Origin of the sequence: Nocardia sp. NPDC058658, assembly GCF_042716665.1 — a bacterium.
Lineage (GTDB): Bacteria > Actinomycetota > Actinomycetes > Mycobacteriales > Mycobacteriaceae > Nocardia.
In genome coordinates this window covers 96,424-137,640 of record NZ_JBHXRR010000017.1, presented here as the reverse complement: position 1 = coordinate 137,640, position 41,217 = coordinate 96,424, and the positions used below count along the sequence as shown (strand labels likewise).

At 67.2% G+C, this 41,217-nt stretch carries 36 protein-coding genes and 3 tRNA genes (1 of these 39 only partly in view); 18 read left to right on the top strand and 21 right to left on the bottom strand.

Annotation, left to right across the window (positions count from 1 at the left end; all coding sequences use genetic code 11):
* Window positions 1-384: 384 nt before the first annotated feature.
* Both ACFWUP_RS22260 and ACFWUP_RS22255 read right to left on the bottom strand, forming a co-directional pair.
* Window positions 385-1,086, bottom strand: coding sequence for a hypothetical protein (locus ACFWUP_RS22260; RefSeq protein ID WP_379237190.1), 702 nt, complete (start codon window positions 1,084-1,086; stop codon window positions 385-387).
* A gap of 296 nt (window positions 1,087-1,382) precedes the next feature.
* A tRNA-Leu gene (locus ACFWUP_RS22255) sits at window positions 1,383-1,464 on the bottom strand.
* Between the two features lie 373 nt (window positions 1,465-1,837).
* Between ACFWUP_RS22255 and ACFWUP_RS22250 the strand changes: the two genes are divergently transcribed.
* On the top strand, window positions 1,838-11,158 hold the full coding sequence (locus tag ACFWUP_RS22250; RefSeq protein WP_379237188.1) for a fatty acid synthase subunit beta domain-containing protein: 9,321 nt from the start codon (window positions 1,838-1,840) through the stop codon (window positions 11,156-11,158).
* Between the two features lie 11 nt (window positions 11,159-11,169).
* Window positions 11,170-11,619 (top strand): holo-ACP synthase, encoded by a 450-nt coding sequence (locus ACFWUP_RS22245; protein WP_379237186.1) that lies wholly within the window; start codon window positions 11,170-11,172, stop codon window positions 11,617-11,619.
* An 86-nt stretch (window positions 11,620-11,705) separates the two neighbouring features.
* Here ACFWUP_RS22245 and ACFWUP_RS22240 read toward each other — a convergent pair whose 3' ends face one another.
* Window positions 11,706-12,347: a TetR family transcriptional regulator gene (locus ACFWUP_RS22240; protein ID WP_379237201.1), complete on the bottom strand. Its 642-nt coding sequence runs from the start codon at window positions 12,345-12,347 to the stop codon at window positions 11,706-11,708.
* A gap of 384 nt (window positions 12,348-12,731) precedes the next feature.
* Between ACFWUP_RS22240 and ACFWUP_RS22235 the strand changes: the two genes are divergently transcribed.
* Window positions 12,732-13,952, top strand: coding sequence for a hypothetical protein (locus tag ACFWUP_RS22235; RefSeq protein ID WP_379237184.1), 1,221 nt, complete (start codon window positions 12,732-12,734; stop codon window positions 13,950-13,952).
* A gap of 46 nt (window positions 13,953-13,998) precedes the next feature.
* Here the strand turns inward: ACFWUP_RS22235 and ACFWUP_RS22230 are convergent, their stop codons facing one another.
* A complete protein-coding gene (locus tag ACFWUP_RS22230; protein ID WP_379237182.1) occupies window positions 13,999-14,766 on the bottom strand; it encodes an ABC transporter permease in 768 nt (255 codons plus the stop codon).
* Window positions 14,763-15,716 carry an ATP-binding cassette domain-containing protein gene (locus ACFWUP_RS22225; RefSeq protein WP_379237180.1) on the bottom strand — a complete coding sequence of 318 codons (954 nt, stop codon included), beginning with the start codon at window positions 15,714-15,716 and terminating at the stop codon, window positions 14,763-14,765. Before ACFWUP_RS22225 ends, ACFWUP_RS22230 begins: the two co-directional genes overlap by 4 nt.
* A 110-nt stretch (window positions 15,717-15,826) precedes the next feature.
* Between ACFWUP_RS22225 and ACFWUP_RS22220 the strand changes: the two genes are divergently transcribed.
* Entirely contained in the window at window positions 15,827-16,558 is a 732-nt protein-coding gene (locus ACFWUP_RS22220) for a TetR/AcrR family transcriptional regulator (RefSeq protein ID WP_379237178.1), read from the top strand.
* On the opposite strand, the gene bcp is transcribed toward ACFWUP_RS22220, so the two are convergent.
* Window positions 16,555-17,028: a thioredoxin-dependent thiol peroxidase gene (bcp, locus tag ACFWUP_RS22215; RefSeq protein WP_379237176.1), complete on the bottom strand. Its 474-nt coding sequence runs from the start codon at window positions 17,026-17,028 to the stop codon at window positions 16,555-16,557. The genes ACFWUP_RS22220 and bcp overlap by 4 nt on opposite strands.
* A gap of 75 nt (window positions 17,029-17,103) precedes the next feature.
* Here bcp and ACFWUP_RS22210 point away from each other — a divergent pair, with 75 nt between their 5' ends.
* Entirely contained in the window at window positions 17,104-17,337 is a 234-nt protein-coding gene (locus tag ACFWUP_RS22210; protein ID WP_378918345.1) for a DUF3618 domain-containing protein, read from the top strand.
* Between the two features lie 191 nt (window positions 17,338-17,528).
* Here the strand turns inward: ACFWUP_RS22210 and ACFWUP_RS22205 are convergent, their stop codons facing one another.
* Together ACFWUP_RS22205 and ACFWUP_RS22200 are read right to left on the bottom strand one after the other, a co-directional pair.
* A complete protein-coding gene (locus tag ACFWUP_RS22205) occupies window positions 17,529-17,825 on the bottom strand; it encodes an excalibur calcium-binding domain-containing protein (RefSeq protein ID WP_266298247.1) in 297 nt (98 codons plus the stop codon).
* Between the two features lie 124 nt (window positions 17,826-17,949).
* Window positions 17,950-18,927, bottom strand: coding sequence for a pirin family protein (locus tag ACFWUP_RS22200; RefSeq protein WP_379237174.1), 978 nt, complete (start codon window positions 18,925-18,927; stop codon window positions 17,950-17,952).
* A 57-nt stretch (window positions 18,928-18,984) separates the two neighbouring features.
* Between ACFWUP_RS22200 and ACFWUP_RS22195 the strand changes: the two genes are divergently transcribed.
* From ACFWUP_RS22195 to ACFWUP_RS22185, 3 genes are all read left to right on the top strand, one after another.
* A complete protein-coding gene (locus ACFWUP_RS22195; RefSeq protein ID WP_379237172.1) occupies window positions 18,985-19,449 on the top strand; it encodes a MarR family winged helix-turn-helix transcriptional regulator in 465 nt (154 codons plus the stop codon).
* Window positions 19,450-19,548: 99 nt separating this feature from the next.
* A complete protein-coding gene (locus ACFWUP_RS22190; protein ID WP_379237170.1) occupies window positions 19,549-20,352 on the top strand; it encodes an alpha/beta fold hydrolase in 804 nt (267 codons plus the stop codon).
* Between the two features lie 19 nt (window positions 20,353-20,371).
* Window positions 20,372-20,716, top strand: coding sequence for a zinc ribbon domain-containing protein YjdM (locus ACFWUP_RS22185; RefSeq protein WP_379237168.1), 345 nt, complete (start codon window positions 20,372-20,374; stop codon window positions 20,714-20,716).
* A 4-nt stretch (window positions 20,717-20,720) separates the two neighbouring features.
* Here ACFWUP_RS22185 and ACFWUP_RS22180 read toward each other — a convergent pair whose 3' ends face one another.
* A complete protein-coding gene (locus ACFWUP_RS22180; protein WP_379237166.1) occupies window positions 20,721-21,602 on the bottom strand; it encodes a LysR family transcriptional regulator ArgP in 882 nt (293 codons plus the stop codon).
* A gap of 72 nt (window positions 21,603-21,674) precedes the next feature.
* Here ACFWUP_RS22180 and ACFWUP_RS22175 point away from each other — a divergent pair, with 72 nt between their 5' ends.
* Window positions 21,675-22,295 carry a LysE/ArgO family amino acid transporter gene (locus ACFWUP_RS22175; protein ID WP_379237164.1) on the top strand — a complete coding sequence of 207 codons (621 nt, stop codon included), beginning with the start codon at window positions 21,675-21,677 and terminating at the stop codon, window positions 22,293-22,295.
* 82 nt (window positions 22,296-22,377) lie between these two features.
* Here ACFWUP_RS22175 and ACFWUP_RS22170 read toward each other — a convergent pair whose 3' ends face one another.
* The 4 genes from ACFWUP_RS22170 to ACFWUP_RS22155 all read right to left on the bottom strand — a co-directional run bounded on the left by ACFWUP_RS22170 (window position 22,378) and on the right by ACFWUP_RS22155 (window position 24,512).
* Window positions 22,378-22,722, bottom strand: a complete 345-nt coding sequence (locus tag ACFWUP_RS22170; RefSeq protein ID WP_379237162.1) for a hypothetical protein — start codon at window positions 22,720-22,722, stop codon at window positions 22,378-22,380.
* A gap of 139 nt (window positions 22,723-22,861) precedes the next feature.
* Window positions 22,862-23,485 carry a transglycosylase SLT domain-containing protein gene (locus ACFWUP_RS22165; protein ID WP_379237160.1) on the bottom strand — a complete coding sequence of 208 codons (624 nt, stop codon included), beginning with the start codon at window positions 23,483-23,485 and terminating at the stop codon, window positions 22,862-22,864.
* A 622-nt stretch (window positions 23,486-24,107) separates the two neighbouring features.
* Window positions 24,108-24,272, bottom strand: a complete 165-nt coding sequence (locus tag ACFWUP_RS22160; RefSeq protein ID WP_379237158.1) for a hypothetical protein — start codon at window positions 24,270-24,272, stop codon at window positions 24,108-24,110.
* 167 nt (window positions 24,273-24,439) lie between these two features.
* A tRNA-Lys gene (locus ACFWUP_RS22155) sits at window positions 24,440-24,512 on the bottom strand.
* 314 nt (window positions 24,513-24,826) lie between these two features.
* Between ACFWUP_RS22155 and ACFWUP_RS22150 the strand changes: the two genes are divergently transcribed.
* Window positions 24,827-26,035 carry an Ig-like domain-containing protein gene (locus tag ACFWUP_RS22150; RefSeq protein ID WP_379237156.1) on the top strand — a complete coding sequence of 403 codons (1,209 nt, stop codon included), beginning with the start codon at window positions 24,827-24,829 and terminating at the stop codon, window positions 26,033-26,035.
* Between the two features lie 70 nt (window positions 26,036-26,105).
* On the opposite strand, the gene ACFWUP_RS22145 is transcribed toward ACFWUP_RS22150, so the two are convergent.
* Both ACFWUP_RS22145 and ACFWUP_RS22140 read right to left on the bottom strand, forming a co-directional pair.
* Window positions 26,106-26,438 carry a hypothetical protein gene (locus ACFWUP_RS22145; RefSeq protein WP_379237154.1) on the bottom strand — a complete coding sequence of 111 codons (333 nt, stop codon included), beginning with the start codon at window positions 26,436-26,438 and terminating at the stop codon, window positions 26,106-26,108.
* A 110-nt stretch (window positions 26,439-26,548) separates the two neighbouring features.
* Window positions 26,549-26,719, bottom strand: coding sequence for a hypothetical protein (locus ACFWUP_RS22140; protein WP_379237153.1), 171 nt, complete (start codon window positions 26,717-26,719; stop codon window positions 26,549-26,551).
* Between the two features lie 25 nt (window positions 26,720-26,744).
* Between ACFWUP_RS22140 and ACFWUP_RS22135 the strand changes: the two genes are divergently transcribed.
* Complete coding sequence (locus tag ACFWUP_RS22135; RefSeq protein ID WP_379237151.1) at window positions 26,745-27,278, top strand: CGNR zinc finger domain-containing protein; 534 nt, start codon at window positions 26,745-26,747, stop codon at window positions 27,276-27,278.
* 96 nt (window positions 27,279-27,374) lie between these two features.
* Here the strand turns inward: ACFWUP_RS22135 and ACFWUP_RS22130 are convergent.
* Both ACFWUP_RS22130 and orn read right to left on the bottom strand, forming a co-directional pair.
* Window positions 27,375-27,447 (bottom strand) — tRNA-His (locus ACFWUP_RS22130).
* Between the two features lie 55 nt (window positions 27,448-27,502).
* The gene (gene orn, locus ACFWUP_RS22125; RefSeq protein ID WP_379237149.1) at window positions 27,503-28,144 is read right to left on the bottom strand and encodes an oligoribonuclease; all 642 of its coding nucleotides are present in this window, start codon (window positions 28,142-28,144) and stop codon (window positions 27,503-27,505) included.
* A 199-nt stretch (window positions 28,145-28,343) separates the two neighbouring features.
* On the opposite strand from orn, the gene ACFWUP_RS22120 reads away from it, so the two are divergent.
* The gene (locus tag ACFWUP_RS22120) at window positions 28,344-30,131 is read left to right on the top strand and encodes a helicase HerA-like domain-containing protein (RefSeq protein WP_379237147.1); all 1,788 of its coding nucleotides are present in this window, start codon (window positions 28,344-28,346) and stop codon (window positions 30,129-30,131) included.
* 78 nt (window positions 30,132-30,209) lie between these two features.
* On the opposite strand, the gene cmrA is transcribed toward ACFWUP_RS22120, so the two are convergent.
* Entirely contained in the window at window positions 30,210-31,013 is an 804-nt protein-coding gene (gene cmrA, locus ACFWUP_RS22115) for a mycolate reductase (RefSeq protein WP_379237145.1), read from the bottom strand.
* Between the two features lie 234 nt (window positions 31,014-31,247).
* On the opposite strand from cmrA, the gene ACFWUP_RS22110 reads away from it, so the two are divergent.
* Both ACFWUP_RS22110 and ACFWUP_RS22105 read left to right on the top strand, forming a co-directional pair.
* Window positions 31,248-32,582: a purine-cytosine permease family protein gene (locus ACFWUP_RS22110; RefSeq protein WP_379237143.1), complete on the top strand. Its 1,335-nt coding sequence runs from the start codon at window positions 31,248-31,250 to the stop codon at window positions 32,580-32,582.
* Window positions 32,583-32,597: 15 nt separating this feature from the next.
* On the top strand, window positions 32,598-33,671 hold the full coding sequence (locus ACFWUP_RS22105; RefSeq protein WP_379237141.1) for a phosphotransferase enzyme family protein: 1,074 nt from the start codon (window positions 32,598-32,600) through the stop codon (window positions 33,669-33,671).
* A 258-nt stretch (window positions 33,672-33,929) separates the two neighbouring features.
* On the opposite strand, the gene ACFWUP_RS22100 is transcribed toward ACFWUP_RS22105, so the two are convergent.
* Both ACFWUP_RS22100 and ACFWUP_RS22095 read right to left on the bottom strand, forming a co-directional pair.
* Window positions 33,930-35,957: an FAD-dependent oxidoreductase gene (locus ACFWUP_RS22100; RefSeq protein WP_379237139.1), complete on the bottom strand. Its 2,028-nt coding sequence runs from the start codon at window positions 35,955-35,957 to the stop codon at window positions 33,930-33,932.
* Window positions 35,954-36,508, bottom strand: coding sequence for a PadR family transcriptional regulator (locus ACFWUP_RS22095; RefSeq protein WP_379237137.1), 555 nt, complete (start codon window positions 36,506-36,508; stop codon window positions 35,954-35,956). The genes ACFWUP_RS22100 and ACFWUP_RS22095 overlap by 4 nt, the downstream gene beginning before the upstream one ends.
* A 142-nt stretch (window positions 36,509-36,650) precedes the next feature.
* Between ACFWUP_RS22095 and ACFWUP_RS22090 the strand changes: the two genes are divergently transcribed.
* Window positions 36,651-37,988 (top strand): MFS transporter, encoded by a 1,338-nt coding sequence (locus tag ACFWUP_RS22090; protein WP_379237135.1) that lies wholly within the window; start codon window positions 36,651-36,653, stop codon window positions 37,986-37,988.
* Window positions 37,989-38,039: 51 nt separating this feature from the next.
* On the opposite strand, the gene ACFWUP_RS22085 is transcribed toward ACFWUP_RS22090, so the two are convergent.
* Complete coding sequence (locus ACFWUP_RS22085; protein ID WP_379237133.1) at window positions 38,040-38,660, bottom strand: TetR family transcriptional regulator; 621 nt, start codon at window positions 38,658-38,660, stop codon at window positions 38,040-38,042.
* A gap of 171 nt (window positions 38,661-38,831) precedes the next feature.
* Here ACFWUP_RS22085 and ACFWUP_RS22080 point away from each other — a divergent pair, with 171 nt between their 5' ends.
* The 3 genes in view from ACFWUP_RS22080 to ACFWUP_RS22070 are tightly spaced (at most 35 nt apart) and all read left to right on the top strand, a layout consistent with a single transcriptional unit that may run on beyond the window.
* A complete protein-coding gene (locus ACFWUP_RS22080; protein ID WP_379237131.1) occupies window positions 38,832-39,923 on the top strand; it encodes a ferredoxin reductase in 1,092 nt (363 codons plus the stop codon).
* Window positions 39,924-39,958: 35 nt separating this feature from the next.
* Window positions 39,959-41,110 carry a fatty acid desaturase family protein gene (locus ACFWUP_RS22075; RefSeq protein ID WP_379237129.1) on the top strand — a complete coding sequence of 384 codons (1,152 nt, stop codon included), beginning with the start codon at window positions 39,959-39,961 and terminating at the stop codon, window positions 41,108-41,110.
* Window positions 41,111-41,217, top strand: partial view of a hypothetical protein gene (locus tag ACFWUP_RS22070; RefSeq protein WP_379237127.1) — the 5' end (the start) only. It continues 229 nt past the right edge of the window; the window shows 107 of its 336 coding nt (coding positions 1-107); it begins with the start codon at window positions 41,111-41,113; its stop codon lies beyond the right edge, outside the window.

Sequence of the window (41,217 nt, the reverse complement as noted above, 5' to 3'; positions counted from 1 at the left end):
CGGAAACGAGGTGAACGAACCCGCCCTCGAACTCAGCGCCTGACCCATTGAACCGAAGGATTTGCGTTACACCACTACTGGGGACTTGACCGCGTATAGTGCCCCGACGCGATGGTCGCTTGTGCCCTGGCATTCAGCGCGGTAGAGCGTCAGCCGGGCAGAACTCAGATGAGGCATGATCCGGTGTGGCATGGCAGTGCGGCTCCGATTCGGCTGATTGGTGCTACGCTGGTTCTTGTACAGCGGCAGACAGGATCTGTCGTTACTAGACCCCGAAAACCCCTACCCCGCTGGGTAGGGGTTTTCGCTGTTATCGGTGGTCTGGTCGCAGTCGACGTCACGGTCGGCAGTACCGCGTAACCGCCACATCGGCGCGCACATCGGTTAGCGTGCGGCGCGCGTCGGTCCCTCGGAAATTGCAACTGCCCCTTCGTTTTTCGCATGGGTGGTGGCGCTTGGGGCGAAGGTGAGGTCGACGCCGCCATCTGTTCGTACTGTCAGAGTGAGTTGCCCATCGTTGCGGAGCACTGTCGTCTGTATTGGGTCGGACGACGTGTTCCCGCCGACAACAGCGTCGAACCAGTCCAGAAACTCGGGGATCGTGCCGATCGTCGCGACGCGCTGATGAAGTGCGATTTGGTCGTGTCCGGAGACGAAAACGGCGCCGTGCACCTCCGTGCCGCACCCGCAACGGCAGGGTCTGCCGAAACCTGGAGTTGTGTCGTCGTCGTAGGTGATCGGATTACGGGCGCTGCGCGATTTCGCGGGCGCGAGTTCGTCGACGTAGGTCTGCCAGACAGGGTGGTCCTTGTCGAGCAGTTTGCCTACGATGGTCCGACGCCCCGGTCGGCCTACTGCATCGATGATCTCGTCGATCTGAGCGGCCATCACGATTCGCCCAGTCTTGTTGTACGAGAAGAGCACATACTGTTCGCGATCGGCCCGTGCTCCCAGTGCGTAGTAGCCGCGGTTGGACCGCCAGTTCTCTTCGAGCGACCGGTGCTCGTCCCAGCCGTAGAAGTTGCGTTCGAGTGGATCTGTCGGGTCGTCCGCAGGCAAGGCTGGGGTCAACTTGATGTGCAACATCCAAATACCTTCTGCGCCTAGGCCGCCCGGTGTGGCAACGTGCGATCACAGTGTGCATCCAGCTCGACGTTGAGTCAACGCCTAGCTGGCTCGGTTATTGAAGCACGAGGCGCCCGTTGCTCAGTGTCAAGCGGCAGAGCTGCGACCCGTGGAAGCGGTTTCGCGCAGTTCAGGCCCACCGTCGAATAGTTGCACAGCTAAGCAGTTCATCGGCGTACGCGGGATGCTCCTCGGTTGTGGGAGTGCGCTCGCGCGCGCAAGGCCCCTGGATATGTGGCACGTATGCCACAAATATGTGCGCGAGGGGGGACTTGAACCCCCACGTCCGTGGACACCAGAACCTAAATCTGGCGCGTCTGCCAATTTCGCCACTCGCGCTTGGATGTGTACGACCGTCCAAACTCTACCGGGCGAATCGGGCTGTGCGAAGCGTTGGGTCGGCGTGGCGTACTCGTGGGTAACACTACCTGGGATTATAACGATTCGGTAAACCTCAATGTGAGGGGTGCTCATGTTTGAGAACTCGGGTAACGGTCCGGACCTGCGCGTTCAAACATGAGGTGGAGTCATGTTTCAGAAGGTTTTGGTACGGGCGTGCAGAAATACTGGGGAGTAGGGGGCGATGTGGTCGGAAACGTGAGGCTTTCCTCATGATTTTGTGCGATTGTGGCTCTCAACAGGCCCGAGGGGCTGCCGGATACGTGCGCGTGCCGTCGGTGGGCGACACGCCAGGAGAAGGAAGTCGAGCGTCTTGACGATCAACGAGAGCACCGAAATCGGCAGGGGAGCGACCGCGAAGGCGAATGGTCGCAGCCAGGCGAAGGGTGCCCGCGTGGCGCTGCTGGAGCAGCTGCGCAATGGCGTGGGATACGCGTTGGCGTTCGGCGGACAGGGCGCGCAGTGGCTGCGCGAGCTCGAGGAGATCGGGCGTGACAGCGCGCTGGAGCCCGAGCTGACCTCGCTGGTGAACGAGGCCTCCGTGCTGATCGAGCCGGTGGCGACCCAGTTGCTGGTGGTGCGGCCCGGCGGTTTCGATCCAATGGGCTGGGTGCTCGAGAGCGAGCTCGACGAGCCGGAGGAGCCGTCGTCGGCGCCCGCGGACTCGGTGCTGCGCTCGGTGGCGGTGTCGATGCCCGGCGTGCTGCTGGCTCAGCTCGCGGCGATCAGGGCGCTCGGGCTGCAGGGTCTCGACCCGGCCGAGCACGCGCCGGTCGCGATCATCGGACATTCGCAGGGACTGTTCGCGGCGGCGGCGGTCGAGGCGGGCGGCACGCGCGACGCGGAGCTGCTGGCCATCGCCCAGCTCGTCGGTGCGGCGGCCGGGCTCGTCGCGCGCAGGCGTGGGTTGATGCCGGTGGGCGAGCGCTCGCCGATGGTCGCGGTGTCGAATGTCGATCCCGTGCAGCTGCGGGCGATTGTCACCGAGGTCGCCGAAGGCGTGGATCCGGCGATTGCGGCGGTGGTGTCGATTCGCAACGGCCGCAGGCGCGTCGTGCTCTCGGGTGCGCCCGCGCAGATCGATCGGGTGCGCACGCGTTGCGCGCAACTGCACGACGAGCAGACCCGGGAGCGGGAGAGCAAGGCTCGTGGCGGTGCCGTGTTCGCGCCCGTGTTCGAGGACATCTCCGTCGACGTGGCCTTCCATCACCCGGCGCTGGCCGAGACCGTCGAACTGGTCGCGGGCTGGGCTCGCCAATGTGAGCTCGACGCCGACCTCGCCGCCGCGCTGACCCAGCAGGTGCTGGTCGACCCGATCGACTGGGTCGCCACCGTGGACGCCGTGGTCGACGCGGGCGCGCAGTGGATCCTCGATCTCGGCCCCGGCGACCTGCTGTCGCGGGTGACCGGCGGCTCGCTCAAGGGCACCGGTGTCGGCGTGATCGCCGCCGCCACCCGCGCGGGCCAGCGCAGCCTGCTCACCCCGGGCGCCGCGCCCGAGCTGTCGACGCCGTGGTCGGCGTTCGCGCCCAAGCCGGTGCGTCTGCCCGACGGCCGTATCGTCGTCGAGACCGCGTTCACCAAGCTCACCGGCCGCTCGCCGATCCTCCTGGCAGGCATGACCCCGACCACCGTCGACGCGAAAATCGTTGCGGCCGCGGCCAATGCGGGGCACTGGGCCGAGCTGGCCGGTGGCGGTCAGGTGACCGAGCAAATCTTCGCCGACCGGGTCACCGAGCTGCGCGCACTGCTGCAGCCGGGTCGCGCGGTGCAGTTCAACTCGCTGTTCCTCGACCCCTACCTGTGGAAGCTGCAGCTCGGCGGCAAGCGGCTGGTGCAGAAGGCGCGGGCGGCGGGTGCGCCGATCGACGGCGTGATCGTCACCGCGGGTATCCCCGAACTCGACGAGGCCGTCGCGCTGATCGGTGAGCTGACCGAGGCGGGCATCAGCCACGTCGCGTTCAAGCCGGGCACCGTCGCCCAGATCAAGGCCGTGCTGCGCATCGCCGATGCCGTGCCGGACTACCCGGTGATCATGCACATCGAAGGCGGCAAGGCCGGCGGTCACCATTCGTGGGAAGACCTCGACGACCTGCTGCTGGCCACCTACGCCCAGCTGCGCGCCCACGCCAACGTGGTGATCTGCGTCGGTGGCGGCATCGGCACCCCCGAGCGCGCCACCGACTACCTCACCGGCACCTGGTCCACCGGCTACGGCTACCCGATCATGCCCCTCGACGGCGTACTGATCGGCACCGCGGCGATGGCCACCCTCGAGGCGACCACCGCCCCCGAGGTCAAGCAGCTGCTCGTCGACACCCCCGGCACCCCTGACTGGGTCGGTGCAGGCACCGCCAGCGGCGGAATGGCTTCTGGGCGCAGCCAATTGGGCGCCGACATCCACGAGATCGACAACGCCGCCTCGCGCACCGGCCGCCTGCTCGACGAGGTCGCAGGCGACGCCGAGGCCGTGGCGAGCCGTCGCGCGGAGATCATCGCCGCGCTCGACGCCACCGCCAAGCCCTATTTCGGTGACGTCGCCACGATGACCTACCAGCAGTGGCTGGAACGCTATGTGTCCCTGGCTGTTTCGAGCGACGTCCCGATCTCGTTCGATTGCGGCAGCGATATCGGTGACGCGATCCGCGACGCCACCCGCTCGGACTGGCTCGACATCAGCTGGCGTGACCGTTTCGCGGAGATGATGCGGCGCACCGAATCCCGGCTCAACCCGGCCGACAGCGGCGAGATCGACACCCTGTTCGCCGACGACGAGGCCTTCGAACACCCGGTGCAGGCGCTGTGCGCGCTGAAGAAGCAGTACCCGTCGGTCGCCGACACCGTGCTGCATCCGGCCGACGTGCCGTTCTTCTTCTCCCTGTGCAAGACCCCGGGCAAGCCGGTGAACTTCGTCCCCGTCGTCGACGCCGACGTGCGCCGCTGGTGGCGGTCGGATTCGCTGTGGCAGGCCCATGATCCGCGCTACTCGGCCGATCAGGTGTGCGTCATTCCCGGCACCGTCGCCGTCGCGGGGATTACTCGCGTGGACGAGCCGGTAGGCGAACTGCTCGACCGCTTCGAGCAGGACACCGCGTACAGCCTGGTCAGGGCCGGTGTGGTCCCCGAACCGGTCGACGCGCGCCGCACCGCAGGCGTCGTCGCAGGCCCGATCGACACAGTGCTCGCCGCCCCCGACGTGCAGTGGGCGGGCCGCACCACCGTCAACCCGGTGCACCGCCTCGGTGATGTCTCGGAGTGGACCGTCGAGCAGGGGAGCGCGGTGCATCACGGCACCGGCGCCATCCTGACCGAAACCACCGGTCCCGAAAGCGAATTCAGCTACGTGGAGCTGACGGTGCCGCTGGCCCGTGACTCCGTGCGGATTCGGATCACCGTGCCCGCGAGCGTGTATTCCGGTGGCGCGCCGGTGATCACCGACGCCGATGCCGAGATCGCGATGTCGGCTCTGCTCGGCGTGGCCGCGGGCAAGGCGCTGCCCGAGGTGAAAGCCGGTGTGGCGCACCTCAACCTGGCCTGGATGCCGGATCTCATCGCCGACCACGCCGGTGTCACCGGTTCGGGTCTGCCCGACACCCTCAGCACCCTCGGCCGCACCGCTCCCGACGTGCTCGTCGGTGCGTGCTGGCCCGCGGTGTTCGCGGTGCTCGGCGCGGCCCGCACGCCGGTCGGTGGCTCCGTGATCGAGGGCATGCTGGACCTGGTCCACCTCGATCATCAGATCGAGCTGCTGAGCGAACTGCCTGCCGAGACAAGCATTCTCGTCGTCCGCGCCGAGGGTGGCGCGGTGGTCGACACCGATATGGGTCGCGTGGTCGAGGTCGTGGTGAACATCGGCCTGATCCTCGATCAGGGACTCGACGCCACCCCGCTCGCCCGCCTCGTCGAACGTTTCGCCATCCGCGGCCGCAACGGTGCGGGCGAGCTCACCGACCCGCCGCGCGCAGCAGGTGCGGTGTCGGACAACGCCACCGACACCCCGCGCCGCCGTCGCCGCGATGTGCAGATGGCCGCCCCCCGCGCCATGCACGCCTTCGCCGCAGTCTCCGGCGATCACAACCCGATCCACACCTCCGACGCCGCCGCCAAACTGGCCGGCCTCGGCAGCCCGATCGTGCACGGCATGTGGCTCTCGGCCGCAGCCCAGCACGCGGTGGTAGCACTGGATCCCGAAAGCTCCGTTCCCGCACGCACTCTCACGGCATGGACCACCAGGTTCCTCGGCATGGTGCGCCCCGGCGCGACCGTGGACGTGCGGGTGGAACGGATCGCGGTGGACGCGGGCGCGGAGATCGTCGAGGTCTCCTGCCGCGTCGACGGTGACCTGGTCATGACCGCGACCGGGCGCACCGCCGCCCCGAAGACCGTGTACGCCTTCCCGGGTCAGGGCATCCAGCGCAAGGGGATGGGCCTGGACGCGCTGACCCGCTCGAAGGCGGCCAAGCGAGTGTGGGAGCGTGCCGACGCGCACACCCGCGACGCCCTCGGTTTCTCGATCCTGGCGGTGGTGCGCGACAACCCCACCTACCTCAAGGCGCGCGGTGTCGAACACCGTCACCCGGACGGCGTGCTGCACCTGACCCAGTTCACCCAGGTCGCGATGGCGACCCTCGGTGTCGCCCAGGTCGCCGAGCTGCGGGAAGCGGGTGCGTTCGTCGAAGGTGCGATGCTGGCCGGGCACTCGGTCGGTGAGTACAACGCCCTCGCCGCCGTTGCCGGTGTGCTGCCACTGGAAGCCGTGCTCGAGGTGGTGTTCCAGCGTGGTTCGGCCATGCACGAGCTCGTGCCGCGTGATGCGCAGGGACGCAGTGACTACCGGATGGCTGCTATTCGCCCGTCGCAGATCGGGCTGCCCGACGCCGAGGTGATCGACTTCGTCAACGGCATCGGCGCCGAAACCGGCGAATTCCTCGAGGTCGTGAACCTGAACCTGCGCGGCTCCCAGTACGCCATCGCGGGCACGGTCGCCGGGCTCGAAGCCCTGGAAACCGAAATCGATCGCCGCCGTGCCGAATTCGGCGGCAAGCGGGCCTTCATCCTGGTGCCCGGCATCGACGTGCCGTTCCACTCCTCGGTGCTGCGCGACGGTGTGCCGGAGTTCCGGCACAAGCTCGGTCAGTTGCTGCCCGCCGAGGTGCACCCGGAAGTCCTTGTCGGACGCTACATTCCGAACCTCGTGCCGCGTCCGTTCTCGCTGGATCGCGAATTCCTCACCGAGATCGCCGAACTCGTGCCGTCCGAGCCCCTGGCCGCCGTGCTGGCCGACTTCGACAGCTGGGCCAAGCGTGATGCCGAACTGTGCCGTGTGGTGCTGATCGAGCTTCTCGCCTGGCAGTTCGCCAGCCCGGTGCGCTGGATCGAAACCCAGGACCTGCTGTTCACCGACGCCGCGCACGGTGGTCTCGGCGTCGAACGATTCGTCGAGGTCGGTCTCGGTGCCACCCCGACCGTAGCGAACCTGGCCACGCAGACGTTGAAGCTGCCCGCGTTCGGTGGGGCGACCGTCGAGGTCGTCAACGTCGAACGGGACGCCGCGGTCGTCTACTCGACAGACATCGATCCGGCCCCGGTCGAGGACATCGACGAGACGCCGGTCGAGGCAACAACCCAGGCTGCGGCCCCCGTCGCCGCTGCCGCCCCGGTCGCCACCGGTGGCCCGCGCCCCGACGACATCTCCTTCAGCGCCGCCGACGCCACCCGCGTGCTCATCGCGCTGTGGACCAAGCTGCGCCTGGACCAGATCGGCCCCGTCGACACCATCGAAGGCCTCTGCGACGGTGTCTCCTCACGGCGCAACCAGCTCCTCGTCGACCTCGGCGCGGAACTGTCCCTCGGTGCCATCGACGGCGCCGCCGACGCCGACATGGGCGCACTCGCGGCCACCGTCGAACGCCTGGCCCGCACCTACAAGCCCTTCGGCACCGTGCTCACCGACGCCATCGGCGACCACCTGCGCAAGGTCTTCGGCCCCTCCGGCAAGCGGCCCGCCGCCATCGCCGACCGGGTCAAGAAGGTCTGGGAACTCGGCGACGGCTGGGCCAGCCACGTCACCGCCGAGGTCTCGCTCGGCACCCGTGAAGGTGCCAGCGTGCGGGGCGGCGACCTCGGCGGTCTCGCCGGTGGCGCACTCAGCGACGCGGCGTCGGTCGACGCCGCCATCGACGCCGCGGTGCAGGCCGTGGCGGCCCGTCGCGGTGTCGCCGTTTCGCTGCCCTCCGCGGGCGGCGCGGCAGGCGGCACCGTCGACGCGGCCGCACTGGGTGAGTTCACCGAGCAGATCACCGGACGCGACGGCGTGCTCGCCACCGCGGCCCGGGTCGTGCTCGAACAGCTCGGCCTCAGCGAGAAGATCAGCGCACCCGAGGCGACTCCCGACACCCTCGCCGACCTCGTCTCGGCCGAATTGGGTTCGGACTGGCCGCGTTTGGTCGCTCCCGCGTTCGACGCCCGCAAGGCCGTCCTCATCGACGACCGCTGGGCCACCGCCCGCGAGGACCTCGCGAAGATGTGGCTCGGTGACGACGCCACCACCGCCGCGCAGCCGATCGACGGCTTCACCGGCGCCGGGGAAGCTGTTGCCGCCCAGGCGAACTGGTGGCGGCAGCGGGCCATGCACGAGGCCCGTTCGGTGCTGGCCGGGGTGTACGCGCAGATCGCGAAGGTCGCGCTCGACACCACCGAGCCGGGCCTGTGGTCCGACGATCTCGCCGTGATCACCGGCGCCAGTAAGGGTTCCATCGCGGCAGCGGTCACCGGCAAGCTCCTCTCCGGCGGCGCGACCGTGGTGGTCACCACCTCGGGTCTCAACGACGAGCGCCTGAGGTTCTACCGATCGCTGTACCGCGACAACGCCCGCCACGGCGCGGCGCTGTGGGTGGTCCCGGCCAATATGGCCTCCTACCAGGACCTCGACGCGCTGATCGACTGGGTCGGCACCGAGCAGGTCGACAATGCGGGCGGCGCCAAGATCAAGGTCAAGGACGCCATGACCCCGACGATGCTGCTGCCGTTCGCGGCACCGCGCGTCGCCGGTGACCTCGCCGACGCGGGCGCCCGCGCGGAAATGGAAATGCGCGTGCTGCTGTGGTCGGTGGAACGGCTGATCGGCGGCCTGTCGGCCCTCGGTGCAGACCACGATGTGGACGCGAAACTGCATGTGGTGCTGCCGGGTTCGCCCAACCGCGGCCTCTTCGGCGGCGACGGCGCCTACGGCGAATCCAAGGCCGCACTCGACGCGGTGGTCTTGAAGTGGAAGGCCGAGAAGTCCTGGGCCGCACGGGTGACCCTCGTGCACGCGCTGATCGGTTGGGTGCGCGGCACCGGGCTGATGGGCCACAACGACCCCATGGTCGAGGCCGTCGAGAAGGCGGGCGTGCAGACCTGGTCGACCGCCGAGATGGCCGACGAACTGCTCAAGTGGTGCACCTCGCGGGCCCGTCAGGTGACACTCACCGGCCCGCAGCAGATCGACCTCACCGGCGGTCTGGCGCGCGCCAAGCTCGACCTCCCCGCACTCGCCAAGCAGGCGCAGGAGGCCGTCGCGGAGAAGACGGAAGAAGTCGCGGACAGGGCGACCATTTCCGCGCTTCCCGCACCGCCGACCCTGAGTTCGGCACTGCCCGTGCCGGATTGGGCCCCGGTCACCGCGGACCTGAGCGAGATGGTCGTCATCGTCGGCGCCGGTGAGCTGGGCCCGTACGGTTCCTCGCGCACCCGCTTCGAGATGGAGGTCGAAGACAAGCTCTCGGCTGCGGGCGTGCTCGAACTGGCCTGGACCACCGGTCTGATCCGCTGGGAGAACGAACCCAAGCCGGGCTGGTACGACACCGAATCCGGTGACTTCGTGCCGGAAGCCGAAGTGGCCGAGCGCTACCACGACACCGTCGTCGAACGCTGCGGTGTACGCCGCTACGAAGACGACGGCGCCATGCTCGACAACGCCGCCCCGCTGCTGACCTCGGTGTTCCTCGATCAGGACCTGTCGTTCACCGTCGCCAGCGAGGCCGAGGCGCGGGCCTTCGCCACCGCCGATCCCGAGCACACGGTGATCAGCCCCGTCGAGGGTTCGGGCGACTGGACCGTTACCCGTCAGGCGGGCACCGAGATTCGCGTGCCGCGCAAGGCGAAACTGTCCCGCGTGGTCGGCGGTCAGATCCCGACCGGCTGGGACCCCACCATCTGGGGCGTCTCGGCCGATATGGCCGCCTCGATCGACCGCGTCGCGCTGTGGAACATCGTCTGCACCGTGGACGCGTTCGTCGGCGCCGGTTTCAGCCCCGACGAGCTGATGAGCTGGGTGCACCCGAGCCTGGTGGCCAATACCCAGGGCACCGGCATGGGTGGCATGTCCTCGATGCGCTCGCTCTACGTCGACAACCTGCTCGGCGAACCGCGTCCGAACGACATCCTCCAGGAGGCACTGCCCAACGTCGCTCTCGCGCACGTGGTGCAGTCCTACGTCGGCAGTTACGGCGCGATGGTGCACCCGGTCGCGGCGTGCGCCACGGCTGCGGTCTCGGTCGAGGAAGGCGTCGACAAGATCCGGCTCGGCAAGGCTGAAGTCGTGGTCGCCGGCGGCTTCGACGACCTGGGTATCGAGGGCATCGTCGGCTTCGGTGACATGTCGGCCACCGCCGACTCGGCGAGCATGCGCGCCAAGGGCATCAGCGACCGCTACTTCTCCCGCGCCAACGATCGCCGTCGCGGCGGGTTCGTCGAATCCCAAGGTGGCGGCACCGTACTGCTGGCCCGCGGTGACGTGGCCGTGGAGATGGGGCTGCCGGTGCTCGGCGTCGTCGCCTTCGCCCAGTCCTTCGCCGACGGCGTCCACACCTCCATCCCCGCACCGGGTCTCGGCGCGCTGGGTGCGGGGCGTGGCGGCAGCGGCTCGCGACTGGCGGCCGAACTGCGCAAGCTCGGCGTGACCCCCGACGACATCGCGGTGATCTCCAAGCACGACACCTCCACTGCCGCCAACGATCCCAACGAGTCGGAGCTGCACGAGCGGCTCGCGGGCGCGCTGGGTCGCACCGAGGGCGCACCGCTGTTCGTGGTCTCACAGAAGAGCCTCACCGGCCATGCGAAGGGCGGCGCGGCAGCGTTCCAGCTCATCGGGCTGTGCCAGGTGCTGGAAAACGGTGTCGTGCCGCCGAACCGGAGCCTGGACTGCGTCGACGAGAAGATGGCCGCCTACCCGCACCTGGTGTGGGCGCGCGAGCCGCTGCGCTTCGGCGAGAAGTTCGCGCTGAAGGCGGGTCTGGTGACCTCGCTCGGCTTCGGTCACGTGTCCGGTCTGCTCGCGGTGGTGCATCCGCAGGCGTTCCTGGCCGCGATCGAACCGGGTGCGCGGGCCGAGTACCAGGAGCGGGCGCAGCAGCGTGCGCTCGCGGGCAGGCAGCGGTTCGCCGAGGCCATGTGCGGTGGGTCGGCGCTCTACGAGAAGCCCGCCGATCGTCGACTGGGCGCGGAAGGCACGCCGGCCAAGCAGATTCGTCAGCTGGAAGCCGACATGCTGCTCTCGCCGCAGGCACGCCTGGACAGCGACGGGCGCTACCGCGCGGATGGCTTCGGTTGTGGCACGGGGCAAATCGCCGCGCAGCCGACCGAAGCGTCGTAGGCTGCCGCTTCGTGACGATTCTCGGTATCGGCTTGGACCTGGTGACCATCTCCGAGTTCGCCGAACAGCTGCAACGGCCCGGGTCGACCATGCTCAGGGAGACATTCACCGCTGGTGAACGTCGCTACTGCCAGAGCAAACAGACCGACCCGGCCCGCAGCTTCGCCGCACGCTGGGCCGCGAAGGAGGCGGTGCTCAAAGCCTGGGCAACGTCTCGCTTCGCGCGCAGTCCCCAGATCGGCGACAACCCGTATCCACTGATCGAAGTCGTCAACGACGCGTGGGGCAGGCCGAGCATCAAACTGCACGGCCTCGCCGCGGAATTCCTGCCCCGCGTGCGGGTGCACCTGTCGTTGACCCACGACGGTGACACCGCCGCGGCGATGGTGGTGCTGGAAGACCCGGGTGAACTGGCCGACCTCATCGAGGGACGTATCAGCACCAGTCAGCGCGACAACTGATTTCGCGAGAACATGGGTAACTCGCCGGGGACATCCAGAACTCGGCGAGTTACCCACCGCAGGCCCGATTGAGACCTCGAGCGCACTCAGCTGTCGGCTGAATCCTCGGGGAGGCGGGACTGCTGCCGTGATTCCTTTTCTGCCACAAGCAGATATGCGACCATCAAACGCTTGAGTTCGGCGACGGCGTCTTTGTTGGACTGATCTTCCTGCACCGAGAAATTCAGCATCGAATACACCACGTGCACCAGCACTTCGGCCATCATCGTGCGCCGGGCGGGTGGCGTGCGCGGGGTCAGCGGCCGCAGCATCTGCGAGACGACCGCCGCGAATTCCTTCTCGTGCAGCGCGCCCGTGGCCCGCGTCGACGGGGTCGACTGCATCGCCAACCACACCTCGCGCCGGGACGGGTCGGTGGTCCACAGGTTCGCCATGTGGTCGACGAACTGGTTCATGTGCCGCAACCAGTCCAGTGAAGGCACTTCACCGTGGAAGTCGGCCAGCTCGCGCGACACCGCGACCAGGTCCTGGCGATTGAGTTCGCAGACGATCACGTACTTGTTGGCGAAGAACTGGTACAGCGTGCCGATCGGCACCTCGGCGCGCTGGGCGACCTCTTCACAGGTGAACGATTCGAAACCCACCTCGGTGAGCAGTTCGCGCGAGGACGCCAGCAGCGCGTCGAACTTGCGCTTGCTGCGTTCCTGGGTCGGCCGCTTGCGCGGCATCAACTCCTGCGGGTCGTCCTGCAATTCCAGCGCAGGGTCCGGACGGCTCTGCGGTGACCGGGCCTGCGCGTGTACTTCCACCCATCCAGGCTAGCGGTATCCGCACGTCCGCGACACGCCTCTACCGACAGCGTGTCAACAACTGCTCTCATTCCCGACCCATCCACACCCTGACCGGTGACGAATCATCAGATAAGTGTGCGTCTATTGAACACCGACGCGTCAGCGTTCCTCAGCCAGCGCATGGCCGGAGCGAATGCGGAGGTACGCGTATCCGCATGCTTGTTCGCGGCTGAACGCTCACGCCGCACCAGACCTACCGCGAAGAGACGGACCCGTGCGGTCCCGTCCCGCACCGTTTCGCTCAGGGGAAGGGCAAGGCTTGTGGCAGCAGGATCTGTGGTAACGCTCGGCGTCAGCACCGAGCGGGGAGCCGTACACGCGGTCGCGTTCGCCGACACCGGCGTCACTCTGACGGACCGGATGTTGCTGCGGCGCACCGTTCGTGCGGGTGGGGACGGGAAAGCCGACGTGGCGGCGGCGGTGCACACCGCGCTCGACGCGATCGCGACCGAACTCGACGACGAGCACGAGATTGCCGGGGTGGCAGTCAGTTACCGCGACGCGAACGAGCGGCGCGCGATCGTGACCCGGTTGGCGGAGACCGAATGGGGTACGGCCTCACTGGTTTCGGCGAAGTCGGCGCATCTGTTCGTCGCGGGCGCGATGACCTGGCTCGACGAGTTCGACAACCTGCTGGTCTACGAGGCGGTGCCCGGCTACCAGGCGATGACGTTGATCGACCCGGGTCGCCACCGCGTCCTCGCCGCCTACTCGCAGACCGGCGCGCCGACGCCCGACGCCTTGCGTGCCGGTGTGTCGTCGGCGTGGGACCAGTTCGAGGCGGCATCGGTGAAGCCCAGCGCGGTGGTGCTGATCGGTTCGTCGTCGGACGCGCCCGCGGTGCGCGACGCGGCCGCCGGATTCGGGGTGCCGGTACTGCCGTGTCGATTGGCGCCGTTCGCGCCCGCCGCCGGTGCCGCGCTGGTCGCGCTCGGTGACACGGTCGTGGTGCCGATCTCGGCCGGTTCGCGGTCCAAGCGCGGGACCGCGATGGTGGCCGCGGCGGCGAGCGTGCTGGCAGGCGGGCTCGTCGCGGGCGGTTCGTACGCGGTGATGAACGGCGGGCCGACGGTGGTCGACAACACCGCGGTGTCGTCGGAGCCCGGTGCCGCGACGGCGCCGGTCATTCCGCAAGCCCCCCGGACGCACGAAGCCGCCTCGGTCGAGACCGGGTCGAACGGCGGCGTCGGTTCCAACAGCGGGTTGCAGGTGAGCCCGGCCGAGGAGTCGACCACCTCGCAGTACGAGACGATGTCGCCGAATCCGCAGTTGGTGAACCCGGGCGAGTTCCCCCTCGACTACCCGACGCAGCTGTACGGGGATGCGCCGCAAGAAGATCCGCTGCCGCTCGAACCCGCGGTGCCTGTCGTTCCGCAGATCCCCGCGGCGGCACCGACCCTGCCGGGCACCGGCATTCCACTCGGGATGCAGCCTGCCCAGGCTGTCACGCCGGAAGGCCCGACCACCGCGTCGGCCGACTGACAACTCGAAGGGGCAGCGCCGCACGTGCGCTGCCCCTTCGTCGCGTTCAGACGCTGGTGCGCCGCCGGAACAGCACCCCGGCCGCGAGGTAACCGACCAGCGCGATCCCCGCGCACCACAGCACCGCCAGCAACCCGCTGTTACCGATCGGCGTGCCCATCAACAACCCGCGCACCGTCTCGATCACCGGCGTCACCGGCTGGTTCTCGGCGAACCAGTGCAGCCACGTCGGCATCGACGAGGTCGGGACGAACGCCGAACTCACGTACGGCAGGAACATGAACACGAACGTGAAACCGTTGGCCGCCTCCGGGTTTCGCGCCAGCAGACCCAGCGCCGCCGACAACCACGACAGCGCGAACACGAACATCGCCAGCACCCCGAATACGCCGAGCCAGTGCAGCGGATCGGCGGTCGGCCGGAAACCGAGCAGCACCGCCACTCCGAGCACGATCGTGGAGGTGATCAGATTGCGGAGCACGCTCTCGGCGACATGCCCGGTGAGCACCGCCGAGCGGGCGATGGCCATGGTGCGGAATCGGTCGATGATGCCCTCGGCCAGATCCGTCGACAGCGCCACCGCGGTGGTCGCCGCACCGAAACCCGCGCACAGCAGGACGATTCCGGGCACCACGTAGTCGATGTAGTCGCCGGGGCCGACGTCCATCGCGCCGCCGAACACGTAGACGAACATCAGCAGGATGATCACCGGCAGGGCGACGGTCATGATCATCGTGTCGGGACTGCGCAGGGTGTGGCGGATATTGCGATCCAGCATGGTGGCCGAATCCTGGACTGTGCGAGTGGCATTCATGCCGCGACCTCGGTTCGTTCGGTGAGTGCGAAGAAGACATCGTCGAGATCAGGGGTGTGCACGCTCAGCTGTTCGATCGCGATGCCGAGGTCGGCGAACCGGTCGAGGAGCTGTTTGATCTCCGCGGCGCTGCCGTCGCACGGCACCTGCAGGGTCAGCTGGTCGGCATCGGCCTGTCCGCCCGCGCGGGGGTCGAGTGCGTCCGTGGCGGCGGTGAGCAGGGCGCGGTCGGCGAAGCGGAATCGGATGTGGCCGCCCGGGACCAGGCGTTTGAGTTCGTCCGGGGTGCCGTCGGCGACGATACGGCCGTGGTCGAGCACGGCGATGCGGTCGGCTAGCTGATCGGCCTCCTCCAGGTACTGGGTGGTGAGCACGATGGTCGTCCCCTCGGCGGCCAATTCCCTGATGGCAGACCACAGGTCGCGTCGGCTGCGCGGATCGAGGCCGGTGGTCGGCTCGTCGAGGAAGACCATGCGTGGTTTGCCCATCAGGCTCATCGCGAGGTCGAGTCGGCGACGCATGCCGCCCGAATAGGAGGCGACGGGTTTGTCGGCGGCCTCGACCAGGTCGAAACGTTCGAGCAGTTCGGCGCCGCGCCTTCGGGTTTCGTCTTTGCCGAGGTGCAGCAATCGGCCGGTGAGGCGCAGGTTCTCGGTGCCGGTGAGCACCCCGTCGACGGCGGCGTACTGGCCGGTGACGCCGATCAGCCTTCGGATGGTTTCGGGGTCGGCGGCCAGGTTGTGTTCGAAGACGTCGACCTCGCCGCGGTCGGGGCTGATCAGGGTGGCGAGGATGCGGATCAGGGTGGTCTTGCCCGCTCCGTTGGGTCCGAGCAGGGCGAAGACCGTGCCTGCGGCGATGTCGATGTCGAGGTCGTCCAGCACGACATGGGAGCCGAAAGTCTTGCGCAGCCGGCGGATCGAGAGCGCGGGTGGTCGTTCGGATGGCATGAGTTCTCTCCGATCGAGAAACTGTTTATGTTGTATATATCGTTTATAGGCTAAACAGTTCTTGGGCGCAAGAGTGGCCGGGCTAGAGTCGAGGCGAGCAGAGGAGGCAGATGACGACGTCCGGCGACACAGCGCTCCCGAGAGCGGTCGAGCTGATGTGGGGGCTCGAGCAGCCCGGCGGGCGCGGGCCCAAACGGGCGCTCACCCTCGACCAGATCCTCGACGCCGCTATCGCGGTAGCCGATGCCGAGGGGTACGCGGCGCTGTCGATGAACCGGGTCGCCAAGCAGCTCGGATTCACCGCGATGTCGCTGTACCGGTACGTCGACAGCAAGAACACGCTGATCGACCTGCTGATGGACCGCGTCGTCGGCCCGCCACCCGCTGTCGCGGATCCGGCGTCATGGCGGTCCGGGCTCGAGCAGTGGGCGCGCGCGGAGTTCGCGCGGCTGGGGCGTCATCCCTGGTGGCTCGACATTCCGATGAGCAGGCCGCCGATGGGCCCGAACAATATGGCGTGGCTGGAGACCGCCCTCGGCATGCTCGCCGGGGCGGACGTACCGGAGCCGGTCAAGCTCCAGCTGGTGATGAATCTGTCGATGTTCGTGGTCGGTAAACGGCGCTTCCTGCGGGACCTGCAGGAAGAGGAGGGCGGCGACTTCGCCTCGGTGATGACCAGGGTGCTCGACCCACAGCGCTTCCCCTCGGTGTCGGCCGCCCTCGCCTCCGCCGCATTCGATGACGACGACGCCGACATCGATTGGGAGCAGGCCGATTTCGAATTCGGCCTGGCCCGGTTGCTCGACGGTTACGAGGTCTTCATCGCCGGCTTCGGCGACTAGACCGACAGGTCGCGGCGCAACTTCGCGACATGACCGGTGGCACGCACGTTGTACTGGGCCACCTCGATCTTGCCCTTCTCGTCGACCACGAACGTGGAGCGGATCACGCCGGTCACGGTCTTGCCGTACATCATCTTCTCGCCGAACGCGCCCCATTCTTTGAGCACCTCGCGCTCGGGGTCGGACAGCAGTGGGAAGGTCAGGCCCTCGTTGTCACGGAATTTCGCCAGCTTGGCGGGCTTGTCGGGGGAGATGCCGAGCACCTCGAGGCCCGCGCCACCCAGCTCGGCCAGATTGTCGCGGAAATCGCAGGCCTGCTTGGTGCAGCCGGGGGTGCTGGCGGCAGGGTAGAAATAGACGATCACCTTGCGGCCGCGGTAATCCGACAGCGACACGTCGTTGCCGTCGGCGTCGGGCAGCGTGAACTCGGGGGCGGTGTCTCCGGGAGACAGGCGTTGGTTGTCGGTCACCACCGCACGGTAACCGACCGGTCCGACAAGACGCATGGATAGACTCGGTGACGAGCAGCAGACATTTACCTGGAGGTGACGGTGGCCAAGGACGACACCGACCGGATCGAACGCGAGATCGAGATCGCGCGTACCCGGTTGGCGACCACGCTCGACGAACTGGCGGTGCGCGCGGATCCACAACGGATCGCCGACGACACCAAGAACATGGTGGTCGCCAAGTTGAACGAGCCGAAGGTCAAATACACGCTGATCGGAGCGGGCGCCCTCGTGGCGGGCCTGGTCCTGATCAAGATCTTCCGCCGCTGAACCAGTAGGACGGACAACAAGAACACCCGATGCGGCACATGCCACATCGGGTGTTCTTGTCTACTGGCGCAACCACCACGGTTTTCGGCCGCCTCGGATCCGAGGGGCGAGACGTAACGCCGAAGGCGCAGTATCGCCCCTCGGATTCGAGGCACAAGGGGCCGAAAACCTCGAGGCGCCAGCCTCCAAAATTACTGCGTGGGGCAGGCGAGGCCGTCGCCGTCGGGGTCGAGGTGCGGTGAGTAGCCGGCCTCGCCACGGAACAGCGGCGCGCGACCCGCGGCCATCGCGTCGTCACAGCTGCGGAACGCGCCACCGGCCGAACCGGACTGGACCAGGTTGGCCGAGCCGGTTGCGCCGAGAATGGAGTCGAAGCTGGACGACCCGGTGCCGGCCGAACCCGCGAACGGGTTGGCGCTGGCAACGGGAGCGGCGATCAGGGCGAGCCCTACGGCGGCGAGGCTGACGGTGAGCCGACGAACGTTCATGAATTCCTCTATGTCTGCTGCGGTTCGAGTGTGGTCACGGCCACGACGTGGCCGGTAGGCCCCGTCCACCTTTATGACGGGGCGACCGATTGTCAACCGCACGCGACCCGAGAATTCCGGTCGGTTATTCGCCCAGTCGATGCCCGGTGCGATGTTCGGCCGGGACAACGCCCATGCGACCCGCGTTGAAGTCCTCCATCGCCTCGATGATTTCCTGGCGGGTGTTCATCACGAACGGCCCATACTGAATCACCGGTTCGCGCAACGGCGTTCCGCCCAGCAGCAGTACCTCGAGATCGCCGGTGCTGCTGTGCTGGGTGCGGTCGGCGGCCAGGGTGATCGCGTCGCCCTTGCCGAAAACCGCCAGTTGGCCGGCGCCGATCGGCCTGCGATCGACACCGACCGTGCCACTGCCCGACAGCACATAGGCCATCGCGGTGAAGTCCGTCGGCCACGGTGTTGCCAGCTGGGCGCCGGGCACGAGTGAGGCGTGGGCGTAGGCGATCGGGGTGTAGGTGGAGCCGGGGCCGGCGAATCCGGCGATCTCACCGGCGATGACGCGCACGAGCGCGCCGCCGTCGTGGGAGCTGACCAGGGTCAGTTCGCTCGCGCGCAGGTCCTGGTAGCGCGGGGTGGCGAACTTGTTCGCCCGCGGCAGGTTCACCCACAGCTGGATGCCGTGGAAGGTGCCGCCGGAGATCACCAGTTTCTCCTCGGGGAGTTCGTCGTGCAGCATGCCCGAGCCCGCGGTCATCCACTGTGTGTCGCCCTCGCCGATCGTGCCACCGCCACCTTGGGAATCGTGGTGGACCATGGTGCCGTCGAGCATGTAGGTCACGGTCTCGAAGCCACGGTGCGGATGCCACGGTGCGCCCTTGGCCTCGTGTGGTTCGTAGGCCGCCGGGCCCATCTGGTCGAGCAGGATGAACGGGTCGGCCGAGCGCAGGTCGACGCTGGGGAAGGGCCGGGTCACCTCGAATCCGGCGCCCTCCTGCTGACGCGCGGCGGTGACGATCTGGCGGACCGGTCGCTGGGTCTGGGTGACATCGGAACGGGGCAGCCGGGGCAGCACCATGATGTCGTCGACGGTGATAGCTGGCATGGGTGCCTCCTGAGGTCTTGGTGTCCATGTCAACCAACTTCGGCCTAGAATCATTCCGTGCCCCGATGGTTGTCCGAAGAAGAGCAGCAGACCTGGCAGTCCTACATCCAGATGCGGCAGCGGCTCGATGCCGTCCTGGCCGCCGGTCTTGGCGAACACGGACTGTCGATGCCCGACTACGAGCTGCTGGTACCGCTCTCGGCGGCAACCGATGGACGGCTGCGAGCCAAGGAGTTGGCGGCCCAGGTGTGCTGGGACAAATCCAGGCTGTCCAAGCAATTGGCTCGGATGGCGGCGCGCGGGCTCGTCGATCGGACGCCCGCCGAGGACGACGCGCGCGGCATCGTGGTGTCACTGACCGAGGCCGGGCGCAAGGTGTTGCGCGAGGCCGCGCCCGAGCATGTCGAACTGGTGCGGGAGTTGTTCGTCGACCGGATGACCGATGAGGAAAGCGCGGCGGTCCGTTCGCTGGCGGCGAAGGTGATAGATGCCAGCGAGCGTCGAAATGGTGCGTCGAGTTGACGACGGTTGTGATCGGACGGGCTTGCCTTGGCGGTAGGTTGAGCTATGTAAGACGATGGTCGTGATCGGACGGGCTTGGCCTTGGCGGTAGGTTGAGCTATGTCTATCGCCTCGCTCAACGGCATCCAGCTCAGCTATGACGTCACGGGTTCTGGACCGCTTGTCCTGCTCGTGATGGGTAGTGGGAGTCCGGGTCGTGTTTGGCGCACCTATCAGGTTCCCGCCCTCGTCAAGGCGGGGTTCACCGTCGCTACCGTCGACAATCGGGGGATCGCGCCGTCGTCGGAGTCGGCTGCCGGGATCACCATGGCGCAGCTGGTGGGGGATACCGCCGCGCTGATCGAGCATCTCGGGGCGCCCGCGCATGTGGTCGGTACCTCGATGGGGTCGCGGGTTGTTGCCGAGCTCGCGCTCGCGTGCCCGGATCTGGTGCGTAAGGCGGTCATGTTCGCGGCCACGGCTCGACCGCATCCGGTGACCAGCGCGCTCAGCAAGGGCGAGCAAGCGTTGTACGACAAGGGGATTCAGCTGCCGCCGGAGTATTCGGGCGCGATCAAGGCGATGCTCAATCTCTCACCGCACACCTTGGCCGACCCGGCCAAAGCGCAGGAATGGCTCGACATCTTCGAATTCGCCGGGGGCAAGGCCACACCGGGAACTCGCGCGCAGCTGGGGATGGATCGTTCGCAGGACCGCAGGCAGGCCTATCGCGCGATCATGGTGCCCAGCTTGGTTGTCGGTTTCGCCGATGATCAGATGGTGCCGCCGCAGTTCTGCCGGGAGGTCGCCGAGGCGATTCCGACCGCTACCTATACCGAGATCGAGCGGTGTGGGCACTACGGGTATCTCGAGCGGCCCGACGAGGTCAATCGTGTGCTGATCGAATTCCTTTCCGCTGCTTAATCATTCACAAGGACCTGCCATGAGCGATGCGCCGAACTGCCCAGCGTGCGACTACGAGTACACCTATGAGATGAACGGGTCGTGGGTCTGCCCCGACTGCGCCAACATGTGGGGCCTGAGTGCCGTTCCGGACCTCGAGCAGACGCCGGAGATCCGGGACGCGGTCGGCAATGTGCTCGCCGACGGTGACGCGGTGACGGTGGTGAAGTCGCTCGAGGTGAAGGGCAGTCCCACCGGGATCAAGGCGGGCACCAAGGTTCGCAATATCCGCCTCGTCCAAGGCGTGGGTGACCACGACATCGACTGCAAGGTCGACGGGATCGGCCCGATGCAACTGAAGTCGAGTGTGGTGAAGAAGGTGTGAGTCGCTAGCTCGAGGTCGTGAGGGCTGATGCCGCGGCGGCGGCGATCGCGGTTGCGACGGCGGTGAGGGCGGGGGAGTGGAGTTTCCACTGCTGCCAGTAGAGCGGGACATCGATGTGGGAGTCGCCATCGATGTTGATCAAAGTCGCTGCGGTGCGGTCCTTTTCGATTTGCAGGTCGGGCAGCATGCCCCAGCCGAGGCCCAGCCGGACCGCTTCGACGAAGGCGCTCGACGACGGTACGTAATGGCCGGGCGGGTTGGCTCGTTGGGTGTGGCGGCGCAGGTGGCGCAGTTGTAGATCGTCCTTGCGATCGAAGTGCACGACGGGGGCGTGGGTGTACGCGGCGGCGGTCGGGCCGTCCGGGAACCAGGTGCGGACGAATTCCGGGGTGGCCGTAGGGCGGTAGCGCATGGCGCCGAGGGGGGTCACGGTGCAGCCCTGGACGGGGGTCGCGGTCGCGGTGATCGCGGCCGTCACCGTGCCGTCGCGAAGTAGGCGGGTGGTGTGTTCCTCGTCTTCGCGGTGCAGGTCGAAGGTGATGCCGGCGGGGACCTGGGCGAGCGCGGGCATCACCCAGGATTCGAGGGAGTCGGCGTTGACGGCGATCGGGATGCGTATCGGGTGGTCGGCGTCGCCGAGTTCGCGGGCGGTGTCGTCGGCGAGCAGTTCCACCTGTCTGGCCAGTCGCAGCACGGCGAGCCCGGATCCGGTGGGGCGCACGGGTTTCGAGCGCTGGACCAGGACGCGCCCCGCTGATTCCTCCAGTGCTTTGATCCGCTGGCTGATTGCCGACGGGGTGAGGTTGAAGCGGCGGGCGGCGGCGTCGAAGGTGCCTTCGGTGAGGACGGCGTTGAGCGCGCGCAACTGGTCCAGCTGTAGATCCACGTAAGTAACTCTAATGGTTGTGAAGAAACATTAGCTGGACTGAATAACGGCGCGCTCTTAGCGTCGACAGACGTGACTGCATCATCGGCGGCATTGGCCGCGCTCTCGGGATTGGGCTTCGGGCTCTCGCTCATTGTGGCGATCGGCGCGCAGAACGCGTTCGTGCTGCGTCAAGGGGTGCGTGGGCAGCATGTATTGCCCGTGGTCGCGGTGTGTGCGGTGTCCGACATTGTGCTGATCGGTGCGGGGGTCGCGGGGTTCGGGGCCGTGGTCGAGACGTTTCCGGGGATCGTGACCGTCGCCCGGTGGGCGGGCGCGGCGTTCTTGCTGGTCTACGCGGCCATCGCGGCACGCAGGGCCCTGCGCTCGTCGACGCTGGTCGCCGACGGGGCGGGCGCGACGGTCACCGTCGGTGCGACCGTGCTGACGTGCCTGGCGATGACCTGGCTCAACCCGCACACCTTCTTGGACACGGTGGTCCTGCTCGGCTCGTTCGCGGGCACCTACGCCTCGCCCGACCGCTGGTTCCTCGCCGCGGGCGCGATGCTCGGCAGCATCATCTGGTTCATCGCCCTCGGCTACGGCGCACGGCGTCTCGGCCCGCTGTTCGCGCGTCCGGGTGCCTGGCGCGTGCTCGACTCGCTGATCGCGGTCGTGATGGTCACGTTGGCCCTCGGCCTGCTCATCGCGTGACGTCGCGCGCGACGTCCGCCTCCGGCTCGAGGTGACCGAGCCCGACCACGGCGGCGGTAGCTGGTCGGCTCACGCCACGGTTTCAGGAGCCGTCCGCCCATGGCGCCACCGGGGGCTTCACCCACAGCAGCTTCTCGTCCGCGTGCGTACGCACCGCGGCGGCGTGGTCGGGGTTGCGGGCCGCCCAGGCGTCCTTCTGGTCGAGGAGGTCGGCGACGACCTGCCAGGTCTCGCCGGTGCTGGGTGGGTTGGTGTCGGCGGCGCGGGCCAGCTTGCGCAGGGTGGCCGCGGGCAGGGCGAGCAGTTCGGTGCTGCGGATGTCGCGGGACCAGGCGTAGGCGGCCATGCGGCGGGCCTTGGCGACGCGGCTGGCGGTGGCCGCGTCGGAATGCGCATGATCGGGTGCCTGATCGGCGCTGTCTGGCACGTCGGCGATTCTACGACGAACGCCCGCGCTCCGGTCGACACGATAACCGGGGCGCGGGCGTTCGCCCGTCAGATGGTTCGGTTGGCTCAGTACGCGCTGTTGACGCTGTGGAGTGAGGGTCAGACCCCGACCGAGTGGCCTAGTAGGCGGAGTTCACGTTATCCATGGAGCCGTAGCGGTTGGCCGCGTAGTTGCAGGCCGCGACGATGTTGGAGACCGGGTTCCACACATCGAAGGGGGTGCCCTCGACGTGGAAGGCCGCGAACGTGGGGTCGATCACCTGGAGCAGGCCCTTGGACGGGATGCCGTTGACGGCATTGATGTCCCAGAGGTTGATCGCCTGGGGGTTACCGGTCGACTCACGCATGATGTTGCGGTGGATGCCCTCGTAGCTGCCGGGGATGCCCTTGGCGGCCATGATGTCGAGCGCTTCGGTGATCCAGCCGTGCAGGTCGTTGCTGTAGACCTTGGGCGCGGGTGCGGGCATCGGGGCGGGCGCGACCTCGGGGGCCGGTGCGGGGAGAGCTTCCGGCGCGGGGGCCGGTGCGGGGATGGCCTGGATGGCCGGTGCGGCGCCGACGGCGGGGATGTTCTCCGCCTGCTCGACGACCATGGCTGCACGCTCGGGAACGCTGTCGTCGGCGAACGAGACGGCGGAGGACGCGGCTACGGCGACCAGACCGACCGCGGCGACCGCCACGGTGAACGCCTCACGGCGCGAGCGACGGCCGATAACGGTGCTGAGCTTGTCTTTAGTGAGCATTGCTTTTCTGTTCCTTCATCTCTGTCTGGCGACGCAGGCCCTGGTAGAGGGCGCGATGGATCGCGCAGCGCGCACGGGAGTGCCACGCCGGTCAGGCGATGCGTTGTTTCTGTCTGTGTATGGGAAGGTGCGACACTGTCGGGGGACGAACGCTCGATGGCTGCTCGTCGCTGGCGTCGCACGGTGCTCCACAGCTGGCTGCGGGGAGACCACGCGCTGTTCGGTGCTATCGGAGGTTGGATACTTCCGGGCTAACCAAACCGCAGGTCCGTTTGTGACCTGATGACAGAATGGTCACGACGGGTTAACGCAAGGTGAACGAAACTTGAACGGCAAACGCTGTCGATCTTGTTCACTTGCCGGACAGTTGCAGAATCGTTATGTATGCAGGAGGTTTAGAACTCCGAACTGCGTGCTCGCCGTCACAAAAAAAGTTTGACCGAATGGGGTTTCGCGGGGGTTTTCGCAGCTCGGGGGAGTTCGAATCGTGGTCTGAGCGCTCGAGCGCCCGCTCGGCCATGGCAGTTCGATAACGAGATCGTGATCGTCGCCCGGCACGCTCCACCGAGCAGGAGGGCCGCATCCCGGCGGCTGTGGTAACTGCGGGGATGCGGCTGCGCGCTCAGCCGGTGGCGTCTGCTGATCCGGCGATCAGCATCGAGACGATGACGGCGACGACGTCGGTGGGGATCGAGGGGTCGGTCGCGCGTTGCATGCCGAGGCCGAGAACGAGGCTGAACAGGGCCAGTCCCAGGGCTCGCCCGGCAACCGGGAACAGGACTCGCACCAGCCCGCCGAATAGTGTCGCATCACACACCGATGACGGCGGGAGGCGCGGTGACCCGGAACCGAGCCACTGTTGGGGAGGTGGGTGCGAACTCTTGGTGATGGCCGTCCGGGTGGGTGAACGAAGGAAGCCCCTGACCGTTGAACCTGGTCAGGGGCCTTCTGTTGTGCGCCATCAGGGACTTGAACCCCGAACCCGCTGATTAAGAGTCAGCTGCTCTGCCAATTGAGCTAATGGCGCATGTTTTGTTCTTTGCCCCGTCTCCGGTGCGGAACAAACATTAGCAGGCCTCGTACCGGAAAGTGAAATCGGGCGCTGACCAGCAACAATGCGGAACTCTGGTGGTTGTTAACGCGGACGGGCCGCTGGCGTATCTAACGATTGTGACTTGGTCGTGTCGCGGGGGCTTGCCCGTTGGTGTCGGCCGGGTCAGCTGGCAGAATGGGCGAGACGTCGAGTTCGTAACGCCCCCCGCCTACACGGATGGCACTCGCGATTCGGTTGGTGGGATCTGCGGCGCACTGTGATCGCGTCGGTACGGAAACGGGGTTGACATGGGTAAGAAGCGGGGGCGACCTCGGTCGCTACGGACGATCGTTCCGGTGGTGCTGTTGGCGGTGTTCGCCATGGGGGCGTCGGCGTGCTCGGCTGCGGAAGGTGCGGGCGTGGAGGTGGCGATCGATCGCAATCCTCTTGCCGAGCTGATCAAGCCGAAGCTGGTTTCGACCGTCAAGGACGGGCAGGTCGGCGTCTCGCCCGCGATGCCGTTGGCGTTCCAGGTCGAGGACGGCAAGTTCACCGACGTCACGCTGACGAATCAGCAGGGCACCGCGGTGGCGGGCCAGCTGGCCGCGGACGGGCGTTCGTGGTCGACCGCCGAGGTGCTCGGTTACGGCAAGACCTACAAGCTCACGGCCTCGGCCATCGGGCTCGGTGGGGCCAACTCCTCGACGCTGAGCTTCACCACCAGCTCGCCGAAGAGTCAGACCAAGCCGTACCTGCTGCCCGGTGAGGGTGAAGTGGTGGGCATCGGTCAGCCGGTGGCGATCCAGTTCGACGAGAACATCCCCGACCGCAAGGCCGCGCAGGATGCCATCAAGATCACCACCGAGCCTGCGGTCGAGGGTGCCTTCTATTGGGTGAACAATCGCGAAGTGCGGTGGCGCCCTGAGCATTACTGGACGCCGGGCACCAAGGTGACCATCGATGTGAATGTCTACGGCAAGGACCTGGGTAAGGGTCTGTACGGCCAGGACAACATCCACTCGTTCTTCACGATCGGCGACGCGGTGATCTTCACCGCCGACGACAACACCCACCAGGTGACGGTGGAGAAGAACGGTCAGGTGATCATGACGATGCCGACCTCGATGGGTAAGGACAGCACGCCCACCGACAACGGCATCTACATCGTGAGCGACCGGCACGAGAAGATCATCATGGATTCCTCGACCTACGGTGTGGCGGTGAACTCGTCCGACGGGTACCGCACCCCGGTGGACTACGCGACGCGAATCTCCTACAGCGGCATCTTCTTCCACTCGGCGCCGTGGTCGGTGGGGCAGCAGGGCTACTCCAACGCCAGCCACGGCTGCCTGAATCTGAGTCCGGCGAACGCGCGCTGGGTGTACGAGAACGCCAAGCGCGGTGACATCACGATCATCAAGAACACGATCGGCGGCACCCTGTCCGGTGTCGACGGACTGGGTGACTGGAACATTCCGTGGGCGGAATGGAAGGCGGGCAACGCCGACGCTTCGTAGTCGCATCACGCACGAAAAACGAAGGGACACCGGGTCTTCCCGGTGCCCCTTCGTCGTCTGTGCGTCGCGATCAGAGGCCGGTCGGCAGCTTTCGGCAGTTCATCATCGCCTCGCCGGCGAGGGCGAGCGCACTGCCGAAGGCGCCACACACGATGCTTTCGCCGAGCAGCAGCCGTTCGAGGGTCGGCATGCCGAACGAGCCGTTGCCGTAGGAGCCGGTGGTCTCGCTCCCCCCGGTGGCGCCGAGTTGTGCCGAGCCGGATGCCCCGGTCGGCAGGTCGCCGAGCGGGCCCTCCCCGGTGAACTCGGTGAGGGGTAGGCCGGGCGCGGCCGCGGCGGTACCCGCGACGGGGCCGAGCACGAGGGCGGCGGCGAGGACCGCGGTGACGGTGGAACGCTTCATCAAGGGGTCTTTCCGGTCGAGCGCTGACGCGATGGCGAGATCTGCCCCACATCTGGGCAACGGTCCAAAGTGTAGCGGTCAAACGTGATGTTGGTCATGGTGATGCCGGGTCAGCCGGTGGCGGCGAGGCCTGGTTCGTCGCGGTGGATCTCCGAGGCGACGCTCAGGTGGTCGACGACCACTCTGCGCGCACCGCAGCCGCAGCGTTGATAGGCGACGAAGCCCTCGCTGGTCCGGTGGCGCGATTCGATCTGCCAGGTGTGTTCGGGGTGGCTGCTCATGCCTCGAGTCTGATGTAATGGCATTGTGCATTACAACCATTACGGGCGAGAGCCGGTACTGCTCGGTGTCGATCTGCTCAACAGGCCGTGTGCGAGTGTCGGGGAGTTGGCGCGACGCTGTGCGGACGCGGGCCTGGTGCTGAGCGCGCCGGTATCCGAGGGCGGTCTCGTGTCGGTGACGGCCTTTCTGGGGCGCTGGCGCGGGGTCGTGGAGTGCGCGGACCGCCCCGAACGGGCAGCACTGCTCAATGTGCTGTTGGCCGAGTACGCGTCACCACCGCGCCTGACCGACCATGTGGGCGACGGCTGGCATCTGCACTTCCGGCCGCCTGATGTGCCGGCGGACCGCCAGATCGCCGCGATGATCACGGTGGGGACGGCCTTGCATCTGACCGGGCTGGGCATGGACCGCCTCGGCGGCTGCGCGGCGGACGGTTGCTCGCAGGTGTACGCCGATATCTCCCGCAATGGCAGGCAGCGCTTCTGCAGCCCGGCATGTGCGAACCGGTCGGCCGTCCGAAGGCATCGGGCAAGCCGGACAGCCGAGGTCGGTCCGTAGTCGCGGCTTCGCGTGGGGCCCGTCGGTGTAGCGCACGGTGTACGGGTCCAGAATGCAAAGAAGGCCCGGTCCTGGTGGACCGGGCCTTCTCTTCGGGGTGACCGACGGGACTCGAACCCGCGACATCCAGGATCACAACCTGGTGCTCTACCAACTGAACTACGGTCACCATTGCCGGTGTTTCACCGGCGCCGTCGATACTAGCGTGATAAGGGCGCCAAGCCCTAATCGGCTGGTAGAGGGCTCGAACCGGACACATCCACGGCCTCGGTGGCCTCCTGGGCGGCGGTCGCGATCTCGGTGGTCGACGGACCGGGCAGCGGCACGAACGCGGTGCGCCGGTAGTACTCGAGTTCGCGGATGGATTCCTTGATGTCGGCCAGCGCGCGGTGGGCGAGGCCCTTCTCCGGCTGACCGAAGTAGATGCGCGGGTACCAGCGGCGGCACAGTTCCTTGATCGAGCTCACGTCGACCATCCGGTAGTGCAGGTGCGCGTCGAGTTCGGGCATGTCACGGGCGATGAAACCGCGATCGGTGCCGATGGAGTTTCCGCACAGCGGCACCGTGCGCGCGGTGGGCGCGTACTCGCGGATGTAGTCGAGCACCTGCTGCTGGGCCTGCTCGATGGTGACCGTGGAACGCCGAACCTCTTCGGTCAGACCGGATTTCGCGTGCATGGTGGCGACGACCGGCGGCATGCAGGCCAGCGCGGCGTCGTCGGCGTGGATGACGATGTCGACACCGTCACCGAGAATGTTGAGGTCGCTGTCGGTTACGAGCGCGGCGATCTCGATCAGCTTGTCGCTGTCGAGACGGAGCCCCGTCATCTCGCAATCCATCCAGACCAGAAGTTGGTTGTCTGACACGGGAGTCACCCTAACGGTGTGTCGGCGCGCCCGGACGACAGGTGTGTCGCGCGGGCGAGGCGGGCCGGGTTTGCCGACGACATCTTCCGATGTTCGCCGCCCAGGTGACGTGCCCGGATACAGTTTGCCTGGAATTGTCCGCAGGACGTTTTCGAGCATTTCTTGCGTACGTGCCAGTGAGCAGACGGAGGACGCGCGAATGACCACCCCACAGGAGAAGGCGGCAGCGGCACGCAAGGCGGCCGAGGATGCGGCCCGGGTCGCCGCCGAGGCAATGGCCGCCGCCGAAGCTGCCGAGCAGGAGGCTGCGGCCGCGAGTAAGGAATCGGCCGGCGTGGGCGGTGCATCGGCGCAGCCGAGCAGTGAAACGGCCGCCGCAGCTGGTGAATCGGTGGCAGACGGCAACAGACCGGCCTCGGCGAGTGGTGAATCCGCCTCGACCGGCACGCAGCCCGCCTCGACTTCGGCGGCGACCGGTGCGACCACGGAGATCGCCGCGGGCTACGCCTTCGACGGACCCGCTCTCGAACTCGGCACGGTGATGGTCGATGGCGTGGCTGATCCCGGTGCGCGCGTGCGGATTCCGCTGCGGATGATGAACCGGCACGGACTGGTAGCGGGGGCGACCGGTACCGGCAAGACCAAGACCCTGCAGGGCATCGCCGAACATCTTTCCCGCGCAGGCGTTCCCGTGGTGATGGCCGACGTCAAGGGCGACCTGTCCGGTCTGAGCGCGCCGGGTGCCGACAACGAGAAGATCAGGGCGCGCGCGGCGGAGACCGGTGCGACCGACTGGGCGCCGAGTGCGTTTCCCACCGAGTTCGTCTCCCTCGGCACCGGCGGCATCGGGGTACCGATCCGGGCGACGATCACCTCCTTCGGTCCGATCCTGCTCAGCAAGGTGCTCGGTCTCAACGACACCCAGGAATCGACGCTCGGCCTGATCTTCCACTGGGCCGATCAGCGTGGCCTCGCCCTGCTTGATCTGAAGGATCTGCGCGCGGTGATCACCCACCTGACCAGCCCGGAAGGTAAGGAAGATCTCAAGGGCATCGGCGGGGTGTCAACGCAGACGGCGGGGGTGATCCTGCGGTCGCTGGTGAATCTGGAAGCCGAGGGCGGGGACACGTTCTTCGGCGAGCCCGAACTCGACCCGGCCGATCTGCTGCGCACCGCCGGCGGGCTGGGCGTGATCACGCTGTTCGAACTCGGCCAGCAGGCGGCGCGGCCCGCACTGTTCTCGACGTTCCTGATGTGGGTGCTGGCCGACCTGTTCCAGACGCTGCCCGAGGTGGGCGACGTCGACAAGCCCAAGCTCGTGTTCATCTTCGACGAGGCGCATCTGCTGTTCGCCGAGGCGTCGAAGGCGTTTCTACAGCAGGTCGAGCAGACGGTGAAGCTGATCCGGTCCAAGGGTGTCGGTGTGTTCTTCTGCACACAGCTGCCCACCGATATCCCGAATCCGGTGCTGTCACAGCTCGGTGCGCGGGTGCAGCACGCTTTGCGCGCGTTCACTCCCGACGATCAGAAGGCGCTGTCGAAGACGGTGCGCACGTATCCGAAGTCGGCGGTGTACGACCTGGAGGAGGCGCTCACCTCGCTCGGCACCGGTGAGGCGATCGTCACCGTGCTGTCGGAGACCGGTGCGCCGACGCCGGTGGCGTGGACGAAGATCGCGCCGCCGCGTTCGCTGATGGACACCGTCGGCGACGACAGGATCAAGGCGGCGGCGCTGTCGAGCGCGCTGCAGGGGAAGTACGGGCAGAGCGTCGACCGGGAGTCGGCCTACGAGATGCTGCTGGCCAGCGTGGCGTCGGCCGAACCGGCACCCGAATCCGCGCCCGCGCCGGGGCGTTCGCAGCAGGAGGACGACTCCGCCGCCGAACGGATCATGAAGAACCCGGCGGTGAAGAGTTTTCTGCGGTCGGCGGCGAGTGCGGCCGGTCGGGAGATCAGCCGCAGTATTTTCGGGACGCGGCGGCGGTGAGGGCACGCTGAGCGGACATTACTCGCGCGATCGGTCGAAATTCGTACCGAATCGTCGAAGAATGTCCGCTCAGCGTGGTCAGCCCCCGAGCTTCTTGTAGAACGCGCCCGCGACCGGGGCGGTGAACGCACGCGGGCCGTAGTTGCCCGCGACGCTCATGCCCTTGCTGATCAGGCCCGGAACGATGCGCATCTTGTTGCGGGCCAGCGCGTCGATGGACACCTTGGCGGTGTACTCGGAGGAGACCCACAGGAAGTCGGGGACCATCTTGTCCACGATCGACTGGTCTTCCGGCGCAGGCGTTTCCGTGCGCACGGGGCCCGGCGCCAGCAGGGTGACGTTCACGCCGCTGCCCTTGAGCTCGCCGCGCAGCGACTCCGAGAACGTGTTCGCGAACGCCTTCGACGCCGCGTAGGTGGCGTTGTTCGGGATCGGCATATTGCCCGCGGCCGAGCCGCTGATCAGGATGCCGCCCGCCTTGCGCTCGAGCATGCCGGGCAGCACGGCCAGGCACAGGTCGTGCACGGCGGTGGCGTTGAGTTCCATCTGCGTGCGCTCGTAGGCGAAGTCGAGTTCGGCGACCGGGCCGAAGGTCGCCACGCCCGCGTTGTTGCAGAGCACGGCGATATCGCGGACCGCGAGTTCGTCGCACAGGCTCGCGCGCTGGGTGCGGTCGGCCAGGTCGACCGCGCGGACCTCGGCGGTGATGCCGTGGGCCAGGGTCAGGCGCTGGGCCAGCTCGGTGAGGATCTCACCGCGGCGCGCGACCAGGATCAGCGAATAGCCGCGACCGGCCAGTTCGGCGGCCAGCGCGGTGCCGATGCCGGAGGACGCGCCGGTGACGACGGCACGATTGTCTGCAGTGGGGGAGGGCAAGCTCACGAGGGGGAGCTTAGGGGATCGCGCGGTGTCCGCGTCGGTGGGCGGCGGCTCCGACGGCTTCCACGTCGACGCGTACCCGCATCTTCGGCGGATCGAGAGAGTCCGGCCGCCGGGCGATGTTCGACGGCGGTTCGCGCGTGAATCGAGGGAGTTCCGACCGCAGGGTGATGTTCGACGGCGGTTCGTTGGTGGATCGAGGGAAACCGGGCGCGCGGCAATAGCATGTGAGGCGTTATGACAACTGACTCACCGCCGCCGCGCACCGGGCAAGAAGCGCCGTTGCTGCTCAGTACCGAGCCGCCGCGCACCTTCGGATTCGCCGATCAGGCCGCCTTCTGGACCAATCTCGGCGTGAGCCTGATCGGGTTCACCGGGGCCATCTATGTGTTGCAACCGACCGGGTACGACCGGTTGCCGCTGGTCGGGGCGGTCCTGGCGACCGTGGTCGGCACGCTCATCGGCACCTCGATGGTGGCCGCCGCCGGTGCGGTCGGGGCCAGGACGGGTGCACCCGCGATGGCGAACTTTCGTGGGCTGTTCGGCACCAAGCTCTCCGGGCTGCCGACCATCGCGAATGTGGTGCAGTGCATCGGGTGGGGTGTGTACGAGCTGACGGTGATCGCGGCGGGGATCGCGGCGCTCACCGACGGGCGGGTGCCGCACGCCGTGGTGGTGATCGCAGCCGGGGTGCTGAGCACGGTGATGGCGATCTGGCCCATGCATGTGGTGGGGATTCTGCGCAAGTACGTGACGGTCGCGGTGGGTATCGCGATGCTGTATTTCACGGTGCAGCTAGTGCGTCAGCCGCTGCCCGATCTCGGCGAAACCTCCTGGTCGGGGTTCTTTCCCGCCGTGGATACCGCGCTGGCGGTCGCGGTGTCGTTCGTGCCGCTCGCCGCGGATTACATGCGGCATTCGAAGTCGGTGAAGGTCGGGAGTTCGGCGATGTTCGTCGGGTATTCCGTGGCGCAGATCTGGTGCTACCTGTTGGGGATCGTGGCGCTGCTGCACGTGGACGGCGACCCGAACCGGTTGTTCGACTCGTTCCTCGGGATCACCGCGGGCTGGGTGTTCTTCGCGGTGCTGGTGTTGCGGGAGACGGACCAGTCGTTCGCGAATGTGTACTCCACGGCGATGTCACTGCAGAACCTGCTGCCGCGCGTCGACCGGCGCATCCTGGCCGGGGTGGTCGGGGCGATCGCCACCGTCGCCGCGCTGTTCGTGACCGACTTCAGCAACTACGCCAACTTCCTGCTGCTCATCGGGTCGATCTTCGTCCCGCTCACGGCGGTGCTGGTCGTCGACTTCTTCTTCGGGCAGGGACGTCGCGGGTGGAACCTGTCCGATGACTCACCGGCTCGTCCGATAATGTTGCTGCCCTGGGCGATCGGGTTCGTGGTGTACCAGCTGTGCAACCCCGGCTCGGTCGAATGGTGGGCCAGCCGCTGGATCAAGGCGCAAGACGCCATCGGCATCCACCCGACCTGGTGGACCTCTGCGTCACTGTTCTCGTTCCTCGCAGCCGCTGCCGCGACCGGGCTCGTGGTGGTCGTCAACCGGCGGCGATGAGGATGGGCGGCCGCCATGCCTGACGACCAAGTGTTCGGGATGGGCGATGACCCGCTGGCCGCGCCGACCTGGCCCGCCCTGACCGAGGACGAGATCGCTCGCGCGGTCGCCGCGACGTGGGGTGGGTCGTGCGCCGCTGTCGAATGGCGGGGTGCGCGGCCGCTGTCGTCGACGGTGGGTGTGCGGACGGACGACGGTGAGCGGCTCGTCGTGAAGCGGATGCCGGTGCGATTGCGCGATGGTGTGGCGTTGGCCGAGGAGCACCGCTTCATGGCGCACCTGCGGGGCCACGGGATTCCGGTGCCTGAAGTACTCGCGACCGTGGGTGATCGGTTCGTCTACGAGGTGCATCGGGCGGGGGTGGGGGAGGACCGGTATCGCGCGGACTTCTCGTGGACGCCCTATCGGGATACCGACGATGCCGTGGCGGCGGGGGTGATGTTGGGTCGATTGCATTCGGCCGCACAGGGTTTCGACGCACCGGCGCGCCCGGCTCGGCCGTTGGTGGCGAGTCTGCACGGTGGTGTGTTGGGGGCGTTCGAATGGCATATCGCGCGCCGACCGGCGGTTGCTCGTTTCCTGAGTGAAAGGAATTGGCGTGCTGAGGTTCCCGATCTGCACGTCGGTCTCGCCGACGTCGCGCCACTGTGGACGCATGGGGACTGGCATGGGACCAACCTGCTGTGGGACGACCACGAGGTGAGCTCGGTGATCGACTTCGGGCTGGCGGACCGGACAACGGCTGTCTTCGACCTCGCCACCGCCATCGAGCGCACCGCCGTCGACTGGATCTCGCTGCGCGATGGCGGACCTGCTGACGTCCGCGCCGACCAGATCACCGCCCTGATCCAGGGATATCGATCCGCCCGGCCCTTGTCGGCCACCGAACAGAGCCTGCTCCCGAACCTGCTCCCACTGGCCCACATCGGCTACGAACTCTCCGAGATCGACTACTTCCTCACCATCGCCAAGGACCCACGCAACGCCGAAATCGCCTACCGCGACTGGCTTCTCGGTCATCTGCGCTGGTACGAGACAGCAGAGGGCCGCGAACTCCGCGATGTGATTCGCGACGCCTCCCTGCGCTGACCGCGCCCGGCACCGCCGAGACCCGCGCCGGCTGCATTCCCAGCGACACTCACCCGACTACACCCCTGATCCGCCATGACCGCATTCCCAGCCACCACGACCCGACCTCGAGGAGGGTCCCGCCGCGCAGCGGCGGTAGCGGCCCGGCCGCGAGTTAGCCGCCGTTGCGTCCGAGGCGAAGCCTCCAGCAACGGTGGCTAACTCGCGGCCCCCAGGGGGCCGCGCTCGAGCGCGCCAGCGCTCCAACAAACACAGCTCCTACAACACAGCGGCCAGGCGGGTGCCCTGGTCGATCGCGCGCTTGGCGTCGAGTTCGGCGGCCAGGTCGGCGCCGCCGATGAGGTGTAGGTCGACGCCTGCGGTACGTAGGGGTTCTTCGAGTTCGCGGACGGATTCCTGGCCTGCGCAGATGATCACGTTGTCGACCTCGATCACGCGGGGGTTGTCGTGGTTCTCGCCGAAGCTGATGTGCAGGCCCGCGTCGTCGATCCGGTCGTAGTTCACGCCGCCGACCTGTTCGACGCCTTTGGCTTTGAGGGCCGCGCGGTGGACCCAGCCGGTGGTCTTGCCGAGGTCCTTGCCGAAGGGGGTCGACTTACGTTGCAGCAGAACGACATCGCGGGCGGCGGGGGAGGGCTTGGGCTTGGTGAGCTGGCCGGGGACCTGCTCGTTCTCGGAATCGACGCCCCACTCCTCTTTCCACTCGTCGAGCTTGAGCGTGGGATGTCCTTCGACAGTGAGGTATTCGCTCACGTCGTAGCCGATGCCGCCCGCGCCGATCACCGCGACCTTCTTGCCGACCGGCTTGGCTTCCTTCACCAGTTCGGCGTAGGACAGCACCATCGGGTGGTCGATGCCGGGGATGTTGGGGATGCGCGGGCGCACGCCGGTCGCCAGGATCACCGAGTCGTACTTGCCTTCGATCAATTCCTCGGCGCTGACCCGCTTTTCGAGATGCAGGGTGACGCCGGTGAGGTCGATCTTGCGGCGGAAGTAGCGGATCGACTCGTCGAATTCCTCTTTGCCGGGGATGCGGCGGGCGATGTCGAACTGGCCGCCGATCTTGTCGTCGGCTTCGAACAGGTCGACGTGATGGCCACGCTCGGCCAGGCTCACCGCGGCCGACAGTCCGGCGGGACCGGCACCGACGACGGCGATCCGCTTGGCGCGGCGAGTCGGCAGCAGGTTCAGCGTGGTCTCGCTGCCCGCACGCGGGTTGACCAGGCACGACACCTTCTTGTTGCCGAAGGCGTGGTCGAGGCAGGCCTGGTTGCAGGCGATGCAGGTGTTGATCTCGTCGGCGCGGTCGCTCTGGGCCTTGTTGGCCCACTCGGGGTCGGCCAGCAGCGGGCGGGCCATCGAGATCAGCGCCGCGTCACCGCGGGTGAGGATCTCCTCGGCGATCTCGGGCATATTGATCCGGTTCGACGCGCAGACCGGGATGTTCACCTTGCGGGCGATCTTGGCGGTGAACTCCACGAACGCCGCGCGCGGCACCGAGGTGACGATGGTGGGCACCCGCGCCTCGTGCCAGCCGATATCGGTATTGAGGATGTCGACGCCGACGGCCTCCAATTCCTGTGCCAGGGCGACGATCTCGTCGAAGGTCTGCCCCTTCTCGACCAGCTCGGCCATCGACAGCCGGAACACGATGATGAAATCGGGGCCGACCGCTTCACGGATGCGGCGCGCGATCTCGACCGGCATCCGGCGCCGGTTCTCCGGCGTGCCACCCCACTTGTCGGTGCGCTTGTTCACGCGCGGGGCGAGGAACTGGTTGATGAAATACCCTTCACCGCCCATGATCTCGCAGCCGTCGTAGCCGGCGAACTTGGCCAGTTCGGCGCAGCGGGCGTAATCGTCGATGGTGCGTTCGACACCCTTCGACGACAGCGCGCGCGGCTTGAACGGGTTGATCGCCGACTTGATCGCCGACGCCGAAACACTGGTCGGCATATAGGAATAACGCCCGGCGTGCAGGATCTGGATGGCGATCTTGCCGCCCTCGGCGTGCACCGCCTTGGTGATGGTGCGATGCCGGTAGGCCTCGGTTTTGTTGGTGAGCTTGCCGCCGAGCGGGGCCAGCCAGCCGGTGCGGTTGGGGGCGTAACCGCCGGTGATGATCAGGCCGACACCGCCGCGCGCACGTTCGGCGAAGTAGGCCGCCAGCTTGTTGGTGTCCCAGGCGCGGTCTTCCAGGCCCGTGTGCATGGAACCCATGACCACCCGGTTGCGCAGGGTGGTGTGGCCGAGGTCGAGGGGAGAGAACAGCTGTGGGTAGGTCATGGGCGAGGTTCACCTTTTCGCGGTCGCAGGGCCTGCAGTACTTCGTCGCACCATTCGAGGTAGCCGGCCTCCGCGCGGAGACCCGCGCGCAGGACCAGATACTGGTGCAGAGCGGTGCCGGAGAGCTGGTCCGGCACCGGGAAGAATTTCTTTTCGCTGAGGCGGTACTCGTCGAGTCGCTGCGCGTGCTGGGCGCGATGGCGCTCCACTTCCGCGCAGATGGCATCGATGTCGCCGTAGGCGGCGGCGCGGATCTTCACGCCGAGTTCGTCGCGGGCGGGGGCGGCGTCGGTGGGTTCGGCGAGCCAACGGGCGATCTCGGCCTGGCCGGCGGGGGCCACCGAGTACACCTTCTTGTCGGGTTTGCCCTGCTGATTCACCGATTCGACGGTGACCCAGCCGGACTCCTCCATACGCTTGAGAACCCGGTAGATCTGCTGGTGGGTGGCACTCCAGAAGTAGCCGATCGACTTGTCGAATCGGCGCGCGAGCTCATATCCCGAGCCGGCCCGCTCGGTGAGCGAGACCAGTAGCGCGTGCTCCAGTGCCATGGGACGAGAGTATCCGCAACACTCGGTACTATGCAACCAGGTTCATATGGATTGACGGGCCGAATGTCGCGGACCGCGCGTCGGGACACGGCGTGCGCGGTATGCGCGGCGCAGTCGCCGGTTCGGCGTTACTGTTCGGCTCATGACCGAGGTGAACGCGTCGGAGACCGTCGGCGAGGCGGCCGGGCGTGGGCAGGTACTGGCGTGGGGATTGTGGGACTGGGGGTCCTCGGCCTTCCAGGCCGTGACGCTGACCTTCGTGTTCTCGGTGTATCTCACCGACAAGGTGGGCGACGATCTGCCCGGTCCGACACCGGCGAGCGCGTGGCTGGGCTGGGCGCTGGCGGGGGCGGGGCTGGTGGTCGCGCTGACGGCGCCGGTCTGCGGGCAGTACTTCGACGCGGTCGGCTCCCGTAAACGGGCCTTGGCGACCCTGACGGCGCTGACGGCGGGCGCGATGTCGCTGATGTTCTTCGTCCACGACGACTACCACGACCTGTGGCTCGGCCTGGCCCTGCTCGCGTTCGCCTCGGCCACCTTCGAACTCGCCGGCGTGCCCTACAACGCGATGATGCGCCAGGTCTCGACCCCGGCCACGGTCGGTCGGGTATCCGGATTCGGTTGGGCGATGGGCTATTTCGGTGGCATCGCGCTGCTGCTGATCTGCTACGTTGGCTTCCTCGCCGGTGACGGCGACACCCGAGGACTGCTCGGGATGCCCACCGATCAGGGCCTCAATGTGCGGCTGGTCATCGTGCTCGCGGCGGTGTGGTTCACGGTGTTCGCGCTGCCGGTGCTGTTCGCGGTGCCCGAGATGCCGCGCACCGGCGCCGACCCCGGCGCGGCCAAGGTCGGCTTCCTCGGTTCCTACCGGGTGCTCGTGCGCGATGTCCGCGAACTGTGGGGACAGGACCGGCACACGGTGTACTTCCTGCTGGCCAGTGCGGTGTTCCGGGACGGGCTGGCTGGGGTGTTCACCTTCGGCGGGGTGCTCGCGGTGACGGTGTACGGATTCGCCGACGCCGACGTGCTGCTGTTCGGCATCGCCGCGAACGTCGTCGCCGGGGCGGCCGCGATCGTGGCGGGCCGGTTCGACGACCGGATCGGGCCCAAGCGGGTGATCGTGGCGTCGCTGGTCGGGATGCTGGTGTGCGGGCTGGCGCTGATGCTGGTGTCGGGCCCGACGATGTTCTGGATCTTCGGCCTCGCGCTCACCGTGTTCGTCGGTCCCGCGCAGGCCTCGGCCCGTTCGTATCTGGCCCGCCTGGCACCGCCGGGACGGGAGGGTCAGCTGTTCGGGCTGTACACCACGACCGGCCGTGCCGTGTCGTTCCTGGCGCCCGCGCTGTTCGGCCTGTTCGTGCTGGTTTTCCACAGCGATCGAGCCGGAATCGCCGGCCTGCTCGTCGTGCTGGCTCTCGGCCTGCTGGTACTTCTCCCGGTCCGTGCGCCCGCACCCGCAGAAAAGCCCGTCCTGTGATGTGTCACCGAAGCAGCGCCGAATAGTTGTGTGTACGCCCGTACTCTGAGTTCACTCCGCGTTTTTGGGTACCCAGCCCGCGATGCCCAACGCGATCAGGCGCATCTGCATGACAGTGCGTTCCTGAATCGCCGATTCCTCACGGGGGGTGGACGCTACGAACGCGGCGATACCGTCGGTGACGGTGGTGACGAGGAGATCCGCGGCGATCTCCAGCTCGGTGGTGCTCCATGAATCCAGTGCACGCAGGCGCGACAGATCGGCGACGATCTCGCGCACGATGAGCTGCATTTCCATCGCGATGGCCTGACGCAGCGGAGCAGGCCCACCGTGACGCTCGCGAATGAGGAAACCGAACAGGGCGCGCTTGGCGCGGACCTGCTCGAACACGAAGCGGACCGTATCGGCCAGATGAGCGTCCGGCTTGCGTCTGACCTCGCGCAATGCCAGTCGCAGCGCGGTGACGCCCTCGTCGACGATCGTCGCGCCGAGGTCGTCGAGCGAGGCGAAGTGACGGTAGAAGGCGGTCGGCACGATGCCGGCCGAGCGCGCGATCTCACGCAGGCTCAATGCCGAGAATCCGCGCTCCGATGCCAAGGTCAGGGTGCCTTCGAGCAGGGCCGCACGGGTATGCGCTTTGCGTTCGTTGCGGGTTCCCGCCTGATCGGTCACGTCGGTGAGTATACGTCCGTTCACCATAGCGGCCTTCGTCATTATGTTGTCCGCCTCACATTATTGCCGGTTGACAGTGGCCCGGGGTCATCGGGCACACTGGTGAGTGTACAGACGTGCACTGAAATATGAAGGGCGCGTCGAAGGACTTCTCGTAAGGGGCAACAGGACATGGTGGGACTGATCGATCTGGTGCAGACGTTGACCACGCCGCATCCGCTGGACCGGTACCTCGAGCTCGTCCGTCCCGGGCTCACCGCCCGGGAGCTGCGGGCCGAGGTCACTCATGTTTCGCACGCGGTGCCGGGCTCGGTGACACTGACCCTGCGCGCCTCGCGGCAGTGGCGCGGCCACGCCGCCGGTCAGTACGTGCAGATCGGTGTCTCGATCAACGGCGTGCGCCACACCCGCTGCTACTCGCCGATCGACCCGGAGAGCACCGGCGAGCGCTACCTGCAGATCACCGTCAAGGCGCATCCGGGCGGGCTGGTGTCGAACTACCTGCACGCCAACGCCAAGCCGGGCATGGTCGTCGACCTGGCGCCTGCCTCGGGCGTATTCCACCTGCCCGAGCAGCGGCCCGACAAGATCCTGTTGGTCAGCGGCGGCTCCGGCATCACGCCGGTGCTGTCGATGCTGCGTACTCTCGACGCTGAGGGGTACACAGGAGACGTCACCTTCCTGCACTACGCGCGGCAGCCCGAAATGGTGCCGCACCGTGCGGAACTGTCCTCGATCGCGCAGCGCCGCGCCAACTTCCGAATCGAATACCGCTACCCGGTCGAACCGGGCACCGTGATCGACGGTGAAGCCTCCACCGGCAGTGGGTTCTTCGACTACGACGAACTCGAGCGGGTCGCACCGTGGTTCGCCGACGCGCAGACCTTCGTGTGCGGGCCGCCGCCGCTGATGCGGGCGGTCAAGACGATCTTCGAAGCCGAAGGTCTCCAAGATCGGGTGTTCAGTGAGGAATTCACGCTCACCACGGTCCCGACCGACCCGTCCGAGGCCACCGGCACGGTCACCTTCTCCGGCAGCGACGTCGCCGCCGAGAACACCGGAGCAACGCTGCTCGAGCAGGCCGAGGCATCCGGGCTGACCCCGGAATACGGCTGCCGCATGGGGATCTGCTTCTCCTGCACGGCGACCAAGGTCTCCGGCTGCACCCGCAACATCCGTACCGGCGAACTCGACGCCGAGCCCGACAAGCAGATCCAGGTCTGCATCAACACAGCTGTCGGCGACGTCGACATCGCACTCTGAACGACACACAAGAACCAACAAGGGGAGATATAGCCATGACGATCCTCACCGAAGGCAAAGACGGCCCGGTCATCCTGACCCCGGATCAGGTCGAAGAGCTCGGCGCCGCACTGGACGCGATCCGCGCCCGCGTCGTCGAGGACCTCGGCGAACGCGACCGCGACTACATCTACAACATCATCAAGACCCAGCGTGGCTTCGAAATCGCCGGCCGCGGGCTGATGTACCTGGGCTTCCTGCCGCCGTTCTGGCTGGCCGGTGTCGCCGCGCTGGGTGTGTCGAAGATCCTCGACAACATGGAGATCGGCCACAACGTCATGCACGGCCAGTACGACTGGATGCGTGAGCGCGGCATCAACTCCCGCGAATTCGACTGGGACACCGTCTGCCCGGCGGACCAGTGGAAGCACTCGCACAACTACATGCACCACACCCACACCAATATCGTCGACATGGACCGCGACATCGGTTACGGCGTCCTGCGCATCGATCCCGCGCAGAAGTGGAACCCGTACTACCTGGGTAACCCGGTGTACGCGTTCCTGCTGATGATGCTGTTCGAGTGGGGCGTGATGCTGCACGACCTCGAGGCCGACAACATCATCAAGGGCAAGCGCAAGTGGTCCGACATCAAGCCGCTGCTCAAGGGGCAGGGTAAGAAGGCCGGCAAGCAGGTCCTCAAGGACTACGTGATGTTCCCGGCGCTGACCGGTCCGCTGTTCGTGTCCACCCTGGCGGGCAACGTGGCGGCCAACCTGGTGCGCAACGTGTGGACCTACTCGATCATCTTCTGCGGTCACTTCCCCTCGGGCGTGCAGACCTTCTCCAAGGAGGAGACCGAGGTCGAGACCCGCGGCGAGTGGTACGTGCGCCAGATGCTGGGCTCGGCCAACATCAAGGGTTCGCGACTGTTCCACATCATGTCGGGCAACCTGTCGCACCAGATCGAACACCACCTGTTCCCGGACATCCCGGCGAACCGGTACCCGGAGATCGCGCCCGAGGTGAAGGCGCTGGCCGAGAAGTACGGCCTGCCCTATAACACCGGTCGTTTCTCCAAGCAGATCGGCTCGGTCTGGGCCAAGATCTTCCAGCTCTCGGTGCCGGATCGTTTCGTGAACAGGCCGTCCGAGCCCGGTGTTATCGTTATGCGAAATCAGCCGGAATCCTCCACTGTGAGCGGGTAAATGGTCGGGAAATTCGAAAGCAACAAGGATCTGGTCCAGGAATTGACGGCATCCGGTGCGCAGCGGGTCGGTAAAATCGTCTCGCTGATCACCGGGACCGTCGCCGA

Coding starts and splice junctions, on each gene's coding strand:
- ACFWUP_RS22080 (WP_379237131.1), top strand. CDS start 38,832: ATGGTGGGACTGATCGATCTGGTGCAGACGTTGACCACGCCGCATCCG.
- ACFWUP_RS22205 (WP_266298247.1), bottom strand. CDS start 17,825: ATGAACGTTCGTCGGCTCACCGTCAGCCTCGCCGCCGTAGGGCTCGCC.
- ACFWUP_RS22225 (WP_379237180.1), bottom strand. CDS start 15,716: ATGCCATCCGAACGACCACCCGCGCTCTCGATCCGCCGGCTGCGCAAG.
- ACFWUP_RS22200 (WP_379237174.1), bottom strand. CDS start 18,927: ATGCCAGCTATCACCGTCGACGACATCATGGTGCTGCCCCGGCTGCCC.
- ACFWUP_RS22220 (WP_379237178.1), top strand. CDS start 15,827: ATGACGACGTCCGGCGACACAGCGCTCCCGAGAGCGGTCGAGCTGATG.
- ACFWUP_RS22165 (WP_379237160.1), bottom strand. CDS start 23,485: ATGCTCACTAAAGACAAGCTCAGCACCGTTATCGGCCGTCGCTCGCGC.
- ACFWUP_RS22185 (WP_379237168.1), top strand. CDS start 20,372: ATGAGCGATGCGCCGAACTGCCCAGCGTGCGACTACGAGTACACCTAT.
- ACFWUP_RS22150 (WP_379237156.1), top strand. CDS start 24,827: ATGGGTAAGAAGCGGGGGCGACCTCGGTCGCTACGGACGATCGTTCCG.
- ACFWUP_RS22075 (WP_379237129.1), top strand. CDS start 39,959: ATGACGATCCTCACCGAAGGCAAAGACGGCCCGGTCATCCTGACCCCG.
- ACFWUP_RS22100 (WP_379237139.1), bottom strand. CDS start 35,957: ATGACCTACCCACAGCTGTTCTCTCCCCTCGACCTCGGCCACACCACC.
- ACFWUP_RS22110 (WP_379237143.1), top strand. CDS start 31,248: ATGACAACTGACTCACCGCCGCCGCGCACCGGGCAAGAAGCGCCGTTG.
- ACFWUP_RS22145 (WP_379237154.1), bottom strand. CDS start 26,438: ATGAAGCGTTCCACCGTCACCGCGGTCCTCGCCGCCGCCCTCGTGCTC.
- ACFWUP_RS22190 (WP_379237170.1), top strand. CDS start 19,549: ATGTCTATCGCCTCGCTCAACGGCATCCAGCTCAGCTATGACGTCACG.
- ACFWUP_RS22120 (WP_379237147.1), top strand. CDS start 28,344: ATGACCACCCCACAGGAGAAGGCGGCAGCGGCACGCAAGGCGGCCGAG.
- ACFWUP_RS22140 (WP_379237153.1), bottom strand. CDS start 26,719: ATGAGCAGCCACCCCGAACACACCTGGCAGATCGAATCGCGCCACCGG.
- ACFWUP_RS22260 (WP_379237190.1), bottom strand. CDS start 1,086: ATGTTGCACATCAAGTTGACCCCAGCCTTGCCTGCGGACGACCCGACA.
- ACFWUP_RS22105 (WP_379237141.1), top strand. CDS start 32,598: ATGCCTGACGACCAAGTGTTCGGGATGGGCGATGACCCGCTGGCCGCG.
- ACFWUP_RS22230 (WP_379237182.1), bottom strand. CDS start 14,766: ATGAATGCCACTCGCACAGTCCAGGATTCGGCCACCATGCTGGATCGC.
- ACFWUP_RS22240 (WP_379237201.1), bottom strand. CDS start 12,347: ATGCCGCGCAAGCGGCCGACCCAGGAACGCAGCAAGCGCAAGTTCGAC.
- ACFWUP_RS22095 (WP_379237137.1), bottom strand. CDS start 36,508: ATGGCACTGGAGCACGCGCTACTGGTCTCGCTCACCGAGCGGGCCGGC.
- ACFWUP_RS22090 (WP_379237135.1), top strand. CDS start 36,651: ATGACCGAGGTGAACGCGTCGGAGACCGTCGGCGAGGCGGCCGGGCGT.